The 57,410-nt window shown below is 68.7% G+C and carries 51 protein-coding genes and 2 pseudogenes (1 of these 53 running past the window's edge); 25 read left to right on the plus strand and 28 right to left on the minus strand.

The genetic code is table 11. The features are described from left to right. A partial coding sequence (locus R6Y94_RS31240) for a hypothetical protein (RefSeq protein WP_318399455.1) occupies positions 1-241 on the plus strand: 241 nt, incomplete at its 5' end. A gap of 385 nt (positions 242-626) precedes the next feature. Here the strand turns inward: R6Y94_RS31240 and R6Y94_RS31245 are convergent. Beyond that, on the minus strand, positions 627-1,208 hold the full coding sequence (locus R6Y94_RS31245; RefSeq protein ID WP_318399456.1) for a GNAT family N-acetyltransferase: 582 nt from the start codon (positions 1,206-1,208) through the stop codon (positions 627-629). Between the two features lie 577 nt (positions 1,209-1,785). On the opposite strand from R6Y94_RS31245, the pseudogene R6Y94_RS45370 reads away from it, so the two are divergent. Both R6Y94_RS45370 and R6Y94_RS31255 read left to right on the plus strand, forming a co-directional pair. After that, positions 1,786-1,896 (plus strand): annotated as a pseudogene (locus R6Y94_RS45370) (IS5/IS1182 family transposase); the annotation flags it as partial. Positions 1,897-2,285: 389 nt separating this feature from the next. Then, positions 2,286-2,888, plus strand: a complete 603-nt coding sequence (locus R6Y94_RS31255; protein ID WP_318399737.1) for a GNAT family N-acetyltransferase — start codon at positions 2,286-2,288, stop codon at positions 2,886-2,888. A 10-nt stretch (positions 2,889-2,898) separates the two neighbouring features. Here R6Y94_RS31255 and R6Y94_RS31260 read toward each other — a convergent pair whose 3' ends face one another. From R6Y94_RS31260 to R6Y94_RS31280, 5 genes are all read right to left on the minus strand, one after another. Then, on the minus strand, positions 2,899-3,390 hold the full coding sequence (locus R6Y94_RS31260; RefSeq protein WP_318399457.1) for an SRPBCC family protein: 492 nt from the start codon (positions 3,388-3,390) through the stop codon (positions 2,899-2,901). 152 nt (positions 3,391-3,542) lie between these two features. Next, complete coding sequence (locus tag R6Y94_RS31265; protein ID WP_318399458.1) at positions 3,543-3,944, minus strand: metalloregulator ArsR/SmtB family transcription factor; 402 nt, start codon at positions 3,942-3,944, stop codon at positions 3,543-3,545. 664 nt (positions 3,945-4,608) lie between these two features. Next, positions 4,609-5,043, minus strand: coding sequence for a MerR family transcriptional regulator (locus tag R6Y94_RS31270; RefSeq protein WP_318399459.1), 435 nt, complete (start codon positions 5,041-5,043; stop codon positions 4,609-4,611). A 256-nt stretch (positions 5,044-5,299) separates the two neighbouring features. Then, positions 5,300-6,082: an ADP-ribosylglycohydrolase family protein gene (locus R6Y94_RS31275; RefSeq protein ID WP_318399460.1), complete on the minus strand. Its 783-nt coding sequence runs from the start codon at positions 6,080-6,082 to the stop codon at positions 5,300-5,302. A gap of 306 nt (positions 6,083-6,388) precedes the next feature. Beyond that, the gene (locus R6Y94_RS31280; protein WP_318399461.1) at positions 6,389-7,888 is read right to left on the minus strand and encodes a SulP family inorganic anion transporter; all 1,500 of its coding nucleotides are present in this window, start codon (positions 7,886-7,888) and stop codon (positions 6,389-6,391) included. Between the two features lie 362 nt (positions 7,889-8,250). Between R6Y94_RS31280 and R6Y94_RS31285 the strand changes: the two genes are divergently transcribed. Next, positions 8,251-8,385, plus strand: coding sequence for a hypothetical protein (locus R6Y94_RS31285; protein ID WP_318399462.1), 135 nt, complete (start codon positions 8,251-8,253; stop codon positions 8,383-8,385). Positions 8,386-8,620: 235 nt separating this feature from the next. Here R6Y94_RS31285 and R6Y94_RS31290 read toward each other — a convergent pair whose 3' ends face one another. Then, the gene (locus R6Y94_RS31290) at positions 8,621-9,565 is read right to left on the minus strand and encodes an ADP-ribosylglycohydrolase family protein (protein ID WP_318399463.1); all 945 of its coding nucleotides are present in this window, start codon (positions 9,563-9,565) and stop codon (positions 8,621-8,623) included. Between the two features lie 151 nt (positions 9,566-9,716). After that, a complete protein-coding gene (locus R6Y94_RS31295; protein ID WP_318399464.1) occupies positions 9,717-10,142 on the minus strand; it encodes a hypothetical protein in 426 nt (141 codons plus the stop codon). Positions 10,143-10,379: 237 nt separating this feature from the next. On the opposite strand from R6Y94_RS31295, the gene R6Y94_RS31300 reads away from it, so the two are divergent. The 3 genes from R6Y94_RS31300 to R6Y94_RS31310 all read left to right on the plus strand — a co-directional run bounded on the left by R6Y94_RS31300 (position 10,380) and on the right by R6Y94_RS31310 (position 12,370). Beyond that, complete coding sequence (locus tag R6Y94_RS31300; protein ID WP_318399465.1) at positions 10,380-11,093, plus strand: spermidine synthase; 714 nt, start codon at positions 10,380-10,382, stop codon at positions 11,091-11,093. 338 nt (positions 11,094-11,431) lie between these two features. After that, positions 11,432-11,767 carry a hypothetical protein gene (locus R6Y94_RS31305; RefSeq protein ID WP_318399466.1) on the plus strand — a complete coding sequence of 112 codons (336 nt, stop codon included), beginning with the start codon at positions 11,432-11,434 and terminating at the stop codon, positions 11,765-11,767. Between the two features lie 135 nt (positions 11,768-11,902). Beyond that, positions 11,903-12,370, plus strand: a complete 468-nt coding sequence (locus R6Y94_RS31310; protein WP_318399467.1) for an SRPBCC family protein — start codon at positions 11,903-11,905, stop codon at positions 12,368-12,370. Positions 12,371-12,530: 160 nt separating this feature from the next. Here R6Y94_RS31310 and R6Y94_RS31315 read toward each other — a convergent pair whose 3' ends face one another. After that, positions 12,531-13,553 carry a GlxA family transcriptional regulator gene (locus tag R6Y94_RS31315; RefSeq protein WP_318399468.1) on the minus strand — a complete coding sequence of 341 codons (1,023 nt, stop codon included), beginning with the start codon at positions 13,551-13,553 and terminating at the stop codon, positions 12,531-12,533. Between the two features lie 44 nt (positions 13,554-13,597). Between R6Y94_RS31315 and R6Y94_RS31320 the strand changes: the two genes are divergently transcribed. Continuing rightward, positions 13,598-14,362, plus strand: a complete 765-nt coding sequence (locus R6Y94_RS31320) for an NAD(P)H-dependent oxidoreductase (protein WP_318399469.1) — start codon at positions 13,598-13,600, stop codon at positions 14,360-14,362. Between the two features lie 332 nt (positions 14,363-14,694). On the opposite strand, the gene R6Y94_RS31325 is transcribed toward R6Y94_RS31320, so the two are convergent. Beyond that, positions 14,695-15,207 carry a DUF402 domain-containing protein gene (locus R6Y94_RS31325; protein ID WP_318399470.1) on the minus strand — a complete coding sequence of 171 codons (513 nt, stop codon included), beginning with the start codon at positions 15,205-15,207 and terminating at the stop codon, positions 14,695-14,697. A 122-nt stretch (positions 15,208-15,329) separates the two neighbouring features. Here R6Y94_RS31325 and R6Y94_RS31330 point away from each other — a divergent pair, with 122 nt between their 5' ends. Then, positions 15,330-16,070 (plus strand): class I SAM-dependent methyltransferase, encoded by a 741-nt coding sequence (locus R6Y94_RS31330; RefSeq protein WP_318399471.1) that lies wholly within the window; start codon positions 15,330-15,332, stop codon positions 16,068-16,070. Positions 16,071-16,289: 219 nt separating this feature from the next. Here the strand turns inward: R6Y94_RS31330 and R6Y94_RS31335 are convergent, their stop codons facing one another. After that, positions 16,290-16,886: a TetR/AcrR family transcriptional regulator gene (locus R6Y94_RS31335; RefSeq protein WP_318399472.1), complete on the minus strand. Its 597-nt coding sequence runs from the start codon at positions 16,884-16,886 to the stop codon at positions 16,290-16,292. Between the two features lie 28 nt (positions 16,887-16,914). On the opposite strand from R6Y94_RS31335, the gene R6Y94_RS31340 reads away from it, so the two are divergent. From R6Y94_RS31340 to R6Y94_RS31350, 3 genes are read left to right on the plus strand one after another with little or no spacing between them, the layout of a single operon-like run. Then, positions 16,915-17,679, plus strand: coding sequence for an SDR family NAD(P)-dependent oxidoreductase (locus R6Y94_RS31340; RefSeq protein WP_318399474.1), 765 nt, complete (start codon positions 16,915-16,917; stop codon positions 17,677-17,679). A 2-nt stretch (positions 17,680-17,681) separates the two neighbouring features. Continuing rightward, positions 17,682-18,095, plus strand: a complete 414-nt coding sequence (locus R6Y94_RS31345) for an ester cyclase (protein ID WP_318399475.1) — start codon at positions 17,682-17,684, stop codon at positions 18,093-18,095. Beyond that, positions 18,092-18,745, plus strand: coding sequence for an NADPH-dependent F420 reductase (locus R6Y94_RS31350; protein ID WP_318399477.1), 654 nt, complete (start codon positions 18,092-18,094; stop codon positions 18,743-18,745). The genes R6Y94_RS31345 and R6Y94_RS31350 overlap by 4 nt, the downstream gene beginning before the upstream one ends. Before the next feature lie 203 nt (positions 18,746-18,948). Here the strand turns inward: R6Y94_RS31350 and R6Y94_RS31355 are convergent, their stop codons facing one another. Beyond that, positions 18,949-19,113 carry a hypothetical protein gene (locus R6Y94_RS31355; protein ID WP_318399478.1) on the minus strand — a complete coding sequence of 55 codons (165 nt, stop codon included), beginning with the start codon at positions 19,111-19,113 and terminating at the stop codon, positions 18,949-18,951. A gap of 59 nt (positions 19,114-19,172) precedes the next feature. Continuing rightward, complete coding sequence (locus R6Y94_RS31360) at positions 19,173-19,421, minus strand: hypothetical protein (RefSeq protein ID WP_318399480.1); 249 nt, start codon at positions 19,419-19,421, stop codon at positions 19,173-19,175. A gap of 557 nt (positions 19,422-19,978) precedes the next feature. On the opposite strand from R6Y94_RS31360, the gene R6Y94_RS31365 reads away from it, so the two are divergent. Both R6Y94_RS31365 and R6Y94_RS31370 read left to right on the plus strand, forming a co-directional pair. Beyond that, the gene (locus tag R6Y94_RS31365) at positions 19,979-20,548 is read left to right on the plus strand and encodes a hypothetical protein (RefSeq protein WP_318399481.1); all 570 of its coding nucleotides are present in this window, start codon (positions 19,979-19,981) and stop codon (positions 20,546-20,548) included. 534 nt (positions 20,549-21,082) lie between these two features. After that, complete coding sequence (locus R6Y94_RS31370) at positions 21,083-21,637, plus strand: integrase core domain-containing protein (RefSeq protein WP_318399483.1); 555 nt, start codon at positions 21,083-21,085, stop codon at positions 21,635-21,637. Positions 21,638-21,723: 86 nt separating this feature from the next. Here the strand turns inward: R6Y94_RS31370 and R6Y94_RS31375 are convergent. The 7 genes and pseudogenes from R6Y94_RS31375 to R6Y94_RS31410 form a co-directional block, all read right to left on the minus strand. Next, positions 21,724-21,816 (minus strand): annotated as a pseudogene (locus tag R6Y94_RS31375) (VOC family protein); the annotation flags it as partial. 49 nt (positions 21,817-21,865) lie between these two features. Next, positions 21,866-22,621: a phytanoyl-CoA dioxygenase family protein gene (locus R6Y94_RS31380; RefSeq protein ID WP_318399485.1), complete on the minus strand. Its 756-nt coding sequence runs from the start codon at positions 22,619-22,621 to the stop codon at positions 21,866-21,868. Positions 22,622-24,609: 1,988 nt separating this feature from the next. After that, positions 24,610-25,605: a hypothetical protein gene (locus R6Y94_RS31390; protein ID WP_318399487.1), complete on the minus strand. Its 996-nt coding sequence runs from the start codon at positions 25,603-25,605 to the stop codon at positions 24,610-24,612. A 213-nt stretch (positions 25,606-25,818) separates the two neighbouring features. Continuing rightward, a complete protein-coding gene (locus R6Y94_RS31395; protein WP_318399489.1) occupies positions 25,819-26,070 on the minus strand; it encodes a hypothetical protein in 252 nt (83 codons plus the stop codon). Between the two features lie 232 nt (positions 26,071-26,302). After that, the gene (locus R6Y94_RS31400; RefSeq protein WP_318399491.1) at positions 26,303-26,776 is read right to left on the minus strand and encodes a hypothetical protein; all 474 of its coding nucleotides are present in this window, start codon (positions 26,774-26,776) and stop codon (positions 26,303-26,305) included. 206 nt (positions 26,777-26,982) lie between these two features. After that, positions 26,983-27,939, minus strand: coding sequence for an LLM class flavin-dependent oxidoreductase (locus R6Y94_RS31405; RefSeq protein WP_318399493.1), 957 nt, complete (start codon positions 27,937-27,939; stop codon positions 26,983-26,985). A gap of 541 nt (positions 27,940-28,480) precedes the next feature. After that, positions 28,481-29,170, minus strand: a complete 690-nt coding sequence (locus tag R6Y94_RS31410; protein ID WP_318399495.1) for an SDR family oxidoreductase — start codon at positions 29,168-29,170, stop codon at positions 28,481-28,483. A 59-nt stretch (positions 29,171-29,229) separates the two neighbouring features. Between R6Y94_RS31410 and R6Y94_RS31415 the strand changes: the two genes are divergently transcribed. After that, positions 29,230-29,613: a MerR family transcriptional regulator gene (locus R6Y94_RS31415; protein ID WP_318399739.1), complete on the plus strand. Its 384-nt coding sequence runs from the start codon at positions 29,230-29,232 to the stop codon at positions 29,611-29,613. A 681-nt stretch (positions 29,614-30,294) separates the two neighbouring features. Here the strand turns inward: R6Y94_RS31415 and R6Y94_RS31420 are convergent. Continuing rightward, positions 30,295-30,834, minus strand: coding sequence for a hypothetical protein (locus R6Y94_RS31420; protein WP_318399497.1), 540 nt, complete (start codon positions 30,832-30,834; stop codon positions 30,295-30,297). A 9-nt stretch (positions 30,835-30,843) separates the two neighbouring features. Then, positions 30,844-31,881: a helix-turn-helix transcriptional regulator gene (locus R6Y94_RS31425; RefSeq protein ID WP_318399498.1), complete on the minus strand. Its 1,038-nt coding sequence runs from the start codon at positions 31,879-31,881 to the stop codon at positions 30,844-30,846. Between the two features lie 253 nt (positions 31,882-32,134). Here R6Y94_RS31425 and R6Y94_RS31430 point away from each other — a divergent pair, with 253 nt between their 5' ends. Together R6Y94_RS31430 and R6Y94_RS31435 are read left to right on the plus strand one after the other, a co-directional pair. Next, positions 32,135-36,616, plus strand: a complete 4,482-nt coding sequence (locus R6Y94_RS31430; RefSeq protein WP_318399500.1) for a LamG domain-containing protein — start codon at positions 32,135-32,137, stop codon at positions 36,614-36,616. Positions 36,617-36,648: 32 nt separating this feature from the next. Next, positions 36,649-42,801, plus strand: a complete 6,153-nt coding sequence (locus tag R6Y94_RS31435; protein WP_318399740.1) for an RHS repeat-associated core domain-containing protein — start codon at positions 36,649-36,651, stop codon at positions 42,799-42,801. A 168-nt stretch (positions 42,802-42,969) separates the two neighbouring features. Here R6Y94_RS31435 and R6Y94_RS31440 read toward each other — a convergent pair whose 3' ends face one another. Further along, positions 42,970-43,395: a nucleoside deaminase gene (locus R6Y94_RS31440; RefSeq protein ID WP_318399502.1), complete on the minus strand. Its 426-nt coding sequence runs from the start codon at positions 43,393-43,395 to the stop codon at positions 42,970-42,972. Beyond that, positions 43,392-44,243, minus strand: a complete 852-nt coding sequence (locus R6Y94_RS31445) for an LLM class flavin-dependent oxidoreductase (protein WP_318399505.1) — start codon at positions 44,241-44,243, stop codon at positions 43,392-43,394. Before R6Y94_RS31445 ends, R6Y94_RS31440 begins: the two co-directional genes overlap by 4 nt. A 32-nt stretch (positions 44,244-44,275) precedes the next feature. Here R6Y94_RS31445 and R6Y94_RS31450 point away from each other — a divergent pair, with 32 nt between their 5' ends. After that, positions 44,276-44,530 carry an Lrp/AsnC ligand binding domain-containing protein gene (locus R6Y94_RS31450; RefSeq protein ID WP_318399507.1) on the plus strand — a complete coding sequence of 85 codons (255 nt, stop codon included), beginning with the start codon at positions 44,276-44,278 and terminating at the stop codon, positions 44,528-44,530. Positions 44,531-44,689: 159 nt separating this feature from the next. Here R6Y94_RS31450 and R6Y94_RS31455 read toward each other — a convergent pair whose 3' ends face one another. Then, on the minus strand, positions 44,690-45,586 hold the full coding sequence (locus tag R6Y94_RS31455) for an RNA polymerase sigma-70 factor (RefSeq protein ID WP_318399742.1): 897 nt from the start codon (positions 45,584-45,586) through the stop codon (positions 44,690-44,692). 428 nt (positions 45,587-46,014) lie between these two features. On the opposite strand from R6Y94_RS31455, the gene R6Y94_RS31460 reads away from it, so the two are divergent. The 7 genes from R6Y94_RS31460 to R6Y94_RS31490 all read left to right on the plus strand — a co-directional run bounded on the left by R6Y94_RS31460 (position 46,015) and on the right by R6Y94_RS31490 (position 54,168). Beyond that, on the plus strand, positions 46,015-46,497 hold the full coding sequence (locus R6Y94_RS31460) for a carboxymuconolactone decarboxylase family protein (protein WP_318399508.1): 483 nt from the start codon (positions 46,015-46,017) through the stop codon (positions 46,495-46,497). Between the two features lie 197 nt (positions 46,498-46,694). Continuing rightward, positions 46,695-47,078, plus strand: a complete 384-nt coding sequence (locus tag R6Y94_RS31465; RefSeq protein ID WP_318399510.1) for a DoxX family protein — start codon at positions 46,695-46,697, stop codon at positions 47,076-47,078. A gap of 298 nt (positions 47,079-47,376) precedes the next feature. Then, a complete protein-coding gene (locus R6Y94_RS31470; RefSeq protein WP_318399512.1) occupies positions 47,377-48,237 on the plus strand; it encodes a glucose 1-dehydrogenase in 861 nt (286 codons plus the stop codon). A gap of 369 nt (positions 48,238-48,606) precedes the next feature. Then, on the plus strand, positions 48,607-51,096 hold the full coding sequence (locus R6Y94_RS31475) for a glycoside hydrolase family 97 catalytic domain-containing protein (RefSeq protein WP_318399514.1): 2,490 nt from the start codon (positions 48,607-48,609) through the stop codon (positions 51,094-51,096). 27 nt (positions 51,097-51,123) lie between these two features. Beyond that, positions 51,124-52,371: a sugar ABC transporter substrate-binding protein gene (locus R6Y94_RS31480; protein ID WP_318399516.1), complete on the plus strand. Its 1,248-nt coding sequence runs from the start codon at positions 51,124-51,126 to the stop codon at positions 52,369-52,371. An 86-nt stretch (positions 52,372-52,457) separates the two neighbouring features. Continuing rightward, on the plus strand, positions 52,458-53,300 hold the full coding sequence (locus R6Y94_RS31485) for a sugar ABC transporter permease (RefSeq protein ID WP_318399518.1): 843 nt from the start codon (positions 52,458-52,460) through the stop codon (positions 53,298-53,300). Continuing rightward, on the plus strand, positions 53,293-54,168 hold the full coding sequence (locus R6Y94_RS31490; RefSeq protein WP_318399519.1) for a carbohydrate ABC transporter permease: 876 nt from the start codon (positions 53,293-53,295) through the stop codon (positions 54,166-54,168). The genes R6Y94_RS31485 and R6Y94_RS31490 overlap by 8 nt, the downstream gene beginning before the upstream one ends. Before the next feature lie 270 nt (positions 54,169-54,438). On the opposite strand, the gene R6Y94_RS31495 is transcribed toward R6Y94_RS31490, so the two are convergent. From R6Y94_RS31495 to R6Y94_RS31505, 3 genes are all read right to left on the minus strand, one after another. Further along, positions 54,439-55,368: an AraC family transcriptional regulator gene (locus R6Y94_RS31495; protein ID WP_318399521.1), complete on the minus strand. Its 930-nt coding sequence runs from the start codon at positions 55,366-55,368 to the stop codon at positions 54,439-54,441. 478 nt (positions 55,369-55,846) lie between these two features. Further along, positions 55,847-56,488 carry a hypothetical protein gene (locus R6Y94_RS31500; protein WP_318399523.1) on the minus strand — a complete coding sequence of 214 codons (642 nt, stop codon included), beginning with the start codon at positions 56,486-56,488 and terminating at the stop codon, positions 55,847-55,849. Between the two features lie 548 nt (positions 56,489-57,036). Then, positions 57,037-57,410, minus strand: the 3' portion of a protein-coding gene (locus R6Y94_RS31505) for a hypothetical protein (protein WP_318399526.1). It continues 307 nt past the right edge of the window; the window shows 374 of its 681 coding nt (coding positions 308-681); its start codon lies beyond the right edge, outside the window — the gene reads right to left on this strand; the stop codon is at positions 57,037-57,039.

Raw genomic sequence — 57,410 nt, forward strand, 5'->3', positions numbered from 1 at the left:
CGCGCTCTACGCCGCGCTGGACGTCGCTGTCGGTAGTAGCCGCGGCGCCGGCAAGGTGCGGACCTCAGGATGGCTCCGGCGGGCGCACGTGCGGAGCCAGTCGTTCTCCAGCAGCGAGATTGTCACGCCAGTAGCGGTAGACCGGGCCGTGCACCACCTCAACCGACCCGGCTGCGACGAGACAGGAAAGAAGATCGCCCCCGGCCGGTGCATCGACGTCGAAGGCAACGACCACTGGTGATTCTTCACCGATATGCCGACGCACCAGTGCGCGCTCTGCAAGGTTGGGTTCCCGGAACCGAGGATCCCAGAACTGGGTCGGGCAGGCCAGGTATGCGACGTCGGTGAAGACCACCTCGAGACCGTGGTGGTAGGTCAGGTCGTGTCCCGCGGCCAACCGAAGCTGGGAGCCGTCGAAGTGCAGTACGTCCCAGTCCCACCAGGATCCCCCAGGCAGTTCAATCACACCGCCGATCCTCCCATCGGTGGTCAGTCAATGAACCGAGCCGGCATCCGGATCTGCCACGATGCGCGCTCTGTCCAGCTTGCGATAGCCGAGCCGTGGTCCGACTGCCTCCGGGCTCTGCGGGATGTAGGTTCACCTGGCGCTAGGGCCTGTGTCGAAGTCACAGGCGGTCGCGCCGCAGCGTGATGGCAGGCCGGCCGGAGTTGGCGAGGTCGATGCGCCAGTCGTTGCTGCGCATCAGGGAACCGCTACCCAGCGGGTACTCGAAGTTGCAGGGGCCGAGGAGAGTGAAGCCAAGGCGGTGGCAGAGCGCGTTGGAGGGGGCGTTCTCGGCTGAGGGGAACGCGTGCAGGCTGTGGGGCGCGCCGGGGTGGCGGGCAAGCTCGCGGACGATGGTGATCAGGGCGGTGCCGGCTGCGGAGGCAATGCCTCGGCTCTGGTAGGGCGGTAGGACGTTCCAGCCGGTCTCGTAAATCTGCTCACCCTGCCAGTCACGCTGGTGATAGGCGATGCTGCCGACCATCTCGTCGCGAAGCAGTACGGCGAACATGCAGCCGCGACCAGTTGCCGGCATGGCAAGGTATCGGCGGTGCCGGGCAAGCAGTTGTTCCTCCGGCTCGGGACCGCCGACATGTCGACGCATCTGCGGAGTGTTGATCCGGCGCAGGAGGTCGAGCGCGGATTCCGACCAAGGCTCAAGACGAACGTCCATGCCGCGCAGCCTGGCAGGCGTCGGGATCATCAAGCACCTCATTTCGGCCGGGTGCGGCTTTCGCCCGCCTGTACAACTCGGGTCTGCGCCCCATCCGGCGGTAACGGGGTGACGAAAACCCGACGCGTCGGTGATCGATACGTAGCGAGGTCTCCGGTAGATGGTTCATCGACGAAGAAGACCATCAGCACGGAGACCTCGTGGCCACTGTAGCGGTGACGAGGCGGCACGACATGACGACGCGAACTGGGCGGCCCTGGAGCCGGTGTTGCCCGTGGGACGTAGGCCGGGTCGGCCGCCGAGATGGACGAAGCGGCAGCTCATTGACGGGATCCGGTGGCGGATCCGAGTCGCGCCCCGGGGCGGGACATACCGGAGTGCTACGGGTCCTGGGCGGCGTGTTTCGCCGCTGGCAGCGCGGCGGGACCTGGGCGAAGATCCTGACCAGGTTGCAGGCGGTGGCCGACGCGGCTGGGCGCATCACGTGAGATGTGTCGGTCGACTCGTCTTCGGCCCGGGCGCACCAGCATGCCGCTGGCGCGCGCAAAAGGGGGATCTACAGGCTGAGTCGCCGGGTGGCGTCATCACCGAGCCGGACGATCACGCCTTGGGGCGGTCGCGGGGTGGGTTGACCACCAAGCTGCATCTAGCCTGCGAGCAGGGGCAGAAGCCACTGTCGATCGTGTTGACCGCCGGGCAGCGCGGGGACAGCCCGCAGCCACCGTGCAGATCGCCGCCATCAACGAGTGGCTGTGACCGACTTCGACACAGGCCCTAACAGCGTTCATGGCCGGTGAGCACGAATCGACCCGTGAGTGGCTGGCTCGTGGCTTTCTGCTTGTCGAGGAGTACTACCCACCACATCTGCACCACCTCGGCCCGAGCTAGGGCTATCGCCGAGGCCCACCTGGTTCTGTCAGTCGGTTCGGGTCCCACTTGAGTGAGTCTTCGGAGCCCATTCCTCAGGGGCCAGATGCTGTGTTCGTGAGTTAGGGACCCACCGTCGTCGGCTGGCACTTGCTGTTGCTCCAGCGACGCGACGTTTGTTTACTGAGTCGATGCATGCCCCGGGCGCCGATTTATCCGGTTCTGACGTAGCGGCTCGTCCTGACGCCAGTCGGTCGAGACGATGTCGATGACCTGCCCCTCTTGTATAGCGATCCAGTCGTCACGTATTGGACCGGGCCCTGGACCCGCGCTGGTGTGGAGGCGTGGGCCGCGGACATGGCGGCCGGGTGGACGGCGGACGGAGTCGGTAAGTGGATGGCGCGGGCCCGATCGGACGGGTCGCTCGTGGGACGCGGTGGCTTCACCCGCTTTGACCTCGCTGGTGAGATAGTGCTCGAGCTTGGCTGGGCGGTACGCGACGCCCGCACGGGCCGTGGCTATGCGACGGAGCTCGGCCGGGCGGCGCTGGACTGGGCGGTAACCCACCACGCGGATCTGCCGATCGTGGCGTTCACCGAGGTGCACAACCGTGCCTCGCGGGCGGTCATGGAGCGGCTCGGGATGCGACCAGCGGGCATCATCCGGCGTGATGGACTTGTCGAAGTACATCTCTGGGTTGTGACGCCTGCTCTTCGCTACCCCGCAAGAGACGCGTCCCACCCGGATGGGATCACCCACCAGGAACCGAACGTGGGAACGCAAGTGCCAGATCCCGATCACGCCGAGCGGAGGCCGATCGCCGTCGAAGATTCTCGTTGCTGATTTCGACAGGTCAGTCTTTCTCTTCGCCGACATCCTTCCCCTCTTCGGCGAACGCTTTGAAATCCTGCATGTGCTGTTGCGACTGCTTGTGGAAGGCGCTGGGCATTAGGAGCCCCACCAGCCGCATCAGCAGGCCGCTGAACCGGTATTCGCTCTCGCTCTCCCAGAGCGTCGTCTCTGGATTGGCTTCGGTCAGCCGATCGCGTACGACACTCCACATGCCCGCGCCGACGGTCTCGCGGTCGAAGTGCACAACGACCTCTTTGGGGATCCCGTGCAGGTCTGCCGGCTCCCGGCGTGTGATCGTTTCGATGCACTCGAACTTCCGCTTTCCCGACTGCATCACGACCCGAGATTTGGTGCCGAGCTGTCCGTGTATCCCGTTCACGGGCTCGTGCAGCACCATGCCTCGCAGCCACTTCGGTAGGTGTGTCGGGTCGGCGAGCAGCTGAACCACTTTCTCTCGCGGCAGGGCGATCTCGATCGAGTTGGTGTACTTCATGGCGCGGATTCCCTTCTGGGTGTGGGACAACATGCTGTTGTGCTGCTCGTCTTGCTCCTCGAGGGAGAGGTGTGGAATCCGTTTCGCGATTGACAATTCTCATCGGCGGTGGAGGCCCCAGGAATGCCGGTCAGCCCACCGCAGCGGGGATGTCAGATCGGGTCGGGTGCGTAGAACTTGGTGGTGGCCTCGACTGCGGCTGCGACGTGCTCCGGTTCGCCGCCGGCGGCCAGGTGAGCCTCGCCCCAGGCCGCGGCGCTGCGCCGGATGAACTCGCGCCCTTCGGGCGACTTCTCAAGCACCTCGCGGTCGGCGGTCTCGCCAGCGGCCAACATCCGGGCCAGGGCGAGGAGAGCCAGGCGAGCGCCCTCGGTCCGCACCGACGCGAACCCGCTGTCACGCAGCACCCGCAGATGCTGTGAGACAGCCGGCTGGGAGATGGCGAACTCGGCCCGGATCACGTCCGTAATCGCGCCAGAGGTCTGCTCACCGTCGGCGAGCAGCTCCAGAATGCGCCGGCGTCGAGGGTCGCCGAGGATGTCGAACGCGTGCATGAATAGGGATTGTACCGGCTATCACTTATATAAGCCAACACTGGCATTCTGACGAAACGGCCGAGCAGATCTACCACCAGCTGCACACCAAAGATCCGTCGTGGCAAGTAGGCCGGAGCGGAATACACCCGGACGCCCCTTTCGCCCTTTACCGGCTCTGAATGCCTGGCGATCGGCTCGATGCCCAGGTCGACTCGTCGTTCGGACGTGACAGGCTGCTGTGGCGGAGACTGGCCCGAGCGGCTCTTTCGTACCCGTGCGCTTATCGGGCGCACGCCGGGCTTGCGGACGGCGAGCATGATGCTCGCGGCCCGTACGCAGGACCGGTTGACCGCGACGCTCGCCCCTCGGCTGGACGTTGACGATAGCGACCTGCGGCTGCGACTGGCAGTCGAGAATCGCCCTGGGCGCCTATCGCTGTGGCGCGAAGGACTGGATCTCCGACCGTAAACATGGAGGCAGGAAGCTGCTCGTCGATCGGATCCGGGCGGCCTCCGACGCTGTTTCCGACGTTACCGGACGGTTTGGGGGTCGTAGCCCAGCGCCGAATGCCCCGCTGAAGGGCGTCTCGTAACTTGGTGACGGCGTTGCCCGGCAACGGTACTGGTGTCATCATCCCACCAAGATGGTGCCGGGAGCGGTGTCGGCCAGTTGTCCTCCGGGTTCAGCGCGTCGCGGGGGTGGCCGTGCGGGCCGTTCCCGCCAGGTCGTCGATGTGGATGCTTAACGTCTCGGCGAATTCCTGGGCGATGTCCAGTTGCTTGCGCAGCGCCTCGCAGCGCGCCTGCACGGCGGCCCGGTACTCCAGCAGCGTGTTGAGTAGCCGGGTCCGCTCGGTCTTCGGCAGCCGGGTGCCGCTGCCGAGCCGGTCGACGATCTCCAGCAGTTCGCGCATCTGGTCGAGGGAGAAGTCCAGCGGCTTCATCCGTTTGATCACCTGGAGCCGGTCGACGTCCTCGTCGGTGTAGAGGCGGAAGCCGCCCTGGCTGCGTGCTGACGGGACGACGAGGTCCACCTCTTCGTAGTAGCGGATGGTGCGCAGGCTCAGGCCGGTCCGCTCGGCGACCTCACCGATCTGCATCAACCCGTTGCCGGCCATGGCGCCACATCGCCTCCCTTGATCAGCCCTGTTGTCCGATGATGTCTGGCTACTCCCGCGGCAGCGGGGCATTCGCTAGCCTATCGGCCGGTAATGACGTACCAGCTGAGGCCGGCAGGTCCTGCCTCGCGCTCAACGTCACGTCTGGCCAATTCGGGACGTGGCCCCGGTGTCGAGGGCCGCCAGCGCGCTGCCCACCGCCCAGATCCCGGCTGACGATTCCACCCGCAGGCCCCAGAGCACCGGAACATCGCTCTCACCCCGACGGGCGCCGCAGATCGCCGCCGTCATCGCCGCGACCGTGTCCGGGTCGCCACCATGCAGAGGGCGAACGTACTACCTTCCGTGGCCGCTCCGGGCTGGCCAGGAAGGCCGCCAACGCCGCCGGCACGGATTCCAGCGCACTGACTCCGTTGCCCGCCGTCTCCGCGACCTGTTGCGGACCGGCGCCCTGACGGGTGAGCGCACCCACCTGGGAGAGCGCGCCGCGGAACTCGGGCGTCTGTACATGCGCGGCGAGGATGGAGTCGGCGTCGACCAGCTCCGACCTCGTCGACCGGGCGGCCGTCGCCACCGCGACCGCCTGCGCCACCGCCCCGTCCTGCTGCGACGGATGGGCGTGGGTGACCGCGGCGGCCCGACGCGCCCGGGCCGCGACGGCGGACAGCCCCAGGCCGGGCACCAGGCCCACGGGCGCCACCCGCATCGCCGCGACGTTGCCGTACGACCCCTGCCCGTCGAGCAGCTCGGTCGACGTCTGCGACCACGGCGCTCCGGAGACGAGGCGGGCGAACTGGCCGCTGGCTCCCGGTCCGTAGCCGCGATCGGGGTCGCGGGACCATTCCGCGGCGAACTCCGCCGCCAGTTCGTCCTGGTCGACGGTGCCCCGGTGTCGGCTCAGGTGGTCGGCCAGCACCAGCATCAGCGCGGTGTCGTCGGTCCAGCGCAGCCGCGGCGGTGGCGTCTCCAGCCGCCGGTGCACCTCCGTCGACAGCGCCCTCGTACGGCGCCCCGAGGGCGTCCCCGCACGCGGCCACATGATCTCCCCCGGAACTGCTGAGACCAGGAAGCCTCTGCGGTCAGCGAACCCACTGTCATCATCCCATTCGTCGCATCCGGCTACTCTACCCTCACGGAAGAGCAGGTCTTGTGTGGAGTGGTGTCCGGCGTGCCGAGGCGGCGTCCCGTTGCCGCGCAACTCTGTACCGCCAGGGCCAAGCTCCGCCATCACGCCGCGAAGTCCTGTTGGCAGAAGCTGCCGTGGCCCGGGGTACCGGAGTCGACGTCTCGGTCGTGGTGCCGCCCCACCCTCTTTTTCGCCAGCTCAGGGGCGGGAGGCCGTGGCTCAGTGTCCGACCTTGAGTCGTCCGGCGAGGTTGTTGTGCAGGCGGGCGCTGCCCTTGTTCAGTTCGATGATCTCGACGTGCTTTCCCCGGGAGGCGTACTTGGTGGTGATCGCGTCGAGCGCGGCGACGGAGGAGGCGTCCCAGACGTGGGCGTGGGTCATGTCGATCACCACATTCTCCGGGTCGCCCGTGTAGTCGAACTGGTGGACCAGGTCGTTGCTGGAGGCGAAGAAGAGTTCGCCGTGTACCGAGTAGATCCTGGTACCGCCTTCGGGATCGAGGACGCTGGTCACCTCGACCAGGTGCGCGACGCGCCGGGCGAAGATCACCATGGCGACCAGGACGCCGGCGACCACGCCGATCGCCAGGTTGTGGGTGGCCAGTACGACGGCGACGGTCGAGAGCATCACCAGGGTCTCGCCCAGCGGCATCCGCTTGAGGGTGGCCGGGGCGACGCTGTGCCAGTCGAACGTCGACACGGCGACAATGATCATGACGGCGACCAGGGCGGCCATCGGGATCGCGGCGACGACGTCGCCGAGGGCGACGACCAGGATCAGCAGGAAGACGCCGGACAGGAAGGTGGACAGCCGGGTCCGGGCGCCGGACGCCTTCACGTTGATCATCGTCTGGCCGATCATGGCGCAGCCGCCCATGCCGCCGAAGAAGCCGGTGACGATGTTCGCCACGCCCTGTCCCCAGGACTCGCGGGTCTTGTTGGAGCGGGTGTCGGTGATGTCGTCGACGAGCTTCGCCGTCATCAGCGACTCCATCAGCCCGACCAGTGCCACGCCGAGGGCGTACGGGGCGATGAGCTGGGCCGTCTGCCAGGTGAACGGCACGTCGGGCAGCCCGAGCACGGGCAGGCTGTGCGGGAGCTCGCCCTCGTCACCCACGGTCGGCACGGCCAGGTGGGCCAGCACGGTGATCACGGTCAGCACCACGATCGCGACCAGCGGCGCGGGAACCGCCTTCGTCAGCCGGGGCAGTACCGCCATGATCACCAGTGCGGCCGCCACGAGGGGGTAGACCAGCCACGGCACGCCGAGCAGGTGCGGTACCTGCGCGGCGAAGATGAGGATGGCCAGGGCGTTGACGAACCCGACCATGACGCTGCGCGGGATGAACCGCATCAGCCGGGCCACGCCGAGCACGGCTAGGACCACCTGGATCACACCGCCGAGGATGACCGCCGCGATCAGGTAACCGAGGCCGTGGTCACGGGCGAGCGGAGCGACGACCAGGGCGATCGCTCCCGTCGCCGCAGAGATCATCGCCGGACGCCCCCCGCAGATCGCGATCGTCACCGCCATCGTGAAGGACGCGAACAGCCCCACCCGCGGATCGACACCGGCCAGGATCGAGAAGGAGATCGCCTCCGGGATCAACGCCAGGGCGACGACCAGACCGGCGAGGACCTCGGTACGCAGCACCCGAGGTGACAGCCAGGACGGGCGGGACAGACGCGGTCGCGAGACCGCGGGCAGCAACGAAGACATACAGCCATTTCCGCTAGAGGTACGCGCCGAGGCGCCCGAGTGCGCCCCCGGGTGAGGCAGCAGGCTCGGACAAAAGATGACGGACCGAGATTTCCATGGCGTTTCCAGGCGTCGTCGCCTCGAATACCGTCGCCGCCCGAGGTGGCCAGCACCCCTGCGGCGGCACGCCCAACTCTACTGTCTGGTGAGAGAAGGGTTTACCCAGAGTGGTGATCATCACCGGTCGCCGAGTCGACCCGCCAGGTGACGGGTTCGCCCTGCGCGCCGCCATGGCCGTGCCTCGGCCCCGGTCGCCATCCCTACCCTAACGTTAGGTACAAGATGCGGTGAGGTTCGGGACGTTGTCCTATGCGGGGGTGTTCATGAAGCGCCAGCCTGCCTGCCCAAACCACGCCCGACCCGACGTACTCGAAATGTTGGGCCGGCTGCCCGACGGCGACTTCCAGCAGCCTCGCGATCTCTGGCAGGAACTGGCCGACGTGCCCGTCGGCGCCTGACGAGAGCGCCGGGCGGGCATGCCCGCCCGGCGCGGACCGCGGCCCAGGATCGACGGCGGTGGGCCCCCCGCGCCCGCCCCCCGGGGGGGGGGGGGCGGGGGGGCGGGGGCGGGCCCAAAACGCGGGGCCCGCGCCCCTGGTGCGCGGGGGGTGCCCCGGGGCCGCCGCCCGCGGGGGGGAAGGGGTCCGGCGTCGCGGGGCCGCTCAATAAGGTCTGGGAGGCTGCGGCATCCGGTCAGGCCAGCGACGACGGTAACGGCACGGCGGAGCCGGTCGCGGCGGCAAGCTCGTCCCCGACATCGCAGATCAGCTCCCGGTAGCGTAGGCGTCGCAGCCAGGGGGCCGGGATCGCCGTCCCGCCGGTACGCGTGGCGGTGAGAGCTCCCGCCATCGCGGCGACCTCGGCGGCGGGTCCGGTCAGCGTCGCTGCGTCCCTGATGGCCGCGGCCGGGTTGTCCGGATGGCGGAGGAAGGCGGCCAGGGCGGCGAGGACCCGCGACTGTGCCGTGCCGTCGAGATCGAGCCGAACCCGTACGTCGCCGGCGGGCCGGTGGCCGACGGCGCCCGCCTGCGAGAGCCGCTCGCCGAACGTGCCGTCGGCGGTGAGGTGGGCCAGTTGATGGACGAACCGGTTGCGATCGAGCGGGCGTGCTGTGCCGGACTGGTGGACGAGTGCCACCGCGCAGGCCAGTCCGACCGCTGCTTCCTGTGTCCGCGGATCCGCCTCGCCGACTGCGGCGACCAGTCGCGCCCGGGCGGCGATCCTGGGCAGTGGCAGCGGTGAGAGACCCACCGGAATGACCGCGCAGACCGTGGTGCCCTCCGCGACGTCCCCGCCGTCCTGCCGTTGGCCGCCTGCGTCCAGCAGTTCGCGCAGCCGGGGAGGATGCTCCTCGCCGACGCTCGTTGCCCACGTCCGGTGTAGGTGGGACACCAGGTCCGCGCTGTCGAGTCGCCGGTCGCGCATGACGCTCAGCCACCGGGCGTAGAGCAGCATCCTCGCGGTGGCGTCGGTGCACGGCAGCGGGTCTTCGGAGCGGGCAACGTTGTCGAAGGTGCCACCGTCCACCGGTCCGGCCCCGTGAAACGCGCTTCCCAGCGCGTGCCCGGAGGCGGCCGCCAGCAGGCAACCGCGTATCCGCAGCCGGGCGCGGCCCGTCGAATGGTCGTGGTGGGTCATCGTCCCAAACATTACTCTTACGTCAGAATAGAGTCTAGGCTGGTCGCGGAGTGGGCTGCACAGCGACGGAATGCTGTGCCCCATCCGTGGGGCCATTCGGTTCGTCCACCAGGTTCGCGGGCCGCATCACTATCGTGACGTAAGAGTAAGTTCAGCGAGAATGAGTGCTGGTCGAGGAATGGCGGATCGGGTGTCGGCAGGTCGTCCGGATCGTGCGGGGCGCATCCGGGGCGCCCTGCTGCTCGCCGTCTGTGCCGACGCCCTGAGTCAGGGGCCGCCGGCCATCGGCGGGCGGAAGATCGCCGACCGTGAAACCCGGATCCCATTGCGGTTCGGAGTCGTCACCCTTCGAATGCTGACGCTGGCCCGACCTCTCGCCGAGCATGGGCGGCAGGTCGACGGGCGGCGGTTGGCCGAACAGTTGTCCGTGGTCCCAGCGCCGGCCGGCGATGCTGGCGGGCCGGCGCAGGTCGGTGGAGCGCCCTGGTCGCCTGCGGCCTGGATCGCTCCGGTCGGTCTGCTGCCCGATGCCCCGCTGCCCGTCATCGAGGCGTTGGCCCGCCGTCACCGCCACCATGACGGCGGCGATGTGTGGTGCCCGCCTCGGTGATCGCGGCACACCCGGCGGCTGGGGGTCCCGGCTGCAGTCGTCGCTGCTGGTCTGGACGGCCGCTCGCGAACTGGCCCGGTCCGCCCTTAGCACCGGTGAACGGCGTGGGTGGGAGGCGTCGGCGGACCGCGCCGGCCACTGAAGATATCCGTGACCGTACTCGCAGTCCGGCGAGCGCGGGGCAGGTAGAGAAGGAGACAGCCGATGAGTCGTCGCTTCGAGGAGATCGACTGGCGCGAGACGCCGATGGGGGCGATCAGCCTGCGGCGACGGCTGGACCCGGCCCTCGACGTCGACGTCTACGAGGTGAAGCTCGATGACGAGTACCTGATGTCGAGTCTGTTCACGGCGGCCGAGGTCGAACTCGCCCGGCTCGCCCTGGCCGAGCTGCACGAGGCTGATCTCGATGTCGTCGTCGGCGGCCTCGGCCTCGGGTACACCGCCGGGGCTGTCCTGGACGACCCGCGGGTACGGACGCTGACCGTGGTCGAAGCGCTCGGTGAGGTGATCTCCTGGCATCGGCGCGGTGTGCTGCCCCTGGCCGGCCGGCTCACCGGGGATCCGCGCTGTCGCCTCGTGCGGGGCGACTTCTTCGCCATGGTGAACGACCCCGCCGGTCTCGATCCCCAGACGCCCGGTCGACGTTTCCACGCCATCCTGGTCGACATCGACCACACCCCGCGACACGTCCTACACCCGAGCCACGACGGGTTCTACACCCCCACCGGCCTGCGTCGCCTCGCCGCCCACCTCCGGCCGGGCGGCGTGTTCGCGCTCTGGTCGGACGACCCGCCCGAGGACGACTTCACCGCGACGCTCGCCGAGGTGTTCCCCGCCGTGCGGGCACACGTCGTCAGGTTCGCCAACCACCTGACGGGCGGCGAGGCCGCCAACACCGTCTACGTCGCGGGCGGGTAGTCCCGGCCGGGCCGGCCGGGCATAGCCCAGCCCTTCCTGACATCCGAGTTCAACCGACTCCCGCGGTACCAGATCAACACTGTCCAGCCCCGCGGGCTCGACCGCCGCGGTAGCGCAGTTGTCGGCGTACTCGCCGCAGCGCAGAGCCATGTACGCCAGCACGTACATGGCTACCATCGACGTCGGCAAGTGCGTGTGAGTGGTCGGCAGTGGCGGCGATGGTCCGTGCTCGAAGCTCACCAACTACGCGACGTGACGGCGGGGGGCGACCCAGCGGCGTGCGGATCTGTCGATGAGCGGATACCTCATAGGGCGGCGGCCTGCCATGCTCAGCCGTGATGAGTGATAACGCGAAGTTGATGCCGGGCGAGGAACGTCAGCCGACACTGAGCCAACGTTCACCTGAACGAACCACCATGTGGGTCTTCCACGGAAACCATGCTCGTTACGCTTCAGGACTCTTCGAGACCTTGGACGCCGGACTCACCTGGGCTGCCGAACACAAGCTCACGGGCACCATGACTGAGTACCGCGTTGGAGGCACCTACGACGTCGCTGTTGAGGAGGGACGTTTCAGACCCTCGCGGGCCCACCACGGCAGCCCGGACCACGTTGCCGGCTTTTCGCCGGGTCTGCGCCACATCCATCTAGCAGACGGGCACCCCGACGATTAGGCATCCGGTCATGCCGCAGTTCGCGCCTTGTCCGGCTACCCGGCCGGCACCGCATGTAGCCGAGTCGCGGACGTCCCTTTCTGCCGTGCCGACGAGCAGATGACCAGCAACCTCGCCCGGGGCTAGCCTGCCGATGTGCCGGCGCTGATCGAGATCGTGTCCCTGATCCATGCCGCCCCGAGCGTGGTGTTCGACCTGGAACTTGATGTGGACGTTCACGCCGCATCCCTGCCTGGCAGCCAGGAGACGGCCACCACCAGCAGCGGTCGACGCCAACTCACGCTCGGGGACGAGGTCACCTTCCACGCCCGCCACCTCGGTGTGCGCTGGCGCATGACCAGCCGAATCACCGCCCACGAACGTCCGCACCGCTTCGTCGACGAACAGACACGCGGGCCCTTCCGCGCCCTACGCCACGAGCACCACTTCGAGGACCTCAATGGCGTCGCAACGCAGATGACCGACCGCATGACCATCAGCGCCCCCTTGGGACCGTTGGGCGCGGTGGTGACCCGGGCACTGATCGCGCCGTACCTACGACACCTGTTGAAGCGCCGGGCAGCACACATCAAGTACCTGGCGGAAGCCCGCCACAGGGCGTGACGATCACGCGAGGCATCCGCAACTGCCGCCGTCCGTGCGCGCCAGCCAGCCGGGGAGCCGTCACGCCCCGTGCCGGACCTTCCGTGCCAGCCGACGTCCGGTCGTGCCGATGTGAGTGCATTCGATTACGCGAAGCAGGTGTGTTGTGCTCGGTGCAGATTCAGTCGGCCGGCCGGTTGCGTCCGCGGAATGTGGCCCGGTAGGCGCTGGGTGAGACTCCCAGTTCGGCTTGGAGGTGTAATCGCATCGACCCGGCGGTGCCGAATCCGGCGGCGACGGCGATGTCGTCGACGGGCATGTCGGTGCGCTCCAGGAGAGCGCACGCCCGCTCTACACGCTGCTGTATGAGCCACCGCCCTGGCGAGGTGCCGATTTCGTCACGGAAACGGCGGGTGAACGTCCGCGTGCTGGTTGACTCCTGGGCTGCCAGTTCCCGTAGCGTGACGGGCCGGTGCAGGTTCGCGAGCGCCCATTCGCGCGCGCGGCTGGTCGAGGAGATTCGAGGATCCGGTATCGGCCGATTGACGTACTGCGCCTGCCCGCCCTCGCGGTGCGGTGGAACGACGGTGCCGCGGGCCACGTCATTGGCGACCGCGGCGCCATGGTCGGTGCGGATCATGTGCAGGCACAAGTCGATGCCCGCTGCCGCACCGGCCGAGGTGAGGACACCGTCGTCATCGGTGTAGAGGACATCGAGGTCGAACACGACGCCCGGGAAGCGACCCCGGGCCTGCGCGGACGAACGCCAATGTGTGGTCGCCCTCCGGCCGGTGAGCAGTCCCGCCGCGGCCAGCACGAACGATCCCGTGCAAATCGAGGCGATTCGTGTCCCGGGTCGAATCTGCGCCAGCGCGGCCGCGAGCGCTGGTTCGAGTGGCCCGTCCTGGGGTTCGTAGTCGGTCTCCGAGCCTGGGATGACGACAGTGTCGGCCTCGGCCAGCGCCTCTGGGCCGTGAGTCACGGTGACGGTGAAATCGGCGTCCGTACGAATTTCGCCGGGCACAAGCGCGCAGGTCACGACCTCGTACAGCGCGGCGCCGACCGACGTGCGGGCCTGGCCAAAGATCCGGTGGACGATGCTGAGCTCGAAGGGCAGCACCCCGTCGCGGACCAGGACGGCCACGCGGTGACGGCCGTCGTCCGCTAAAACGGTCATGGCCCGATCTTCGCACATGTTGTCCATCAGGCCGGTCGTCCCGGCGGCCCCGCCCTTCCATGATCGATCTCATGAAGGTTTTCTGGATATCAGCTCACCCCGAACCCCGCTCACTGAATGGGTTTCTCACGGCAGAGGGCCAGCGCGCACTCCGCGCCGAAGGTCACGAGGTCGAGGTGTCGGACCTCTACGCGATGGGCTGGCATCCCGTGGTCGATGCCGCGGGCTACGCCCACGACCCGGCGGAGCGATTCCAGGTCGCTTCCGCCGCGAAGCACGCCTACGAAAGCGGCGCGCTGAGCGCCGATATCCGCGCCGAGCAGGAGAAGATCAACCGGGCGGACACGCTCGTCATCCAGTTCCCGATGTGGTGGTTCGGGATGCCCGCCATCCTCAAGGGCTGGTTCGACAGGGTCTGGCACCAGGGCTATGCGTACGGCTTTCGCGGCCCGGGCGGCGAGTGGATCGGTTACGGAGACGGGTTCCTCGCGGGCAAGCGCGCGCTGGCCGTGGTGACCATGGGCGGGCCGTCGTGGTTCTACGGCGAGCGGGGCATTCACGGAGCCGTCGACGAGTTGCTGTTCCCGCTGCAGCACGGCACGTTGTTCTACGCGGGCGCGAAGGTGCTCCCCCCGGTGCTGATCTCGGGCGCCGACCGGTTCACACCCGAGGACGGCCAGAACGCGGCCAAGGAACTGTGCGAGCGCCTACTCGCGATGTCGACGACCGAGCCGATCCCGTACCGAACCCAGAACGGCGGAGATTATGACGAGAATCTCGTGCTGCAACCGTATGTGGCGCCGGGCCTGACCGGACTGGGCGTCCACCTGGCCTGAGGCCGGTCGAGTCTTGAGTTTCGGCACCCACCTCGGCGGTCACCGCCTCGCTGACGTGGGTGCCCGAACAGCAGTTGTGCCCGGCACTTCCCGAGCCACAGCGCGACGGTCGCGGCACGGGTCGCCGCATGTGAACGATTTCCGAGGGCGCCATCGTCAATCGTCGCTTCGTCAGCATCACGGCCGCGGACCCGACACACACCGAGAGTTCGGCGCACTCTTCTGCCGCCGTCCGTGCACGCCACCAGCAGGCCGAGCCGTCACGCTTCGTGACCGGCGTCCATTTGCTGACAGAAGGGCAGCACTGGCGATGAGCGCGGGGCGCCCAGTCCTTACGCCTGTTGAGAGAACAGCTGCCATCCGCGCTCCTGCCAGGGCTCGTCCCTGCGCCGGAGTGCCCCAGCACGGTCCTCCGCCGTGGACTGTGCGACCTTTGCCTCATCTGCGCTCATCCAGCCACCGCGGCACGCCTGCTCGTACTCATCCCAGTCTTCGATCTCGACACGCGAATCCCGCTCGTGCAGCACCGGGTCGAGTTCGAGATCGACATACTGCCAGCCCGCTTCGGTAGCCTCCGGCGGGAGGCACACGTCGATCTCAAGCCGTCGATCAGCAGGATCGTCAACCCACCACGCCACCCACGGACGGCCCGCCGCGAGCAAGACCACGACAGGTACCGGCAGAACGCCACTGTCATGCGGAGCACCCCATGACGAACCGGATACGCCCCGCAGCCACGTCCCGTCCCGGTCTTGAAGGACCAGCTGAAGATCAAACCAAAAGACGCCTCCAGGGCGTTTCACTTTGGACAGACGTACGCTTTCGCCGTTCTGATTCGCGCCCACGGGAGCACTCTAGGAACAAGCGGAGTACGCCGGCTGCGCAGGCACCCATCAACCCCACGACGGCTTGGCCAGGTGGCCACATCTGCCGCAACCCGCGCAACCGAAATCGGAGGCAGCAAATCGTGACCGAGTGGACCAACGACAGGGCCATCAAACGCTGGGCAGCGATGCCCCGCTCGGTGTTGGAGCAGACAGCACTCGACGGCGACTTCGCCAAACGTCACCTGATCAACCCCGTCCTGCTGCGCATGCTCGGCGACCTGACCGGGCGGCGGGTGCTCGACGCCGGCTGCGGCAACGGCTACCTCAGCCGGATCCTCGCCGGACGGGGCGCCACCGTCGTCGGCGTCGAACCCGGCCAGTCGCTGTTCGACTTCGCCATTGAGCAGGAAAGCATCGCACCGCGAGGCATCCGGTACGTCCAGGCCGACCTGTGCGACCTGCCGGACCTCGGCGGGCCGTTCGACGCCGTGGTCGCCAGCATGGTCCTACCCGCCATCCCGGACTGGACCGACGCGATGCGCGCCTGCGTACACACGCTCAAGCCGGGCGGACAGTTCGTCTTCACCGTCAACCACCCCTGCTACGAACAGCTGTGGCCCACCTGGCGCGAGCATGGCGAGTACCGCACCCACCGCTACCTCACCGAGTACGAGATCCCCGGCCCCAGCGGAGTCGACTTCCACCGCCCCCTCTCCACCTACCTCAACCAGGTCACCAGCCTCGGCTGCCGGCTCACCGAACTGGCAGAACCCGGACTCGACCCCGACGCCACCGTCGACGGACCCGACGGCCCCGACGGCATCGACGCCTACGTCCACCTACCGAACTTCCTCATCGTCGCCGCCCAGCGAACCACCTGAGAACAATCCTGCCGCCACCGGCCGACGGGCAGGAAAGGCGGCCCATGCCGGAGGCGTCGCCTCTGCGCGCCACGGGGTGTGACCGTCGGCCTGGCAGGGCGTCCGTATCTGCCGCTGACCGTGTGCCATCACGAGCCAGGGTCGTCATGCTCCGTGGCGTACCCTCCGTGCCGGCCGACGTCCGGAACTGCCGATGTGCGCGCATCCAACTTAAGGCGTCTACGGCATGACCGCTCGCATGGCGACGTCGACGGAGGCGTGGAGTTCCTCGCGGTTAGCGCCGGCTGCGGCGTGTACCGCGCGGCCCTCGCTCAGCGCCATCACGAACCGGGCCAGCGCCCGTGTGTCCACCCCGGCTGGCAGGTCTCCCTCGGTCGCTGCCCGGAACAGTCGTTCCTCGATCGCCGCTTCGGTGGCGGCCCGGCCGGCGGCCAGGATCTCGGAGACGCGGGCGTTCTGCGGCGAGCAGGCCAGGCCGCCCTGGATGGAGAGACAACCCGGCGGGTGGTCGCCGGTGGTGAGGCCGTCGGCGCTGGCGCGCAGGAAGGCCTCGATCGCGGTGTACGCGGTGGGCTGGGCGAGCGCGGCGCGGGCGGCGGTCACCTGGGTCTCGTGGTAGCGGGCGAAGGCGCGCTGGAAGAGTTCCTCCTTGCTGCCGAACGTGGCGTACAGGCTCGGCCGGTTGATGCCCATCGCAGCGGTGAGGGCGCTCAGCGACGCGCCTTCGTACCCGTGTCGCCAGAAGACCGAGGCGGCTCGGTCGAGGACCGCCTCCTCGTCGAAGGTCCGTGGCCGTCCCACGTTTGACGTGCTCATGAACCCACCGTACCGATCGGTACAAATTGTGGCCCAGCTCACCGATCGATCGGTACAAAATCTGTTAGCGTGGGCTGCAACCGATCAGTACAAAATAGGGAGACCCATGACCGTCACCTTGGTAACCGGGGCAAACCGGGGGCTCGGCTTTGAGACGGCGAGACAGCTTGTCGAGCTGAGCCACACCGTCTACGTCGGCGTCCGCGACGTGCATCGCGGCGAGACGGCCGCGGCGACGCTGGGCGCCCGATTCGTACAGCTCGACGTCACCGACGACGTATCGGTGCGCGACGCGCTGGCGACCGTGGATTCGGCCGAGGGCCGGCTCGACGTCCTGGTGAACAACGCGGGCGTCAGCGGGTTCGGTGAAGTCGACGGGCCGACCGCCCTGCACGTGTTCGACACCAACGCGGTGGGCATCGTCCGGGTCACGGAGGCAGCGCTGCCCCTGCTGCGGAAGTCCTCGAACCCGACGGTCGTCAACGTGTCGAGCAGCATGGGGTCGTTCTGGGCGGTGACGAACCCGGACCGGCCGGAGTTCAACCTGTCGGCCGCGCTCTACTCGGCGTCCAAGGCGGCCGCCACGATGCTCACCGTCCAGTACGCGAAGTCCCATCCGGGCATCAAGTTCAACGCGATCGAGCCGGGCTTCACTGCCACCGACATGACGGCCGGCCTTGGCGGCGGGCGGCCGCCGGCCGAGAGCGCCAAGACCGTCGTATACCTGGCGACCCTGAACGCGGACGGTCCGACCGGGACCTTCCAGGACGAGTTCGGAAAGCTGGGATGGTAGGCATGGCAGCCGAAGAGGATCTGCGGAGCTGGTATCTGCGCTACGTCGCGGCGCTCAACGCCCACGAGTTCGACGGCATGGACGAGTTCATCGCCGGCCGGGTGCTGCTGAACGGCGAACCCGGCGCCCGGGACGACGTTGTCACCGTGCAGAAGGAGGACATCGAGGCGGTTCCCGACCTGCACTGGGAGGTCGACGAACTGCTGTTCGACCGGGACCGGATAGCCGTCCGCGCGATCAACACCGGCACCCCGACGAAAGAGTGGCTCGGCGTGCCGCCGTCCGGCGCTTCGTTCAAAATCGTCGAGTACGCCATCTACCGGGTCGCCAACGGCCGCTTCGTGCAGATGACGGCGCTGCACGACTCGTCCCAACTGCTCCGGCAGCTGACCGCCGGCTCGCCGGGCGTCCGGTGACGACGATCGGGATCATCGGCGCAGGCGAGGTCGGCTGCCAGATCGCCCGTGCCGCCCTCGCAAGCGGCTACCGGGTGGTCATCGCCAACTCGCGGGGGCCCGAGACGCTGGCCGGCCTGATCGCCGAACTCGGCCCGGCGGCCCGCGCGGCCTCCGCCGCCGACGCCGCGACGGCCGGCGACTTCGCCGTCGTGGCAGTGCCCCTCAAGGTGGTAAACGACATGCCGATCGACGAGCTGGCCGGCAAGATCGTGCTGGACACGAACAACTACATGGTCTGGCGTGACGGCCACATCCCGGTCGTCGACTCGGGCGAGAAGACGATCCACGAGCTGCGCCAGGAACAGCTGCCCACCTCGAAGGTGGCCAAGGCGTTCACCCACATCCAGGCGCCCCGGCTCCTCACCGCCGCCCGGCCGCCCGGCGCCCCCGACCGCCTGGCCCTGTCGGTGTCCAGCGACTTCGCCGAAGCCGTCGAGCTCGTGGCACGGCTGTACGACCAGTTCGGCTTCGACACCGTGGACAACAGCCCGCTCAGCGAATCGTGGCGCACCGAACCAGGCCAGCCCGCCTGGCTGCGGCACGCGTGGCAGAACCGCGACGAGCTGGCCCGCAACCTGAGTTCGGCGCGGCGCCTGGTTCACGACTGATCGATGAGCGCCCGGGATAGAAACCGGTTCGCGACGATGCCCAGCAGCGGCGCCGGACGGAGCCTCGGGCTCCAGCCGGCGCCGCGCACCGTCGCAACATGCCGCCGCCGTAACCGCAACGCCCACTACTCAGCCAGGCAGCACGGAGCCACGCGCCCGGATCTGCCGCCGGGCGGGATCGCCACCGCAAGAACGGCTGGCGGTCAGGGTAGCCACGGTTTGATCAGCTCAGGGTCCGCGACGAAAGCCGCGACCCGATCACGTTCCGCCGCGTTGAGCTCGATCAGCCGCAGCTGTTTCCCCCACTCCGGTACCCGCTCCGGTTCGTCAAGTGCAGTCGACAGCTCGACCAGCGCCGCCAAAGCCATCGCCAGTTCGACAGCGGGCGCCCCGGCACCGCGCCGCTTTCCGGGCGCTGAACTCGGGACTACGCCGGCACGCGGTCGTCGGTCTTGAACTCACGCAGGATCCGGGCGTTGTCGAGCACCTTGGCAAGACCCGTGAGCTGCTTGGATCCTCCGTACTCCAGATCCTGCGGCTCGTCTCGGCGGATGAAGACGATCGAGTTCCCGGACGGGTCCACGATGGTGAACCGGGAGGCGCCGGGTCGGAAACGGGTGATCCGAGGCAAGCCCTTGACGAGGACCTTGCCGAGCGCGCCGCATCGCCGCGGCAAACCGCGCGTGGTACGGGGCGACGGCGTCCACCATCACCAGACATCCACCGGTCTGCTCCTGCACCGGGTCGATCCCCGCCAACCCACGTCCGTAATGCAGCTCGAACCCACTCCAGCGGAAGGCCAGATACAGGTACGGCCTTGTGCTGCTCCCATGACACCGCGAAGCCCATTGCACGCCAGAAGGCCAGAGTTTCTTCCGGCGCGAGACACGGCAGCAGCGGCACGATCGTCTCGTTGGGCTCGACCTGTTCGTCTGTCATCAAGAGCACCCCGTCACTGGCAGCATCGCTGGGCCAGAGTCTCTCCGAATTCCGGTCGTGGCGCATATGAACAGCCACGAGGCGGGCGTCCACCTGACCATGCGTACGTGCCTTCCACCAATCCGACCCGCCCGCTCTCGTTCCCGCCAGCGCACGGATCTGCCGCAGACCGCGCGCTCCGGGCAAGGCGCACAGGTCACGCTGCGTCGAGTCAGCCTCGCTGTGGCGCCCTTGGGGACATGTCGGTGGCAGGAGGGTCATCTAGGTGCGGCGGCTTCTGCAAGACTCGCCACCGTGGAGACTGATGACGAGGACAAGCTTCACATCGAAGACCTTGTTGCCGCTGCGGGCGGTGGGTGGTATGGGGTCCTGTTCGACAACCCCTCCCAGCAACTGCCACCAAAGCTGACCTGGTGCTTCAACTTTCCCTTCGGGAACGTCTCTCGCAAGGACGAAGACAGCCCGCTCACCCTTACCGTGGAGTGGCTCCCCGTCCCAGCGGAGAGCTGGCGGCGTCTCGCCGGCCACCACATGACGAGCGCAAGCTTCGGGAAGCCGGCTGAGGCCAGCATCTACTACTACCTGCATCACCGATTCAACACGGTCACCCTCGACCTGGTCGAGCAACGCGGCCGTTCACTTAGGGCTGTGGTAACCGTGTCCGGTGATATCGATCATCTCGGCATCGATCCCGTGCACGCCGATGCCTGGCTAACGTTCACCGGGGTACTCGTCTCGCTCCACGACGTGACCTCTGCCGATGTCGCGCTGACCCGGCTCAGTCAGTTCACCGACACGGACGGTCTGGCACTCGACACCGGCGGCTCGGACGCGGCGTTGCGATTCACGACGCGACCGGACTGACCGCCGACTCGCCTCACGCAGACGGGCCGACACGGCCAAGGCCCACGCACGCGCGGAGTGGTGGTCCGACCGAGATCAGATGCACGGATCTGCCGCGATCTGCGCGCCGACCCGACTCTGTTCGTAACTTAGGGTGAGCGGCCGATGCTGGCTACCGGGCTGGCGGCACGCCGACGGAACCGAAGCGCAAACATCCTGGCGTCTGTGTACCTCTGGCGTACCTGGCTCTGCATCGGAACCCGTACGCCGACAGCAGTGGTAGCCGACGTGTGTCTCGTGTGTCGCCGCCAGGTGGACCGCGGTCGGCGTGGACGTACCGTGATCAAGGAGACCGCCATGCGTCCACGTCTCCGGCCCACTGACCAACGCCGGTCACCCGTGTACCGTTCGGAAGGTCGGTTGCAGGCGCTGACGTGCGACTTTGTCCGCTGAGGGATCGATGGATGGCGGCATGCTTCCGGTCATGATCCTGTCGTTCGGCTACCTGATTCTTCGTCAGACACTGCAGTTGGTCATCCTGTTGGCCCGCGGCGGGTGGGACCGACCTGGACCGAGTTCCTCACCGCGCAGGCCAAAGGCATCCTGTCCTACGACTTTCTGCACGTCGATACCATCGGTCTGACCCGTGTCTACGTTCTGTTTCTCATGGAGATCGCTTCCCGGCGGGTACATTTGCCGGCGGCGACGACCAACCCGACCGGTGAGTGGGTAGCGCAGCAGGCCCGCAACCTCATGCTGGATCTGAGTGAGCGGGCCGATCGGTTCCGGTTTCTTATCCGGGACCGGGACGCCAAGTACACCGCCGTGTTCGACACCGTGTTCCACACCGAGGGTGTCGAGGTGCTCCGGACGCCACCGCGGGCGCCCCGGGCGAACGCGTTCGCGGAGCGCTGGGTACGCACGGTCCGGCTAGGATGCCTGGACCGGATGCTGATCTACAACCGACACCTGCTCGCCGTGCTCGGCGAATTCCTCACGCACTGCAACGGGCATCGGCCGCATCAGGGCTGCGGACAACGTCCACCTGACCGAGACACGGTCCCAGCGCCGGTGGCCGATCTGGGTGCCGTCCGAGTACGGCGCAGGTAGGTGGTCCACGGGTTGATCACCGAGTATGAGCAGGCCGCGTAGTCGAAACCGAGTTCTCGAACGGCACAGGCACCGAGGATGTCCCGTCAATTGCCGACGATGTCGAGAAAGACCGCGACCTGGCCATAGGTCTCGGCCCGTTGTTCCCGAACGAAGGTGACACCGGCCTCGGTCATCTGCGGCAGGTTGAACAGCCCAGCCGCAGGCCGGCTGTTGCGGTGGGAGAGGTCAGGCGTTGTGCAGGGCGGCGCGAATGGTTGCGCCGACCGGGGACGGCCCGGCGTCGGTGACGCGAAGAACGTAGGGGCCGAGTATGAAGTCGTCGCTCGGGTAGAGCGGCGGTTGCGCCATGAAGCGGGGGCGCTCGCCGTGGTGCGGCTGGGCCGCGTGAACCAGGAACGGGTGGCACAGGAAGACGTCGCCAGCGTGACCGGTGGCCAGCGTGACCGGTCGGTGCTCCGAGGCCGCCGCCACCTCCGAGCTCAGCTTCATCATGGGGGCGCCGTGTTCACCGTGGCGGGCGAGGATTTTCGGCACGTCCATGTGCGACCCGGCCCGGATCCGCGTCGGTGCCTCCTCTTCGCCGACATCGGTGAAGAGGAACAGCATGAGGAGTGCTCGGCCCCTGGTGTGCACGTTCACCCAGTAGCCGGACTCGCCGGGCGGTTGGTAGCTGGCTTCGATATGCCATCCGGCGTCGTCGGGTTCCTCGGCGTGCGGGAACCGGAGGGGGAAGGAGCCCAGCGACCTGCGCGGCTGCCACCGTCCCGGCCCGACCAGCGCGTCGAACGCGTCGTGCAGCACCGGGGTGTTCGCCGCTGCACGGAAGGGTTCCTGCGCCATGTCGCCCACCCAGTACACCGGTCTGGTCCAGGTCGACCGGTCGCCGGGCACCGCGTCGATCTGTGCCCACAACAGGTCGGCGCAGGCGGCGGCGACGTCGGCCGGCACCGCTGCCTCGACCTTGATGAACCCGTCGGTCATGAAACGCCGAATCGATTTGCCGTCCACCATTAGAGCCTGACCGCCGGGTACCTCGCCGTCAACAGATATTCCGGACCGAGGCCATAGATCGGCCCGACGGATGCGGTACCGGGAAATAACAAGAAGATGTCGTACGGTTCTGCAAGCTGGAGTCGGCGACGGACACGAATCGGCGCGAAGAATGCGGAACGTGGGCACACTACTTTCGCCATGTGAGTGTGGTGTGGGCGACGGTCGTACATGCGACTGGCCGGCCACGCCGGGCGTGGCCGCATCCGCGGAATCGGCCGTGGCGGCGACGTGGTCGCCGACCGGCAAACATACTTCCGGGCGCACCGTTCAACAGGCCCAGCGGTAGTGGCGGGAGCTCGTTCAGCGAGTGCCCGGCTTATTTGCACACTGGGCTTGGCTGAACGGATTCGGCGGATGAGTGAGAAGGGCGGAATGACGGGAGACTGGCACGTTCATTATGTGGGAGCCCGGGCTGAAGTGCCCCGGGCGACCCGGCGGCCATGGGGTGGTGGGCGGAGTGGATAGCCAGTGACGCACCCCGCGCCACCACCAACTGTGGGTGTTACGGCTGCATCAGCTTGCAGGACGGATATCGAGGCGAGTGCATGTCCTGTTCAACAGCGCATCAGTCGCTGGGCCGAACGGTAGGGTTAGGCCAACGCAGTAAATGGTGCCGTGGTAATCCCCTGATGAGAGCCATTGGACCGGAGTCGCGGGATTATTGCCCAGGTTGAAGCTACCGACGGTGCCGCCAAAGCACCGTGTCGGACGTGATGTGTAGGTCAGCCAGATTTGGCGCGGCAGCTGATTGGCATTACACGTCCGCTCATCGATGAGCGGTTCGACGGTCTGCGCAGAGGCGACCGTCGCAGGGACAGGAGAAGCCTGCACAGGGGGACTGAATGCGATTGCGGCAACGAGCGCCGCGACCATGGCCAGTGTGACCGTTACCCGTTTTGGCATTTTGTTACTCCCTTGTTGGGGATCACGACACGTGACGACCGCCGCCAAGCATCGGCGGTCGTCAGTGCCTATCGGTTGCTCCTATTGAAGCAGTCAGAAGCTTCAAGGAAGCTTCAGATCAGCTTCACGCGACGATCAGGGACAACGCTTGTACCGTTCGAAAAACTCGGCTGTAGGTGCTGACGTGCGGTTTTGTCCCCTGTGTCAACGCCGCCTCAATCGTGGATCTGGCCCAAATTTCGTGATGAGGGTGGCCCCTGTCAGGCCAACAGGACGCGTTTGCGGAGCAGGTCGAGGTTGGCCCTGCCGTACATCTGACGCTTGATCATTTTGATGCGGTTGACATGTCCTTCGACGGGTCCGGTGCTTGTAGGGCAGGGTCAGTCCGTTGACGACGGCGTGGTGGTCTCGGGGCAGTCCGGCGGTGAAGGAGCGTAGGTCGGGCTGGTCATCGGCCTCCACGGCGGCTATCCAGGCGTCGAGTCGGTGGCCGTGTCTGCCGGTGAGGATCTCCGCGAACGCGGTGACGTGCCCAGCCAGGGCGTCCAGGTGCGGGCAGGCCGCGCGTACCTGGGCCAGGTGGTCCCGCCTTTCTCGGCGTGGAGGTTGTCGGGATGTCGGAGCAGCCAGGCGGTGATGGCGCGGACTTGGGCGGCCGCTGGGGCTGGGGCTGCGGCGGTTCCGGCTCGCAGGGGTTGGAGGTAGGCGCGCGACGGCGGTCCAACGATCCGCCGGGAGGACGAGTTCGGGAGAAGCGGGACTCGCCTTGGGCACGGTCTTCTCGGCGTCGCGCCAGACCGTGTCGCACTCCTCGCAGACCCACAGACTGGTGCGTGTTGCCAGCACCATGCACTGCAGAACCCGGCCTCGCTCGCAGGCTTCGCACACGTACTTGTCGAGCCCCGCGAGCCGTTGCTCCAAGACCTCCCGCCAGTAGTACATGACCTGCTTTCCTTCTTCCGTACAGATGCCCACCCGCTGAGGGCAGCGGACGGACCGTCGACAACGTGGGTTCACTCGATGTCGAGCGTGTACCAGGTGCGGCCGTCGTCGAACTGCATCCACATCCGGTTGTCCCGGCAGACTGTTCGCCGAGCCCAGGTGGTGGGTCGCTGCCCGGTGGGCAGGAGAAGTGGTGCTGTCGTGGTCGTTTCGACTGGACCGTCGATGATGCGGGCGAAGGTGACCTGATAGCCGCCGTCGGCCCCGGGTCCGCGTCCCTGACCGGCGATGAACGCGACCCGGTCGTCGGCGACGATGACGCCGCTGGCGGAGCGGACCGAGGTACGCCGTACGCAGCGGACCCCCCGCTGGTCGATCTCCACGAGCGGGAACCCCGGATACGGGTACGCCCAGACGCGGCGGGCGCCGACGTTGAGCGCGTAACAATCAACCCATCCGGAGGGGCCGCACCCGTCCTGGGTCGCGTACCAGGCAGGGTCACCGGTCGCGGTCCAGCGGATGAGGCCGGGCAGGGACATGGTCATCCGGTGCGGTGGCTGGATCGGATCGCGGGGTGCGAGGTGCGGGGCGCAGACGGACGCCTCGTCAAAGTAGCTGATCCAGATGTCGCCCGCAGGGTCGGTCATCAACCCTTCGATGCCGTCACCGGCGTGGAACGTGGTTCGGGTCGAGCCGTCGGCGTCAACGACACGCCCGTTGTGGGGAATCTGTGCCTCCAGTTCGGCGACCGTACGGACTGCCGGCACGGCCGGCATCCGGCAGCGTGCCGCCACCAGGACGAAGCCGTCACCGAGTGCGTCGATTTTCGGGAACCGCAGATTGAGTTCAGGGATCGCGACCTCAGTGATGTCATCGCCGTCAACGACGACCACGGTCGCGGCGTACGGCTCAGAGACGGCCCCACGCTCGCTACAAGTCACCCACGGAGCGACCAGCAGTGCGACCATGCGACCGGCGGCGTCAACCGTGGAGGCGGCCACCCTCCTATCCGCGTAGCAGTCGGGCAGCACGCCCCAGACACGCAGCCGCGCGGTAGGCCCGCTCACCGGCCGGTGGTGTTATCCAATGCGTCAACCATGCGGTAGATGATCGAAGACGGACGACCCGGGTGCAAGAACCACGATCTCGCACTGTGTCTCAGCTACGCGCATCCGGATCTGCCGCCGTCCGTGCACGCCACCACCAGGCAGAGCCGCCACGCCCGTCACCAGCTTCAGCGTCAGCGGCGTTCGGACCTGTCGAGATCAGTGTGTTCTCCGCTACGGCGCGTCTGGCCAGTCGGCCACGACGACCAGGGGAACGGAGTCTGGCGACCGGTAGTCGTCCCCAGGAAGGTATTCGATGTGCTGATGACGATTGACGGCCAGGTCGTCGGCGGCCTCGGCCTGCTCCGCCACACCATCGAGTGCGTCCCAGATGATGTCAAGGTACTCGCGACCACCGGAGAAATGCAGGGTTGCCCCGCCCTGGAGACTGACAAGCAGCGGACCGGAGGTTTCCTCTTGCGCCACGAGCCCACCGGTGACCGCTACCCCAACGGGTCCAGGATATTGGCGTAGCAGCCGACCGAGGGCGCGGAGGGCATCTGGTGGACCGGCAAGCTCCAGCTCACCGCCGCTCGTCGAAAGACGGCAACGCCGATGATCATCCATCGGTGCATTGTTCCTCGTTCCCCACCTCGCCGCACCTTACGTCTCTGGTATCGACCATCCCAATCTGCCGATCGGCGTGGCACTGATCAACTCACCGCTGACGGTCGATCTCCACCCAAGGCAGCGCGTCGAGTGCCGACTGCACCTCGGTAAGCGGGGTGCGGCATACGGTACCCGGCAAGGCCGGCAGGACAGTGTTGCCTGATGCGTCCGTCAGCGCCAGCAACACCGGCATCACGAAGACGGCCGGACACACCAGGTCGCCGGTGGTCTCCGGCGGTGGTAGGCGCAGCGCGCGGACGAGGTCGTCGAACGGACCGGTGGCCCGCTGCGCGGCAGCCCAGGTGAGGCCCGACGAGGGCGGACCCGCGGACTGCGCGACGGTAAGCCGGAAAGTGCACCGGACGGCCGCGACCGGCCGGAAGTCCGCAGGCAACGGGTCTGCGGAGCGTTGTCCGGCCAGCCTGTCCACCGTTGGACAGGCAACGGCCGGCTGAGTGAGGTAGGGAGCGCGCCCAGAGGCGTTCGAGCAGCCTGCCACTGCCAGAACGGCCACGAGCACCATGCCGATCCGCCGCACCCTCATACAGGTGAGACGGCATGGCAGCGTGGCCGGTTTCGAGAGACCTCGACCGTACGCACGATGAACGACCGAAACGCTACCGGCGAGCCGCCGCCCGTCCGACCAGCCAGTACCTGATCGGACATCCGCTTCTGCCGCGATCCGGGGTCGCAGTCCGAGGGCCCAGGTGGTGGCCGTGGGGGTACCGGCTATGGCTCTGGCCGGTCGCCGATCTGCTGTAGTGCGGTGAGGGAGGCGCGGAGATGGTTCAACGGGTCGGCGCCGATCGGCCGTAACACGACGGTTTCGGCGCCGGCATCCCAGAGGCTGTGCACCCGCTCCGCCGTGGTGGTGGCGGTGCCCGCGGCCAGGAACACGTCCTCGATCCCGACGCCGAGGTTCCTGGCCCGCTCCTCGACGGCCTCCGTGGTCGCCGCGTGGACCTGGTCCGGGTCGTCCTTGACGTGGTGCAGGGCGAAAACGATCACCTCGTGCGGCCAGGTCGTCTCGAACGCCTCACGCCCTGCTTCGATGTAGTACAGCGCCGAGGCGATTGCCGCCGGGCCGTGCCCTTCGCTGATGATCGTGCCGTCGGCCACCTGCCCGGACAGGTAGTGCATGGTGTTGTTTCGCAGGATGGTCAGCTCCGTCGACCGGGCGCCAGGCACGCCGGAGACGACCGGCGGCGGGACCGTCGGCGGGTGGGCCAGGCGCACCCCGTCGAGGTGTACGGCGCGGCCCCGCAGTTTCACGGTGTCCCCACGCAGCAGCGACCGGAGCGCCCTGATCGTCTCCGTGAACAGGGCGATCCTGTTCGCCGGGTCGGTGGCGGCGCCGAGCTTCGGCATCCAGTCGCGCTTGCCGTGCCCCACGGCGGCCACGAGCCGTCCCTGGTAGACACCCGCGAGTGTGGCAAGCTCCATCGCCAGCAACGCCTGATTACGCAGCGGCACCGGTGCGACCCCGATACCCACCCGGATCCGCTCGGTCACCGCGAGCGCGATCGCCGTTGAGGCGACAGAGCCGGCCGAGCCGAGATCTTCGACCAGCCACAGGTCGTCGACACCGGCCGCCTCGACAGCCCGCGCGAACGCCACCAGATCCTCCGGCCGCCGATGCCGGTCGAACATCACGCCGAGCCGCCGCCGCACCCGCAGAGCCACCATCGCAGCACCGTAGCCGCGTGGGCCCGGCACGGCGGCGGCGGTTTCCGGTTCATGCCAGATCCGGGCGCGCTGACCGAGACGATCACGTTCGGCAGCCGCCCGTCCGTCCTGCTCGTCTCCGTTCGAGGCGGAGTGCGATTGAGGCGGAGTGCGATTGAGGCAGCCTTCCCGGGGCAGTGAACATGTGACGAGGGCCCGAGTATTGCGGACCCCCAGGGCTCCCACTCTTGCCGATGAGCGGGTGTTGCCTCGCGGTAAATCGGTGCCTGATTCGAGTCTGGTCCGGCACGGTTCCCGTCACGGGATTGCTGGAGGCCATGGCGAGCCGAGCTGCTCAGGGCTTGATCGTCGAGTTTCGCTCGAGTGGATAGTCGACGGTCCGCTGGCACGGAGCCGCCAGCTGCTGACCGTGATGCCAGTCGATGCCACATTGCGGATCCCGCGCTGATGGCGGCCGGGACTGACCGGTGCTGGTTGGTCGGGCGTCGGATCGGTCGGTCTGGCAGGCGCGGCCAAGGTCAGCTGTCCGCGCCCGCTCTCGTTACCGCTGGGCGTAGTACTCGCGGGGGTCTTTGGCGAGGGCTGCCTTCGCGACTCTGGGCATCTCGTCGGCGATTACCTCCCACTCACCGGCCTCCAGGCCGTCGAGTCCGGCTTTCACAATGGCAGCTGGATCGCTCTTCGGGACGTCGAAAGCGGCCGTCATGTCGGTGTCGGTCGGTCCAAGGTGTAGGCCGGTGACCAGAGTTCCCTGGGCGGCCAGTTCCAGGCGCACGCCGTTGGTGAGGTTCCACTCGGCCGCTTTGGATGCTGCGTACCCGCCGGCACCCGGACTGGAGACCCAGGACAGGGCTGAGAGGACGTTGAGGATCGCTCCGCTGGCAAGCTGCGGCGCGAACGCCCGGATGACCGAAAGGGTTCCCCAGTAGTTTGTGTCCATGTCCCGGCGGAGCAGGTCGAGGTCACCCGCGACCAGGTCCGCGCCGGTGGACACCCCGGCGTTGTTGACCAGCAGGTTGACGTCGCCGGCAGCCCGGGCGGCGGCCGCCACTGAAGCGGGGTCGGTGATGTCCAGCGGCAGGACCTCTACGCCGGGGAGTCTGACGAGTTCGGGACGGCGGGCAGTGGCGTACACCTTGGCGGCGCCGCGATCGAGCAGTTGCGCGGCGAAGTGGCGGCCGAGACCGCGGTTGGCCCCGGTGACCAGGGCAATCGCTCCGGAAATGTGCATGGCGGTACGCTAGAAGTTGACATCGATGTCAAAGGCAAAGAATTGTGGCGGTGATCACTCTGCGAATCGGGGAACTGGCCGCTCGTTCAGGCGTGAGCACGCGGTCACTGCGCTATTACGAGCAGCAGCGGCTGCTGCATTCCGAGCGCAGCCGCACTGGCCAGCGCCACTACCCGCAGGTGGCCGTCGACCGGGTCAAGCTCATCCAGCTTCTGTTTGCAGCGAACCTGTCCAGCCGGACGATCGCCGGGCTACTGCCCTGCACCGGCGCCAAGATCACCCCTGTGGAGGCCCGGGCCCGGTTGGCCGCCGAACGAGAGCGGATTGACGCGCAGATCGCCCAACTGGCCGCAGCCCGCGTCCAACTCGACGAAGTAATCGCCCTCACCGGGAAGTCAATGGTCGGCTGCGACTACGAAGGTGCCGTCAACGAAGCGGACTGAACCTGTACCGTTCGGAAATTCGGCTTTAGGCGCTGGCGTGCGGTTTGTGCGCTGTGGGATCGATGGATGGCGGGATGCCGCCGGTCATGATTCTGTCGTTCGGCTACCTGATTCTTCGTCAGGCACTGCAGCTGATCACGCAGTGGGCACGCCAACGCGATCGAGGTTGCTGTGCTGCGGCATCAGGTCGCCGTGTTACGGCGGCAGGTACGCCGGCTGGATCTGGAACCGGCCGACCGGGCGGTGCCGGCCGGGTTGTCGAGGCTGTTGCCGCGTGTGCGGTGGTCGGCGTTCTTCGTCACCCCGGTCACGCTGTTGCGCTGGCACCACGATCCGAATGCGCGGCGGTGGACCTATCCGAGGCGGCAGCGTGGACACCCTGAAACCTCGACGCTGGCTCAGTGCCTGGTAGATAAGGGTCTCAGGGCGTGGTGACGGTGGGCGGGGCGCAGGGCGGCGCGCTGCTCCACCACCCAGACATGTTGCAGCCAGGATGGTGATCGGGATGCGCCTCTGGCCGGATCGAGGACGTGCCCGCCGGATTCGGGTATCACGTCGCGTCGGACGACGTCCTCGCCACCCCATACGACGGGCCGAATGCGTGAGCCACTGGCCGACTCCCGACGCGACCTCGAATACCCGTTCTTCGACTCGCAAGGCGATTGCGGCCGTCCGCTCAGGTCAGCCCTGCGGATCATCAAGACAGCTGCCGCAGAACCCGACCGGCGGCTGTGGCTGGTCGTCCTGGTAGCGGACAGCCGCCGCGACCAGCGGGTCGGTGGTCGCGATCGGTTCCAGCGTGGCCGGGCCGTCCTCCGGCCACGTCACCCGCGCACAGGCGATCCGCTCGGTGAGGGTGCGCATGGCGCAGACTCCTACCTGGTGTGACGTCGGTAGCGTGCCGGCGAATCGGGTCGACCCGCCGGGTTGGTAGCTCACCAGCGATTCCGGGTACGCGGTCGCGAACCAGTCCTGCGGCTTGAAGACAACGACGGCGAAGGAGGAGCCGGCCCGGTACGGCTCGCACCCGGTGACCTGGCCGTGCAGTGCGGTGTATCCCCCGTAGGCGGCGCCGACCGCGGTGAACTGGCCGGTGGCGCAGGGGGCCGGAACCCAGGGGCCGGCGGCCTGGGACTCGGTGGCGATGCCGAGCGTGAGCGCCAGTGGGCTCGCCAGTACAGCGGCGGCGCGGGCGGCCAGCCGTACGAACGGGTGTGACACGGGGTCCCCTCAAGTGGTGGTGGAGCCTGGGGTGCCGTAGCGCGGTGGTCGGGGTGCGGCGCCGGCGGCGCCGAGCAGCAGCGCGAGCTGGAAGCGGTTTTCGACGCCCAGGCGGTCCATCAGGTTCCGCATGGTGTAGGCGACGGTGCGGACGCTGAGCCGTAGCTCCTGCGCCGCGGACTGGTCGGTGTATCCCATGGCGAGCAGGCGCACCAGTGCCTGCTCACGGTTGCTCAGCTCGATGGGCGGTACCCCCTGCTCCCGTGGGTCGGTCCCGTCGTTCCACAGCCGGTCGAACATGCCCGCCAGGGTTTGGACGACCTCGGGGTCGGCGACCTCGATGTAGCCCTTTTCGAGGTCTACCGGGTCGCTCGGCACCATCGCGGCGCGCCGGTCGAAGATCATTACTTTGAGCGGGAGTGCCGACAGCTCGCGGTACATCCCGCCGGCGTGGCCGAGGGCGGTGGCGTAGGCGCTGTACCGGTCGCCGTCGCTGGGCGGCAGGCCGAGCACGCGCAGCCGGATGCCGCGGGCCAGGATGCTGCGGTCGAGCGGCAGGGCGGCGGTGGTTGCTTCGGCGTCGAAGACCTCTTCGGTGTTGATGGCGAGATGCTCGTGGCGTTCCGCGGCAATGAGGCCGGCCGCCCGCTGCCGAGCGGCGGCGCGGGTCGGCCAGCGTCGCACCGAGGCGCGGGCCAGGGCGGCCAGGCCCACCTCGGTGGCGGTCGTGACGTGCCGGCGCCACCGGTCGAGCGCCGGGACGGGTGCACGGCGTTGCCGCAGCGTGTCGAGCACCCGCTCCACCGCAACCGCTTCCCACACGAGGGTGTCCGGTGACCGGTGCCCGGTGTCGGTGGCCTTGGGGACGGGGCGTACCGCCGCCGCGGCCACGAGCTCGTCGAGTGCCTGACTCACCCGGCTCTGGGGCATACCCAGCTCCCGGGCGAGCCGCGCGACCGTGCGGGGGCCGAGCATCGACAACGCCCGGTAACCGAGGTCGGCATCGGGCGTCACTCCCCACCTGGTCAGCCTGGGGACGACCGCCATCGACAACCCCACGGAACCCCCCGTCCCGAACCCAGTACAGCTCCCGTGAGGACAGGAGATCACCTCCGGGCACGGCTGTGAAGACCGAGTCGCGGGGCTTGCAGGATCCTGCAACGGGCCTCGTTGCAGGCGGCTGCAAATATCCGGGACATTTGCCGCGCCGGGCGGTGCTTGTCTTGTGGCCCTGCAGAATTGACGGCTATACCTTCCCCGCCCAGCCAGACCCCTGGCTCCGCGATGGAGAAGGTGCGCCGTGACCCTCTTTTCGAAACGCCACATGGGATCGGCGCTGTGCGTGATCCTGGCCGGCGGATTCCTTTTCGCCGCACCGGCGTCCGCGCGCGAGCCGGCCGCGACCGCCTGCACTGTTCCCGACGGCGGTCTTGTCGCCGAGACGGAGGACGTGGCCCTCGCGCTGGCCGCGGAATGCGGTGTCGAGGTGCGGATCGCCGAATACCAGGACTACGCGGTGCGGTGGTACGCCGAGCCCGACGGGCGGGTGCGGACCGAGGCGTACGCGGCGGCGCAGTGGGCGCAGGACGCGTCGGGGCGGTGGGTGGACGCCGACCCGACGCTCGTGCCGACCGGCGACGGCGGGTTCCGCACCACCGCGACGGTCTCCGACCTGCGGATCGCCGGTGGCGATGGCCCGTTCGTCACGGCCACCGCGCCGACCGGGCAGCGGGTGGGCCTGGACTGGCCGGGCACGCTGCCAGCGCCGCGGGTCAGCGGAAGCACCGCCGTATTCGACGAGGTGATGCGCGATGTGGACCTCGAGGTGTACGCGGGTGTCGACGGGTTCTCCTACGCGTTCGTGGTGCACACCGCTGCGGCGGCCGCCGACCCGGCCCTGAAACGCATCGAGCTCGGCCTGCAGGTGGCCGGCCTCGACGTGGCCGCCGACACCGACTCCGACACCGCCGAGCTGACCGGCGCCGGCGGCGAGCTCGTGTACGCGGTGGAGACGCCGTGGATGTGGGACTCCTCGACGCCGGCGGCGGCCACCGCGACCGCCAAGGCGGGCGGGGGCGTCGTCGCCACCGAGAGCGGTCTGGCCGCCACGATTGACCTGGAGGTGGACGGTGACACGCTGGCCGTACTGCCGGACGCCGAACTGCTGGGCAACCCGGACCTGCGGTATCCGTTGTACATCGACCCGAAGTTCACCGGAAAGATCAGCCAGTGGGCCAACCTCCACTACGGAACGAACGGCCAGTACGTTCACCAGACCACCTGGTCCGGCGACTCGTACCTGCGGGTCGGCTTCCAGGGGTGGCGCAACGACAACGCCGTGGGGCTGTGGCGGTCGGCGATCCAGTTCGACGGGCTGGACGACCTGAAGCACCGCGTGGTCGCGGACGCGCAGATCTGGATGACCCAGGACCATACCGGCGGCTGCGGCACGAGCTACAAGGTGCGGCTCGGCGCGATGGACCACTTCAAGCGCTCCACCGCGACGTTCGCCAATACGTACCCGGACAAGTACATCGGGTTGGCCGCCACGGCGACGGTGCCGACGTCCAATGAGGACCAATGCGGTGACGAGGGCGACAAGCGGTTCAAATGGCAGGACTCGCATCTGACCGACCGGTTGAAGTACATCGTCGACCGCGGCTGGGCCACTGCGTCGTTCACCATCTTCTCGGACAACGAGGGCAGCCGGAACCAGTGGCGCAGGCTCCTGCCCGGCAGCGGGAAGCTCATCATCTGGCACACCGCGAACAAGCCGGTCGAACTGTTCACCAACGGTGAGCGGTGCGCGACCTCCGCGCCGGGCTACAAGCTCAACACGCTGGTGCCCACGCTGAAGGCCACCGCACCGGCCAATCTCGCCTCGGCCGCCGAGCTGCGGTTTGAGCTGACCAAGATCGGCTCCAGCACCGTGATCAGGCAGCTCAACGTCCCGGTGACCTCGAAGGGGACGAAGACGGTCACGGTGCCGTCCGGCACCCTGGCCGAGGGCACCGGGTACCGGTGGCGGGTCCGGGTCTGGGACAGCGACGGCGACAGCGCCCGCACCGGGCCGTACTCCGGGTACTGCTACTTCCGGGTCAACGCCCAGCCGCAGGCGCCCAACGCGATGTCCACCGAAAAGCTGGGCTGCGGCGCCCAGTCCAGCCCGATCCTGGTGACCACGCCGACCCCGACGCTGACCGCGACCCCGCGCGACCCCGACGGCGGCAAGGTGCGGCTGCGGTACGAGCTGTCCCCGCCGACCGGCGCCGTGCTGAGCCAGAAGACGCCGGACGGCCAGGCCGGCACCGCGCTGCCGAGCAGGGTGGACAAGTCGCTCGCGCTTGCCGAGGGCGTGTACCGCTGGCGGGCGCAAACGCTCGACGAGTTCGGCGCCGGGCCTTGGTCCGCGTACTGCTGGTTCCAGATCGACACGACACCGCCGGAGCCGGCCGACGTGGCGCAGGTGACGGTGGACCCGGCGCCCGGCGACGCCGTGTACTTCGACCTCGTCGGCGGAGGCGACGTCGCCAAGTTCAAGTACGTCCTCGCCCCGGAGGCCGGTGGCAACGGCATGTCGGTCAAGTCGTGTAACGACTACACCTGTACCTCGACGGCGGACGCGGTGGACGGTCGGGCCAGGATCAACGTCCTGCCGTCGAGCACCACGATCGACCATGTTCTGCAGGTGTGGGCGCTCGACGCGGCCGGGATCGAGTCCTCCCGCGCCGACACCTGGTTCGTCAACGCGCCCACCGAGCCCGTGAAGCCGGTCGGGGCCTGGCGGTTCGACGGCGACACCACCGACGACGCCGGTACGGCCGAGCTGACGGTCGCGGCCGGGCCACGGTACGACACCGATCGCCACGGCCGGGCCGGCGGCGCGCTGGAGGTCGGCGGCGACAACACGCGGTGCGCGGTGACCGGCGGCCCGCCAGTGGACACCGCCGACTCGTTCACGCTCGCCGCATGGGTGCGGATCGACAGCTACACGACCGGCGCCGGTCAGACGATCTTCGCCATGCCCGGCTCCGGTGGCAGCAACGTCAAGCTGATGCTGAACGCCAAGGGCACTCTGTGGTCCGTCTCCCGGCACTCCCAGGGCACGGGTGCGCAGGCGTACTGGGACCAGGCGACGGCACCGGTCTCCGGGGTCGGCGCCGGTAGCTGGGTGCATCTTGCCGGTGTGTACGACGCCCCGGCCGAGCGGCTCCGCATCTACGTCAACGGCGCGCTGGCCGGTTCCGGGCCGATCACCTTCGACCCGCCGACGGGCACCGGCCGGATGGGCGTCGGCTGCGGGTTCGGCGGCAGTCCGTTCGAGGCGATCCACGGCGCGATCGACGACGCGGTGGCGGTCCAGCAGGTGCTGACCAGCGGCCAGATCGAGGCGCTCGCCGCGACCAACGAGGGGCTTCCCGCCGGTACCCGGGCGTGGTGGCCGCTGCGCCAGCAGTACGCTGCGGAGCAGTCCGGGCACGGTCCCCAGCTGTCTACCCTGGACTCCGCCTCGTGGCTGGCCGACCAGCACGGCCGGGCCAACAGTGCGCTGGCCTTCGACGGCAACACCTGCCCGACCGCTGAGCGGGTGCCGGTACGCACCGACGGTTCGTTCACGACCTCGGCCTGGGTGTACCTGGACCCGGCGCACACCACCGGCCACTCCCGGGTGTTCAGCCTGCACGGCAGCCGGCACTTCGCGGCGATGCTGAAGTACGACCCGACCACGGCGCGCTGGGACTTCTCGGTCACCAACGCGGACGACACCGCCGCCAGCGGGGCTTCCGTGGGCGGCGCCGCGACGCCGGGGCAGTGGACCCACCTGGCGGTGACCGTGAACGCCGACACGCGGCGCATCGCGCTGTACGTGAACGGCGCGCTGGCCGCCGAGAAGACCGTCGGCTTCGCGCCGTGGCGGGCCACCGAGTTCGTGCTCGGCTGCGGCGGCACCGCCGACGGCACGCGGTCGTCACGGTGGAAGGGCGCGATGTCCGACGTCCGGGTGTGGCGGGGCGTGGCGACGCCCGACACCATCCAGGGGCTGCGCACCGAGCAGCTCGCGTACTGGGAGCTGGGGGAGGACGAACTCGGCATCGACGGCTGGGGCGCGGACCACAACCTTGTTTTCAGCGGCGACCACCAGTGGGTCGAGGACCGGTACAACTGGTGCCACGCCGCCTACGGCCTCGGCTTCGCCGGCACCGGGTACGCCAGCACAACCCGCCCGGTGGCGACCACCGACCGGTCGTTCACCGTCACGGCCTGGACAAGGCTCAACAGTGCCGACGGCTACCGCACTGTCGCGTCACAGACCGGGGTCAACCGAATGGCCTTCAACCTGGCCTTCAACCCCACGATCGAGGGCGGTGGCCGTTTCCAGCTCTCGATGCCGTCGTCGGACGGGACGAGCAGCGGCGCCTGGCACCGGGTCGTCGGCAAGCAGGCTCCCGAGCTGGGCCGGTGGTACCACGTGGCCGGGGTCTTCGACTTCGGCACCGGCACGATGCGCCTGTACGTCAACGGTGTCCCGCAGGGCGAGCAACGGATGATCGCGTCGCCGTGGCAGGCCACCGGACCGTTCGTCGTCGGTGCCGCCTTCGAGAACGGCGCGATGGTCAACCACATGGACGGCGTGATCGACCAGGTGCGGGTGTGGTCCGGCGCGGTGGACCGGCTGGTTATCCGCGACCTGGCCGGACGCCTGCCCAGCCAGCCCAGCCCGGGCAGCGGCTCCTGCGACGGCGACGACGAGCAAGCACAGCGAAAGGCCACCTCACGATGAAATCTCGGCTGCATGCCCTCGTCCGCTTGACCGTGGTCGTCGCGTTGCTCGTGGGAGCGGCGGTCGTCGCCTACCAGTTGCCGGAACGCTTCAGGTCCGGCGCGCTCGACCCCGACCTCGGCACGCCGGTGGAGGCCGAGGCCGTTACCGGCACCGCGGTGGACCCGAAGGCCGAAGGCGTGCACGTGCCGGACCAGAGCTGGGCCGGGTCGGGTACGGCCGACTGGCCGGCGGCCGGCGTCACGACGGTGCCCATGCGGGCGACGGGCACCGACGCGGCGCGCACCGGCACCCCCGGCGCCGCCGCGGCACTGCGCGTCTTTGGCCAGGACATCGCGGCGAAGTTGGGCGTCGACGGTGTTGTGTACCAGGTGTCGTCCGACCGGAGTGGCCAGGCCGACCTGAAGATCGACTACAGCCGGTTCGTCGGCGCGTTCGGCGGCGGCTGGTCGTCGCGGCTGCGGCTGGTGGCGCTGCCCGGCTGCGCGCTGAGCGAGCCCGCCAAGCCGGGCTGCCTGACCGGCGACGAGGTGGAGAGCGTCAACGACACCAAGGCGCGGAGCGTGACCGCCACCGTCGAACTCGGCGGCGAGGCGGGCAGCGCCATGGTTCTGGTGCTGGCGGCCGACGGGGACGGCGCGACCGGAAACTGGTCGGCCACCGACCTGTCGCACGCCGGCTCCTGGTCACAGGGGGGCTCGTCGGGCAGCTTCGGCTACTCCTACGCGATGCGCGTGCCACCCGCCGCCGGAGTTGTGCCGGAGCTGTCGCTGTCGTACTCCTCGCAGGCGGTGGACGGCCATACGTCCTCGTCCAACAACCAGGCCGGCCTGATCGGCGACGGCTGGGGCTACCACCCGGGTCTGATCGAGCGGACCTACCCCAACTGCCACCGCGACTCCGGTGGCAACACCCCGACCGCCACCGGCGACTGGTGCTGGGACGGCGCGTCCGACGCCGTCACCATGTCGCTGGGCAGCGTCAACGCCGCGCTGGTCAAGGACGGCGCCACCGGAGAGTGGCACGTGGCCACGGACTCCGGCTGGAAGGTGGAGCGGCTCGGTTCGGCCGCCACCGCGTCGACCGGGACGTCGGAGCAGTGGCGGATCACCGCCACCGACGGCACGCGGTACCTGTTCGCGTCCCGCGCCGGCTCGCGGCTGACCGCACCGGTGTTCGGCAACCACTCCGGCGAGCCCTGCCACCGGTCCGGCGACTTCAAGGGCTCGGCCTGCGCCCAGGCGTACCGGTGGCTGCTGGACGAGGTCGTCGACGCGCACGGCAACGTGACCCGGTACGAGTGGAGCACGGAGACCGGCCACTACGGTGCCGCCGCAGACGTCGTCAACCGCACGGCCTTTCACCGGGCGGCCAGGCTGGCCCGGATCGAGTACGGACTGCGTGCCGACGACGCCTCGGCCGTCGCGGCCGGCCGGGTGGTGTTCTCCTACGCCGACCGTTGCGAGTCCGACTGCCACGAGTCCGGCGGCGACCCCCGGCCGGCCAACTGGCCCGAGACGCCGTGGGACCTCGACTGCGCCGCCGCACCGTGCACCGACAAGCTCAACATGGCGTTCTTCGCCTCCCAGCGGATGACCTCGATCACCACGTACGTGCGCAAGGGCGGGGCGTTCTCCAAGGTGGACTCCTGGGCGCTGGAGCACGACTTCCTGCACTACGGCGCCGAGGAGGACACGGTGCTGTGGCTGGCGTCCGTACAGCACACCGGTCACGTCGGCGGCACCGAGTCCACCCCGCCGGTCACCTTCGCGGGCACGCCGATGGCCAACCGGGTGGAGCACTCCGAGGGCGAACCGTCCCTGTGGCGTACCCGGCTGTCGCGGATGACCACCGAGACCGGCTCCGAGGTGCTCGTCTGGTACTCCGCCGAGGACTGCACCTGGGACAGCCGGCCCAGCCCACAGGACAACGACCGCCGCTGCTACCCGATGTTCTCCGACAAGGGCCCCGACGAGGAGCCGGCCGAGGAGTGGTTCCACAAGTACGTGGTCACGCAGGTGGCGGAGTTCGACACCACGGCCGGGCAGCTACCGTTGCGCACCCACTACGATTACGCCACCCCCGGCGGCGGCACCTCCCGGCTGTGGGCGTGGAACGACAGCGAGGTCGTCGATGACGATCTGCGCAGCTACTCGCAGTGGCGCGGCTACGCCCGGGTGACCACCAAGCTCGGTGACCCGGCTGAGGACACCCCGCTCACCTCGGTGGCCCGCTACTACCGGGGACTCGACGGCCAACCCGACACCGCGACGGGCACCGGGTCCCGCAGTGTCAAGGTCACCGACAGCGAGGGCAACGTGGTGACCGACCACGAGGCGCTCGCCGGGATGGTGTTCGAGGCCACCGAGTACGAGGGCTCAGCGATCATCGCTGCCACGGTGAACCGCTACTGGACCAGGAAGACCGCCTCGCGCGGCCACGACGGCGGTACCACCGAGGCGTGGCTGACCGGACAGTCGCGCACCGACACCCGCCGGCTGCTCGACACCGCTACCGATACCTGGCAGCGCACCCGCCACACCACCGAGTTCGACGACCGGGGCCGCCCGGTGGCCGGCTCCGACTCCGGCGACCTGGCGGCGCCGAACGACGAGCGCTGCACCCGCACCACGTACCACGACGACGCCGGCCGGCACCTGTACGAGCGGCCGAATCGCATCCAGGTCTTCGCGGTGCCCTGCGCGGCGACTCCGTCGCTCCCCGACGACCTTGTGGCCGACCAGCGGCTCTCCTACGAGGGCGCCACCGGTGCCGTGACGGCCGTCGAGGAGGTCTCGGCGCACAACGGATCCGCCGCCAGCTGGCTCAGGACAAGCGCGTACACCCACGACAAGCTGGGCCGGCAGACCTCCGAGACGGACGCCCTCGGCAAGACCACCACCACCAGCTACACCCCCGCCGGCGAGGCCGTGACGGAGTCGGCGACGATCACCAACCCGCTCGGGCACGCCACGACTGTCCACAACGAGCCGGCGTGGGGCGTGCCGGCCCGGACCGTTGACCCCAACGGCCGGGTCACCGAGCTGGCCTACGACCCGCTCGGGCGCACCGTCGCCGCGTGGGGGCCGGGCTGGAAACGCGCCGACCACCCCGACACCCCGACGGCGGAGTACCGGTACCGGATGAAGGACGACGGCCCGTCAGCGGTCATGACGTTCGGGCTGAACGCCGACGGCGAGCAGCGCCTGGAGGAGATCGCCCTTTTCGACGCGCTGCTGCGGCCCGTGCAGCAGCAGGCACCCACGACGCAGGGTGGGCGGCTTGTCACCAGCACCCGGTACGACACCCGCGGCCTGACCGAGTGGAGTTCCGGCCCGAACTGGGTCGACGGGGCTGGGCCGGGCGTCGACCTCGCTGTGGTCTCCCAGGGCCAGGACCACGCCCGCACGTTCTACACCTACGACGCGGCCGGGCGGGTGGTCACCGAGTCCTTCATGTCCCACCAGCAGATCCTCTGGACCACCCGGACCCGGTACGGCGGCTCCACCAAGGGCTGGATGCAGCGCACCGACCCGCCGCGGGGCGGTACCCCGTCGGCCACCGTCGTCAACCTGCAGGACGAGGTGATCGAGAAGCGCGACTACCGCGGCACGACCGCCGATGGCGCGTACGACGCAACGGTATACGACTACGACCGCCGGGGCCGGCTCGGCACCGTTACCGACCCGGCGCTCAACCGGTGGTCGTACGAGTACGACCTGCGCGGCCGCCGGGTGGCCGCGCACGACCCGGACACCGGCACCACCAGGGCCGGCTACGACGACGCGGGCCGGATCGTGGCCACCACCGACGCCCGCGGCCAGACGGTCAGCACCGAGTACGACGCGCTCGGCCGGATGACCGCCCGCTGGTCCGGTGCCCCGCGGTCAGGTCAGCCGCTGGCCGCGTGGGCCTACGACAAGGCCTCCGGCGGAATCGGCCTGCCCTACACGTCCACGTCCTACGTGGACGGAAAGTCGGTGACCACCCAGGTCTCCGGGTACGACGCCGCCGGCCGGCCGACCACCACCGTCGAAACGATCCCCGCCATCAGGGGGCTGGAGTCGCTGGCGGGGACGTACCGCACGTCCCAGTACTACAACCCGGACGGCTCGGTGGCGTACACGAACCTGCCCGCCGTCGGCGGCCTGGCCCGGGAGAGCGTAGTGTCCGAGTACGACGAGTTCGGCCACGCCACCGGCGTGTGGGGCGAGTACTTCGACGGCAACGGCACGGTAGTCGACTACGTGGACGGAGCCGCCTACAGCGCCTGGGGCGAACTCGGCCAGCGCGTGCTCGGCGGAGCCGGCGGCAAGCGGGTCTACCAGACCTGGACCTACACCGACGGCACCCGGCGCGCCGCCGAGTACCGGCTCTCCCGGGACGCGGTCGGCACGACCAACGTCGCGCACCTGTCGTACCGGTACGACCCGGCGGGCAACGTCCTCTCCATCGCCGACGCGGTCACCGCCGACCCCGGCGTGCCGGAGCGGCAGTGCTTCGTGTACGACCGTCTGCGCCGCCTGACCGACGCGTGGGCGCAGGCCGGCACCGGCGACTGCGCGGCTCAAGGCGACCTGGGCAGCGACGACCTCGGCGGCCCGGCGCCCTACTGGACCTCGTACACCTACGACGTGACCGGCAACCGCACCTCGGTGACCGACCACCGCGCGGACGGCACCAGCCGCAAGGACGTCTACGCCTACACCGACGGCGAGGCGCACCTCGTCGAGAAGCTCACGTCGCCGACCGGCACCGACACCTTCGCCTGGGACGACGCCGGCAACCTCACCGAGCGGGTGGTCGGAGGCCGCACCGAGACGCTGGACTGGAACGCCCAGGGCAAGCTCTCCGCGATCACCGACGGGGAGGGCACCACCCGGATGGTGTACGACGCGGGGAACAAGCGCGTCGCCCGCGTCGACCCCGACGGGTCGGCGACCGTGTTCGTGGCGGGACACGAGATCACCGCGGGGCCGACGGGTGGGGTGACCGCGGTACGCACGTACCAGCACGGTGGGGCCGTGGTCGCCACCCGGTCCACCGCCGAGGGACTCGTCTGGATCGGCAACGACCACCAGAACACCTCGACCTGGGCGGTATCGGCGGCCACCATGACGGTCACCCACCGGCGCCAGGACCCGTTCGGCAACGACCGCGGCTCGGACCGGCCGTGGACGGCGAGCCAGCAGGGCTACCACACCGGCACCGAGGACCCCGGCGGCCTCGTCTCGATGGGCGCGCGGTTCTACGATCCGGTGACCGGGCGGTTCATCTCCCGCGACCCGATCACCGTGTTCGAGGATCTGCAACAGGTCAACGGCTATTCGTACGCCTCGAACAATCCGGTGACGACATCCGACCCGAGCGGGCTGCGGGAGACGGAATGCAGCCGGGGCACGTCCGGATGCGACGGCAACGGAATGGCAAAGCCCAAGAACTGCGGTACGTCGGGAAAGTGCAGCAAAGCCGATCCGGACTGGACGAGGACCGTTCATCTGCCCGGAGACAACGAGCTCGTCCTGACGAACAACGGCAGCTACCTTAACGGAGTGCCCGTCACCGGGGCCTGGGGAAAGCCCCTCGAACTCGCGCTCGACGTGCTCGAGACAATGGCGGAGCACGGCCTCTCCAACAGCACCGCGGACACCATCAAAGCGCTGTACCTGCTGTGCGAGAGCTCGGAGAAGTACGAGGGATGCAACGGATACAGCAAGGCGTTGTCCGACATCTATGACATCGCCATGTGCGCCACCGGCGAGGACTGCGTCACCATCGAACTCTGTGCCAACAACACCTGCGAGTATCTGAATGCCGAGGAGATTCTGGACATGATGATCACGTATGAGGAGGAACACGACGTCGGCACCGGCGACGGATTCACCGTCCTGCTCTCCATGGTGTACTCCGACTACGCCGCTGCCGCAGGTGACGCGTGCGCGGTGCACGGTGAGTTGGCGGCTCTGGGCTGTGCGGCCGGTGGCGCGCTGTCGACCTCGCTGCAGGTCTACTACGGCTGCGTCGACAACGCGAACGCGGGCGAGAGAGCGTGCATGGGCGCGCTCGTCGGGATGGCGACCACGGCGATGAACTCCTACCTGACCAGCCGTGCCCTCGGCGGCGACTACACCCAGAGCTTCCGGGGTGGCACGCTCCGGCCGAGCGGCCCGTGGGGAGCCAGGTGACAGTGGGTGACCCAGCAGGCCGGCAACCTCACAATGGACCTGGGTGAGGTTGCCGGCCGGTTTTGGCACCGTACAGGGCGGGCGCCGTCTCCGACGTCAAGGACGGCCGGCCGGGACGGCGGTGCCGGCCACGACCGGCAAAAAGAGCGAGAAGATCCGTCCGTTGGCCTAGTAATAGCTGTCGATCGGCTGGCGCGCCTCATCGAACAGCGCCGGTCCCTCGTACCGTACCGGGGGAAGCGGCGGGGTGGCCGGCTTGACCTTCTCGAACTGTTCGGCTGACAGGGCGTACACCACCCGGCCGAGGCCGGACCGGGCGATCGCGGTCGCACACATCGGGCAGGGCTGGCAACTGGTGAACATGGTGGTGGCGGCTGCCACGTCGGGGGCGAGTTCCCGAGCGGCCCATCGAGCCAGCTTCAGCTCGGGGTGGGCGGAGATGTCCGAGTCGGAGACCACCGTGTTGTGGTCCTCGATCAGGACGGTGCCGTCCGCACCGACCAGCAACGAGGCGAACGGCCGTTCGCCGGACGCCCCGGCCCGGTTCGCGAGTTCCACGGCACGGCGGAGGAACTTCTCGTCGTCCGGAGTCATCGGTCCTCCTCGGATTTGTGATATGTGGCCAGGGCCGCAAGAGTCTGCCAGGCACGTTCGGGTTGGCGGATCTCGATCGGGTCGCCGTTGAACGGGTCGAGCAGCACCGTTTCGGCGCCGAGCAGACGGATCTGCTCGATGTCGGCGATGATCTGGTCCATGGTGCCGACCCCGGCGAGCCGCTCCGGGTCGGTGACCGCTTCTCCGGTCTCCCGGAGTGCGATGCGCGGCATCAACGCGGGCACCGGGCGGCCCAGTTCGTCGGCGGTGGCCTTCAGCCGCCCCACCGCCCTGGTCAGCCATCCGGGCGTGAACCGCAGCGGGTGCCAGGCGTCACCGTGCAGCACGGCACGACGGATGCCGGCGTCGCTGTTGCCGCCGACCCAGATCGGGATCGCCGCGGTGTCGTAGTCGTCGGTGTTCCGCCAGGCGTCGCGCATCGCTTGAAGGTACTCATCGGTCAGCGCGCCGCGCCGCCGGAACGGCACGCCGAGCGCCTCGAACTCCTGCCGGGCCCAGCCGACACCGACGCCGAGGACGAGCCGGCCGCCGCTGAGCCGGTTGAGGTTCGCGGCCATCCGGGCGGTGAGCAGCGGGTGCCGGTACGGGACGATGAGCACCGTCGTGCCCAGCCGGACCCGTCGGGTCACCCCGGCCAGCCAGGACAGCGTGGTGAACGGCTCGTAGAACGGTGCCGGATACTGCTCGGCCACGTCCGGGGTCACCGCGATGTGGTCGGAGACCATCAGCAGGTCGAAGCCGAGACCCTCGATTGTCTGCGCCCACCGTCGCAGCATGTCCGGGTCGGTACCCGGGGCGAAGTTCGGTACGTTCACGCCAAGCTGCACGGATCCCACGCTAGCCAGCCTGGGTCCGGCTTGTGAACGCCCTAGTATCCCGGCAGCTGGTACGAACCGCTGCGCTGCACGAACTGCTGGAGCAACGGTCGGAGATTCTGGAATGCCTGCGCACCACCGGAGACGACTGCTACGTGATGAAGGTGGCCGCACCGTCGATGGCGCGCGTTGAACAGATCGTCGACGAACTCGCCTCGTGCGGCAGCACTACCACCAGCCTGGTCTATAGCGCCACCCTGCCCTATCGCGGCCCGCGCCGGACACCACCACGCCCTTGACCGAGGTACGAGCGTCCCCCGGGCCTGCCCGGCAACGACCGCAGTGGCGTCCCCGGGCAGGCCTGCGGTTGCCACGTCCCCGTTGTTGCTGGTGGTCAAGCTGCGGCCCCGGTAACGCAGGCGACCGTCCGGCAATCGGCCGCCATCGGGGCCCCGGGTTCAGCGGCTCACGGCAGTCTCCCGCTCCACACGCGACAGCTTTTCCGGATTGCGCACGTAGTAGAGCCCGGTGACGAGGCTGTCTTCGACGCGTACCGCGACGACGCCGTCGATCTCCCCGTTGAGCCGCATGATCAATGCCGGGTAGCCGTTGACGTGTGCCGGCTCGAGCGACATCTCGGTGCCGACCATGGCCAAGCCGACGGCGAACAGGCGGACCACCTTGTCGGCTCCCACGATGGGGCGTGGCATGGCCTGCTTGACTCCGCCACCGTCGCTCAAGGCGACGACGTCCGGCGCGAGGACGTCGAGCAGGCTCTGCAGGTCGCCCGTCTCGACCGCCCGTTGGAAGGCCTCGAGCGCGGCTCGGGTCTCGGCTGGGGAGACGACGTCGCGCGGTCGGCGCGCTGCGACGTGTGCCCGCGCCCGGTGGGCGATCTGGCGGATAGCGGTCGAGGTCTTGTCGACGGCTTCCGCGATCTCGTCGTAGCCGAGGTCGAACACCTCGCGCAGCACGAACACGGCCCGCTCGGTCGGGGTAAGGGCCTCCAGCACCAGTAGCATCGCCATCGAGAGGCTGTCGGCGAGTTCGACGTCCTCGGCTACGTCGGGGGCGGTGAGTAGCGGTTCGGGCAGCCAGGGCCCGATGTATGTCTCCTTGCGCCGGCGCAGCGTACGTAGCCGGATGAGCGCCTGGCGGGTGGTGATCCGGACCAGATACGCGCGCTGGTCCCGCACCGTGTCGAGATCGACGTCCGCCCACCGCAGCCAGGTCTCCTGGAGGACGTCCTCCGCGTCGGCGGCCGACCCGAGCATCTCGTAGGCGACGGTGAAGAGCAGGCTGCGGTGGGCGAGGAACGCGGCTGTGGCGGGGTCCAGGCGGCCGTCCTCCCTCATGTCCCCGGCGCGGTCTTCCGCCGCGTGAGTGGTAACTCGCACACGTCGCAGCCCCGGCCGTGCAGCCCGGCCGCGTACCTCAACCACGAGCGCATCGTGCAGGGCCCGTCGGGGTCCGGAACGTCCTGGGCATGGGTGGCTCCTGTCTCTTCGCTCTCGACTGTGCCACCCACAAGACACCGTGCCTCACCGTTTTGTGACACCGACGGCAGGAAAGGAGTCGAACATGTTCCACACCACGTGTCGGGGCGACGTTCGCGAGCTGCGACGTTGCGCTCGGCGCTGCGGGCCGTCCTCGTCACCCGGCCAAGAGGAATGGGGCTGATGCTGCTCGCCCGTGCATGACGCACGTCACGTGGGTGCACTGTCACAAGGATCGAGTCGCTGGCATCTCATGCTCGACCAGCTACCACAGCAAGGAGTGCACGATGGATGCTCGCTTGAACCTTCTCGGCAACCCGGTCGCGGCCAAGTCCCTGAAGTACATCCTGTCGGCGGGCAAGGTGTTCTCGGAGTCAACGCTGCCAGCCGCGACGCAGCAACTGGTGACGCTCCGCGTCAGTCAGATCAATGGCTGCGGTGTCTGCGTCGACATGCATACCAAGGAGGCCGCGCACGCCGGGGAGACCTCAGTACGCCTCAACCTGGTCGCCGCCTGGCGGGAGGCCACGGTGTTCACCGAGGCCGAGCGCGCTGCCCTGGAGCTGGCGGAGCAGGGCACCCGCATCGCCGACGCGGCCGGTGGTGTACCGGACGAGGTCTGGGCGAAGGCCGCCAAACACTATGACGAGGACCAACTCGCCGTCCTGGTGTTGCTCATCGCCGTCATGAACACCGTCAACCGCCTGAACGTCATCGTCCAGCAGCCCGTCGGCGACTACCAGCCCGGCCAGCACGCCCAGTTCGGGTAACGAGGAGCGCGAGGCGCACCCGGTGGGCTTCCAGTGGGTGCTGGCGGCGAAGGCCCTGGGCGCCACGGGCCGGCTGGCCGAGACCGCTGGTGCCGTCTCGCATCAGCAGCCCTGACCCTGCCCCTGACCGGGGGGCCCGATCGCCACTCCGGCGCTTCAAGATCAGAGTCCCCTGCAACCGCGCAAGGAGAAATCTCTTGAACCTCGCTCTGTGGATCAGTGCGGGCCTGCTGGCCGTTGTCTTGCTGATCGGCGGCGCCACCAAGCTGATCGTGTCCAAGGAGAAGCTGGCGGCCCACCCCGCCGGGGGATGGACCGGAGATGCCAGCGTCGGCTTCGTCAAGGCCCTCGGAGCCATCGAGCTCCTGGGCGCGGTGGGCCTGGTACTGCCCGCCATGCTCGACATCGCGCCGGTTCTGGTACCGGTGGCTGCCGTCGGTACCGTGTTGCTGATGGTTGGCGCGATGATCACGCACCTCCGTCGTCACGAGTCCACGTCAGCCGTGGGGAACCTGGTCTATCTCGCCCTGGCCGCCTTCGTGGCATGGGGCCGATTCGGCCCCGAGTCCTTCACCAGCTGATCGGATACGGCCGCCTGGCTACATCCGAGACGCTCGCCTCGCCGGGGCGCGTTGGAAGGCCCCGTGCCAGTTGCCACCGGCAAGGTCCGAAGGCCCTCTCGCTCGTCACCTGTTGGCGATGGCGGCGCAACCGCGCGGCGCCGCGGGCGTCCCTGTCACCGTCCAACAGGGACGGGCCGCCAGGCTGTCGCCTCTACGCGCCGCACGGCACATAGCTGCGATGTCACGAAGGATCGAGTCGCTGACGCCTCGTGTTCAACCAAAGGACTCGATCTCGGATCAGGAAAGGAAGCAATCGATGACTATGACAGAGCACGGAATGGGTTCGCTGGCCGGGCGGGCTGCGGTCGTGACCGGAGCTGGGTCCGGTATCGGCGCGGCGACCGCGGCAGCGCTGGCGGCCCGGGGAGCGCGGGTCTGCTGCGCCGGCCGTAACATCGACAACGTCGAACGGACGGCCGAGAAGATCACGGCTGCTGGTGGCGAGGCGTTCGGGCTACGGGCTGACGTGGCATCGCCAGAGGACAACGATGCGATGGTCCGCGAAACTATTGCCCGTTACGGCGCCGTACATATCGCACATCTCAACGCGGGGACGGGGCACTGGGCCAGTGTTCTGGAGTACCCGCTGCAGGAATGGGACCGCACGATGGCGGTGAACCTGCGTGGGGTGCTGCTCGGTCTGCAGGCAGCGGGTCGGGCGATGCGCGACGTGGGCGGTGGCTCAATTGTGGTCACCTCGTCGGCGGCCGGGCTCACCGGTGTTCGAATGTCACCGGCGTACTCGGCATCGAAGCACGGTGTGCTCGGCTTGGTCAAGTCGGCTGCCCTCGATCTGGGGCCGGATGGTATCCGGGTCAACGCCATCTGCCCGGGCTACATCGCCAGTAACGACCTCATGCGGAAGATGGGCGAGGAACTCGACGTCGCTAGCCAATTTCCGTTGGGCCGACCGGGGCGTAGCGAGGAGGTCGCCAACCTGGTCGCGTTCCTGGCCGGTGAGAGCGCGTCGTTCATCACCGGCAGCGTGTTCACCATCGATGGCGGCTGGCTGGCCGGCGGCATCGAACTCCGGCGTGATGCCGAGGATCGAACAACCGGCGACGACCGGATCGCCGCCTTTGCCAACACGTACTCCCCGAACCGGCAGGACGCGTAGGAGCGCGCGGGCAAACAGCGAAGACAGACACCGCAGGGCCAACTGGGTGCTCTACGGTGATCACCAATGGGCGTTCATCGGCGGGTGGACAAACGAAGGTGCCTCTCCTGCAAGGAGAACTGCGGGTCAAGCTGAGCACGCGCGAATCCCTACCAACGTGCGCGTCAACCGGGTCACCACCGTGCGCTGATCGTCCCTGTGGAGGGGCCGTGGGCACCGTCTTGCTGCCACACGGCCCTCTCAGATAGAAGCGGATCGTCCAGGCTTCGAGTTCGAATGAACATTCCCGGCGGGCGGCCGCGAACCTAGCGTCGGAACCCGCCGCGCAGGGAATCCGCCCGCTCGGCCCCCGCACGGCACGGAGACGATGTGGTCAAGGAGATCGGTCCGACGGCTCTGCCCGAGCGCGTCGAGCCCGAGGTAAAGACGCGAGCGGACGGCGTCGTCCTGCGTGTGCGGCGCGACGGACGAATTGTCCTCGACGGGGTCCGGCTGGGCATCCGCGTCGGCGGCGTCGACCTGGACGTCGGTTCGGTCCTCCTGCGCTCCCGCGACCGCGAGATCACCGACGAGTGGATTGCCCGGTCCGGCAAGGCGACGGGATCCCACCGGTACGCGCACCGCGAGACGCGCTACGAGCTGCGCCACGACAGCGGCGTCGAGTGGCAGATCCACGTCCGGGCGAGCGTGGACGGCGTGGCCGTCCGCTACGTGCTTGCCCGGCTGGAGGGCCACAGCCACCTGGACGCCGACCGCACCCGGCTCACGTTCGAACCCGACGCCCGCGTGTGGGCGCTCGACTACCAGACCTGGTACGAGACGCCGCGCTTCGGCACCGACGTCGCCGAACTACCCCCCGGCGCCTACGGGTTCCCGCTGCTCGTCCGCTCGGCCCGGGCGGGCGTGTATGTTCTGCTCACCGAGGCGGCGATCGACGGCCGCTTCAGCGGCGCCCACGCCGAGATCGACGACGGGGGCGAGGCGCGGTTCGCGCTGGCCGACGAGTCGGTCGAGATCACCCGCGGTCCCGTGACTCCCTGGCGGGTGTTCATGATCGGCGACCTCGCCGCGATCGTCGAGAGCCGCTTCGTCGACGAGTTGGCGCCCGCGCCCGACCCGTCGGTCGACGCGCGGTGGGTGCGGCCGGGGCGTGCCGCCTGGTCGTGGTGGTCGGACTTCTACTCCGGTGCCCAGCTGCACCGGCAGCGGCACTTCGTCGACGTCGCCGCCCGCCTCGGCTGGGAACATCTCCTCGTCGACTGCGGTTGGGACGAGACGTGGGTGCCCGAGATTGTCGCCTACGCAAGCCGCCGCGGCATCCAGGTACACCTGTGGGCGGTCTGGCATGACCTCGACGGGCTGGAGAACCTGGCGAAGCTCGCGCTGTGGCGGTCCTGGGGCGTCGCCGGCATCAAGGTCGACTTCATGGAGTCCGAGTCGAAGGATCGCTACCGCTGGTACGACACGATCCTCGCCGAGACCGCCCGGCTCGGCCTACATGTGAACTTCCACGGCTCGGTCATCCCGCGGGGATGGGCACGAACCTGGCCGCAGGTCATCGGCTACGAAGCCATCCGCGGCAGCGAGTACTACGTCTTCTACCAGGACACGCCACTGACCGCCGCGCACAACGTGATCCAGCCGTTCACCCGCAACGTGGTCGGGGCGATGGACTACACGCCGGTCGCGTTCGGCGCGCCGGGACGGACCACGAGCGACGGGCACGAACTCGCGCTCAGCGTTGCGTTCGAATGCGGCATCACCCACCTCGCCGACGACGTCGACGCCTACCTCGCCCGGCCGGATGCCGCGCGGTTCCTCGCGGAACTGGCGCCCGCGTGGGACGAGACGGTGCTGCTCGCCGGTGACCCCGACCACGAGGCCGTCATCGCCCGCCGGCACGGCGATCGCTGGTTCATCGGCGGTATCGCCACCGGGCCGGCACGCCGGCTCACCGTCCCGCTCGACCGGCTGGCACTCGGGCCGGCCGACGCCTGGATCGTCGGCGACCGCACTGACGGCGGCCTGACTTCTGCCCGGCGATCCGTCGACGACAACCTGGTTGTCGAGGTGGCGGAGAACGGTGGCTTCGTCGCCATCCTCGCCGCCCGTGGCGCCCGGCTGCACCGAGCCGTCGCGCGGCCCGAGCAGGCCGCTCCGCGGGTGGACCCGCCTGTCCAGCTGCTCGACCCGCACGGCACGGCCGTTCTGCGGACCGAAGGACGTCTGCGGCCGCCACCCGGCTGGTCGGCGGAACACCTCGGCGGTGACCGCTGGACGGTCGGTGCGCCTGCCGCCCTGGCGCCCGGTCGGGCTGGCGTGGTCACGGCCGAGATGCCAAGCGAGGAGGGCGTCCCGATCGTGGCGCACGCCCGCCTGTTCCGACCCCTGACGCCCGGATCCCACCGCCTGTCGACGCTGACGATGGTCTCCTTCGAGAACGAGAGCGGCCCGATCGAGCGCGACCAGAGCAACGGTGGCGGCAACCCGGGCGACGGCCGCCGGATGCGCATCGCCGGGACGGAGTTCGACGACGGGCTCGGCGCGTCCACGCCGTCACGGATCGAGCTCTACCTGGGCGGCTCGGCCGACCGCTTCACCGCCCGCATCGGCATCGACGACGAGACCCCGGGCACCGCCGCCCGGGTGAGCGTGCACGCCGACGGGGTGCAGCTGTTCAGCGCAGACGTCCGCTCGGGTGAACCTCCGCTCGACATCGACATCGACATTCGAGGCGCCGCCACGCTGCGCCTGCACGCGGACACCCTGCCCAACCACCCGGTGCCGGCCCACGTCGACTGGGCGTCGGGTCGCCTCCACACCCACCACACCACTGCCACCACCCCGGCCGAGCGCTGAAGCTCGGCCACCCATCAAGGAGTAACCATGAGACACGGCAAGAGATGGATCGCCGCCGCGGCCGTGCTGGCCACCCTCGCCGCCACCGGATGCAGCGGTGGCGGCGGGGGAGACGGCAAGGTGACCTTGACCTACGCGACCTGGAGCGACGACCAGAAGCCGGCGATGGAGGCGATCGCCGGGGCGTTCGAGGACAAGCACCCCAACATCGAGGTGCAGGTGCAGGTCCTGCCGTGGCCCGAGTACTGGTCCACGCTTCAGGTCGGCGCGGCGGGACGTACCGCACCGGACGCGTTCTGGATGCTCGCCGACCAGTTCCCCACCTACGCCAAGGGCAAGCAGTTGCTCGACATCACCGACGCGGTCAAGGCCGCTGGCGTCGACCTGGCCGCCTACCCCAAGGCCGTGCTTGACCTGTACGACGTCGACGGCAAGCTGTACGGCCTGCCGAAGGACTTCGACACCAACGCGATCTGGTTCAACAAGGCCCTGTTCGACAAGGCCGGCGTGGCCTACCCGGACGAGAGCTGGACCTGGGAGAACGCGCGCGAGGCCGCCGGCAAGCTCACGAACCCCGCCGCCGGTGTGTGGGGCATCGCCGCCCCGATCGACCGCCAGGGCGGCTACTACAACAGCATCTACCAGGCCGGCGGCAAGGTGATCGGCGACGACGGCAAGGCCGCCATCGACAGCCCGGAAGCCATCTCCGGCCTGCAGTTCTGGACCCAGATGCACGCCGACGGTCTCTCGCCGACGCTCAAGCAGCTTTCGGACACCGAAGCGGTGCAGATGTTCATGGACCAGAAGGTGGCCATGTACTTCTCCGGCTCCTTCTGGGCCCAGCGCCTGTACGGCGACCAGGCGCTGCGCCCGCACGTCGGCGTCGCGCCGCTGCCGAAGGCGAAGCAGCGGGCCACGATGATCAGCGGCATCCTCAACGCCGGATACGCCGGCACCGAACACCCCGAGGAACTCGCCGAGTTCCTCATCTTCGCCAGCGGTAAGGACGCGGCTGTCATCCAGGCCAAGAGCGGTGCCGTGCTGCCCGCGTACCAGGACACCCAGCAGGGCTGGCTCGACGCGATGCCCGAATTCAACCTCAAGGTCTTCGTCGACGCCGTCGACTATTCGGTGCCGCTGCCGATCGCGGGTGACGCCGCGAAATGGACCGGCCTCGAGACCCAGTACCTGGGTCCGGCGTGGGAAGGCAAGCAGACCGCCGCCGAGGCCGCCCGGGCCTACAACACAGCGATCAACGAGGTCCTCGCGCAGTGACCACCGACGTCGTCAGCCCTCCCCCGCGGTCACGCACCCGCCGCCGCGGGGGAGGGCTGCTGCCCTCACCTGGATGGGGCTACCTGATGATCGCTCCGGCGTTCGTCGGCCTCGTCGCGTTCTACCTCTGGCCGTTCCTCACCACCTTCGGCAAGAGCTTCATGGACGTACCGGCCTTCGGACCCGGGAGGTTCACCGGAGTAGACAACTACACCGAACTGCTCGGCGACGGACGCTTCTGGCAGGCCCTGCGCAACTCCGCGCTGTACACCGCGATCCTGCTGCTCGGCGTACCCGTAGCGATCGTCCTCGCCGCGCTCATCGAGCAGGTCGGCCGCGGCCGCGCCTTCTACCGGGTCCTGTTCTTCCTGCCGGTCGTGACCCTGCCGGTCGCGGTCAGCATGGTCTGGCGCTTCATCTACAACGGCGACTTCGGTCTGCTGAACTACGTCCTCTCCCTGGTCGGCGTCCCCGGGCAGTACTGGGTCGCGGACGCGACCTTCACGATCTACGCGGTCGGCGTCGTCGGCATCTGGATGAGCCTCGGCATCAACCTCATCATCCTCGGCGCAGGACTTCAGGCGATTCCGCAGGACCTCTACGAGGCCTCCTCGCTCGACGGCGCGGGACGGGTCCGCCAGTTCTTCCGGATCACCCTGCCGCTGCTGTCGCCGAGCGTGTTCCTCGTGACCGTGCTGACCGTGATCTCCGCGCTGCAGATGTTCGACCTGATCTTCGTAATGCTCCGCAGCGTCAACAACACCGCACTCGCCGATTCGAAGACCATCGTCTACCTCTTCTACGAGAAAGCCTTCGTGGAATTCGACCAGGGCTACGGCGCCGCGATCGCGATCGTGCTGCTCATGGTGATCATGGCCGCGACCCTCGTCCAGTTCCGCCTGCAACGTCGGTGGGTGTTCTATGACTGATCAGGCCCTGCGAAGTAGGCGGATCGACCGCGCGGCGACCGGTTCGAAGGCCTCTCGCCACGGTGATTGGGTCATCCACCTCGTCCTCGCCGCCGCGGCGGTGGTCATGGTCGCGCCGTTCGTCTGGCAACTGCTCACCATCTTCAAGTCCAACCGCGAGGCCTCGCAGGTGCCGCCGACGCTTCTGCCCGAGGACCCGACTACCGGCGCCTTCGGCACGTTCTTCGGCTCGGTGCCGTTCTGGGCGCAGCTCACCGTCTCGGTGTCCGCGCTCGTGCTCCGCGTGATCGGGCAGCTCACGGTCTCGGCGCTCGCAGGCTACGCGTTCGCCCGGCTCCGGTTCCCCGGACGCAGGCTCCTGTTCGGGCTGTTCATCGCCATGCTCATGGTGCCGAGCCAGCTGTTTCTCATCGGACAGTTCGGGATCATCAGGGACTTCGGGATGCTCGACAGCATTCCCGCCCTGGCGATCCCGGGCATGTTCTCGGCGTTCGGGATCTTCCTGATGCGGCAGGCGTTCATGTCGGTCCCCGCCGGCTTCGAAGAGGCTGCTCGCCTCGACGGCGCCGGACCCCTGCGGACGTTCTGGTACGTCATGCTCCCCATGGCCCGCCCGACGATGGCGGCGCTGGCCGTCCTTACCTCGCTCTACTCCTGGAACGACCTGCTCTGGCCGCTCATCGTGACTCCGCGCGGTGACAAGCGCCCGCTCACCGTGGGCTTGGCGGGCCTTCAGGGGCAGTTCGGGACCGATTACCCGACCCTCATGGCCGGCGCCCTCGTCGCGTCGCTGCCGCTCATCCTGATCTTCCTGGTGCTGCAGCGGCAGTTCTTCTCCGGCATCGCCAGCAGCGGCTTGAAAGGCTGAACGATTGTCGGGTCGCGCCGGGCCCAGGCGAAAACCCCGCGGCCTTGTCGGTTCGTCCGGATACCACTCCGGTATCCGGACGAACCCCCCCCCCCCCCTCGCCCCCCGGCATGGCCCCGCCCCCGCCCGCTCAGGATCGATGCGGCTGGGCCGGCTCCGGCTCGTCCGGGGTGGCCGCGCGGGCTTCCGGCGATCAGCCAGGGGACGAAGAGCCAGCAGCACGGCGAAGAATGTCCACGCCCTCGCCCTCAATTCGGCGAGCACGTGCGGTCACACCTCGAAGGCAGCCTCGGCGAGCTCGTAGCCGGCATGGCGGCGGCGGAAACTGCTCGGGCTCATCCCGTGGTGCTTCCGGAAGACCCGCGAGAAGTAGAAGGCGTCGTCGAAGCCGATCTCGGACGCGATCTCGGTGACCGTCGCACCCGTCGTGTCAAGCAGCTGCCGCGCCCTCGCCATCCGCAGCGCGGTGTGGTGAGCCAACACCCCGCCTCCGGTCGCCCGGCGAAACAGGGTGCTCAGATGCGACGGCGACACCCCCACCAGCCGCGCCAGCTCGGGCACCTTCACCTTCCCGTCGAGCCGCTCGGCCAGGTAGCTCATGGCGCGTTGCAGCGGATCCCCCGGTTCGGGAAGCAGTCGATCGACGGCGATCTGCGTCAGCAGCTTCCACGCGGTCCCCGCCGCGCCGACCAGACGGATCGGCGACTGGTCGCGCTCGACGCAGGTGACGATCTCGTCCAGCAGCGCCACTGCCCGACCGATAGCCCGCACCGGCACCACGGGCCGCTCGGTCGTGGCCCCCATGCAGTCCGCGAGCTTCGACACGTCCGACCCCATCAGATGCGCCCACCAGATCGTCCAGGGATCGCGCTCGTCGGCACCGTACTCGTGCGCGACGCCGCGGGGGATGACCAGTGCCTGCCAAGCTCCGATCCGATGCATGCCCGACCCGACGCGCGCCCAGCCCAGGCCCGAGGCACAGACGATCAGAACCACCTCGGGTGTGCCTCGAGAGCGTTGCATCCGGTGGTCGGCGGCATCCGGGTAGTACCCGGCGTCGGTGACGAGGAGCCGCCCGGTGATCGGGCGCCGTAGCGCCTCGGCGACGAGTGGACGGGGGACCGAGGCCAACCGCTGCCCCCGAAATCCCTCCTGGAGCGGCACCAACCTATCGTGCACGGCAACCAGCGGATTGTCCATGCGGTGGGCCATTCAATCCGCCACGGCGAGGTTCCCGGACGGCTGGGGCGGGCCCTCGCGGCGATCGGCATGTCCGTCCTCGTCGTCGTCAGCACCCCGGCCCTGGCGATCACCCCACTAGTCACCGGTGAGTACGACCGCCGCCCTGCCCGCGCGCTGCGGCGGCACACGCTCGCGGTCGGCGTGCACGCCGCTGCCGGTCCGCCCGTGTCTGCCCGTACACGCCGCTGCCGGTCCGCCCGGTACGTCGACGGTCGGCACCTGGTGGAGCCTTGCCGCCCACCACGGGCACCTGCCAGCCGTGCGGCTACTCAGGATGCTGCCGACCACGATGATGCCCTTGGCCGGTTCGATGACGGCCGGGCTCCGCAGCGCCGTCTCCACATGGTGGGCCAGGGGGCGGTGGTGTCGTAGGGGGTGGGCGTTGGCCTCTCGCCGTGCCTCAGGTTGAAGCCGACCGCTACGCAGGTTTGAAGGCTCATTCAATCGGGCCGCGGTCGACGAAACTGTACGTGCCGCGGGTACCGCCGTCCCCGACTTCCTGGATATAAAGGGCCGAGCCGTCGTTTTTCACCTGGACCGCGCCGAACTTCTCGTTCGTCAGGTGGTGCGTGAAGCGGCCCTGGTCGTCCGTCCCGTCAGCCTTGGTGACCTTGAAAAGCGTGGTCTCGTCCTCCGCGCAGGTCTTGGTGCTGAGCCTGACAGGCTCGGTACGTGTGTCGCCGTAGACGCAGCAGCGGCCGCCTTCCTCGCGCGCGCGCAGCGTTTCGAGGAGGTGCCTACCGTCGGGGGTCGGGACGATGCGGAACAGCGCGCCGTCATCGGTGCCATCGCCGATGGCGATCGGCCCCTCGTAGGTGGCGCTCCAGTCCTTGTCGTCCCCGGCGATGTGAATGAGGACCTTGCGATCACCGGCCAGGATCTCGTCGTAGTGGTCGGTGTCGCCCGACGGCGATCTGCCGGACGGTCCCGCGGCGGATGTCTCGGTCGCAACCGGCGACGACGTGCCGGAAGAAATGGTGTCGCCGGACGGGGCGCACCCCTGCGTCGTCAGCGTGACGGCGGCGAGGGCGATTCCGGTGGCGAGCGCTCGGGACGAGGGCACGACCTCCACCTCCACGCTGGGCGAATTGTCCTGGTCGATTGATCCGATACCCGGCGGTGTCGGTAGGGAAACCGATGACACCTTCTCGCGAGCGCTGGCGGGATCTGACTAAACAGGTCAGCATGCTGCCGCGGGGGGCCCTCAGGTGGAACCGAAGTGGTTCCCAGCCCGGCCGGGACCGGGGTCAGCGGCAACTCCCGAAGCGGCTCGGCACGAGGCTCATCCACGAGGCTTCAGAAGTAGTCCTAGCCGTTGAGCCGGGTCAGCGCGCGAAGCTGCGGGGCGCCGCCGAGTATCTGGAACTTGTCACGGTGCTCCGCGACCGGCCTCGCGCACCAGTTCGCGGTCTCGTCCCTCGAACGCTCTCAGGCAAGCCAGGTCGGGCTCGAACGGCGGCCCGATCGCCGCACGGTCCGTTGGTACGCGAGTAGGCCGCGACGAGCAGTACCGGCTGGCGCGCAAGCTGCCGCGCGACCGTGGGTCGTCCGCGGCCGGAGCGAGCAGAGCCAGTGGCTTGGCCGCTCATCAGTTGTCGCTCGGCGAGCCGCTTGCCGAGACCGCCGCTACGTCGCGGCGATCGGGTAACCGATGGCGGCGATCTCTTCCCTCAGGTCGGCGACGGTGAGTTGAGGGTTCAGGGCCTGTATCACGGGGTCAGTGAGCGGCCGGTGGGCGACGACGTGCTGGACTGTCGCCCGGTCCACCTCGATCTCGTAGTAGTCGCCGGCGAACTCGACGAACCGGTCGACGATGTCGTCGAGCAGGATTTCGAGCATGCCGGACCCGTCCGGCCCGGTGCCGTCGTACGGCCCGCGCACTGGTGGGAAGGTGATGCCTTCGCCGGCGTGCCAGCGGTCGTCACCAATCAACCGCCACAGCCCCGCGGTGGCGATGAAGTGCCCGGACTCGTCACAGAAGGCCGGTTCCTCCACCTGGG

The organism is Plantactinospora sp. KLBMP9567, assembly GCF_033446045.1.
In the GTDB taxonomy this organism is placed as follows: Bacteria; Actinomycetota; Actinomycetes; order Mycobacteriales; family Micromonosporaceae; genus Plantactinospora.

Bases quoted from the DNA above. Each gene is read 5' to 3' on its own strand.
- R6Y94_RS31480 (WP_318399516.1), top strand. From the start codon at position 51,124: ATGAGACACGGCAAGAGATGGATCGCCGCCGCGGCCGTGCTGGCCACC.
- R6Y94_RS31485 (WP_318399518.1), top strand. From the start codon at position 52,458: ATGATCGCTCCGGCGTTCGTCGGCCTCGTCGCGTTCTACCTCTGGCCG.
- R6Y94_RS31335 (WP_318399472.1), bottom strand. From the start codon at position 16,886: ATGAGCACGTCAAACGTGGGACGGCCACGGACCTTCGACGAGGAGGCG.
- R6Y94_RS31265 (WP_318399458.1), bottom strand. From the start codon at position 3,944: ATGCACGCGTTCGACATCCTCGGCGACCCTCGACGCCGGCGCATTCTG.
- R6Y94_RS31355 (WP_318399478.1), bottom strand. From the start codon at position 19,113: ATGGCTTTGGCGGCGCTGGTCGAGCTGTCGACTGCACTTGACGAACCG.
- R6Y94_RS31305 (WP_318399466.1), top strand. From the start codon at position 11,432: ATGAGTGATAACGCGAAGTTGATGCCGGGCGAGGAACGTCAGCCGACA.
- R6Y94_RS31275 (WP_318399460.1), bottom strand. From the start codon at position 6,082: ATGTGGCCGCGTGCGGGGACGCCCTCGGGGCGCCGTACGAGGGCGCTG.
- R6Y94_RS31245 (WP_318399456.1), bottom strand. From the start codon at position 1,208: ATGATCCCGACGCCTGCCAGGCTGCGCGGCATGGACGTTCGTCTTGAG.
- R6Y94_RS31455 (WP_318399742.1), bottom strand. From the start codon at position 45,586: ATGAGGGAGGACGGCCGCCTGGACCCCGCCACAGCCGCGTTCCTCGCC.
- R6Y94_RS31320 (WP_318399469.1), top strand. From the start codon at position 13,598: ATGAAGGTTTTCTGGATATCAGCTCACCCCGAACCCCGCTCACTGAAT.
- R6Y94_RS31315 (WP_318399468.1), bottom strand. From the start codon at position 13,553: ATGGACAACATGTGCGAAGATCGGGCCATGACCGTTTTAGCGGACGAC.
- R6Y94_RS31345 (WP_318399475.1), top strand. From the start codon at position 17,682: ATGGCAGCCGAAGAGGATCTGCGGAGCTGGTATCTGCGCTACGTCGCG.
- R6Y94_RS31495 (WP_318399521.1), bottom strand. From the start codon at position 55,368: ATGGACAATCCGCTGGTTGCCGTGCACGATAGGTTGGTGCCGCTCCAG.
- R6Y94_RS31470 (WP_318399512.1), top strand. From the start codon at position 47,377: ATGACTATGACAGAGCACGGAATGGGTTCGCTGGCCGGGCGGGCTGCG.
- R6Y94_RS31380 (WP_318399485.1), bottom strand. From the start codon at position 22,621: ATGACCGACGGGTTCATCAAGGTCGAGGCAGCGGTGCCGGCCGACGTC.
- R6Y94_RS31460 (WP_318399508.1), top strand. From the start codon at position 46,015: ATGGATGCTCGCTTGAACCTTCTCGGCAACCCGGTCGCGGCCAAGTCC.
- R6Y94_RS31405 (WP_318399493.1), bottom strand. From the start codon at position 27,939: ATGGTGGCTCTGCGGGTGCGGCGGCGGCTCGGCGTGATGTTCGACCGG.
- R6Y94_RS31400 (WP_318399491.1), bottom strand. From the start codon at position 26,776: ATGGTGCTCGTGGCCGTTCTGGCAGTGGCAGGCTGCTCGAACGCCTCT.
- R6Y94_RS31280 (WP_318399461.1), bottom strand. From the start codon at position 7,888: ATGTCTTCGTTGCTGCCCGCGGTCTCGCGACCGCGTCTGTCCCGCCCG.
- R6Y94_RS31425 (WP_318399498.1), bottom strand. From the start codon at position 31,881: ATGGCGGTCGTCCCCAGGCTGACCAGGTGGGGAGTGACGCCCGATGCC.
- R6Y94_RS31410 (WP_318399495.1), bottom strand. From the start codon at position 29,170: ATGCACATTTCCGGAGCGATTGCCCTGGTCACCGGGGCCAACCGCGGT.
- R6Y94_RS31490 (WP_318399519.1), top strand. From the start codon at position 53,293: ATGACTGATCAGGCCCTGCGAAGTAGGCGGATCGACCGCGCGGCGACC.
- R6Y94_RS31290 (WP_318399463.1), bottom strand. From the start codon at position 9,565: ATGACCCACCACGACCATTCGACGGGCCGCGCCCGGCTGCGGATACGC.
- R6Y94_RS31295 (WP_318399464.1), bottom strand. From the start codon at position 10,142: ATGGTGGCGGTGACGGCGGGCCAACGCCTCGATGACGGGCAGCGGGGC.
- R6Y94_RS31300 (WP_318399465.1), top strand. From the start codon at position 10,380: ATGAGTCGTCGCTTCGAGGAGATCGACTGGCGCGAGACGCCGATGGGG.
- R6Y94_RS31260 (WP_318399457.1), bottom strand. From the start codon at position 3,390: ATGAAGTACACCAACTCGATCGAGATCGCCCTGCCGCGAGAGAAAGTG.
- R6Y94_RS31285 (WP_318399462.1), top strand. From the start codon at position 8,251: ATGAAGCGCCAGCCTGCCTGCCCAAACCACGCCCGACCCGACGTACTC.
- R6Y94_RS31440 (WP_318399502.1), bottom strand. From the start codon at position 43,395: ATGACTCCGGACGACGAGAAGTTCCTCCGCCGTGCCGTGGAACTCGCG.
- R6Y94_RS31270 (WP_318399459.1), bottom strand. From the start codon at position 5,043: ATGGCCGGCAACGGGTTGATGCAGATCGGTGAGGTCGCCGAGCGGACC.